Genomic DNA, 57671 nt, shown 5'->3' on the forward strand with positions numbered 1-57671 from the left:
GTCCTCGTTTTATCGGGTGCTCAAAGAAAAAGGACAGCTACACCACAGAGGCAAGGCACATGCGCCGCAACGTAAAACGGCACTGAGCACACATATTGCCAGAGCGCCGTGCCAGGTGTGGGTTTGGGATATAACCTATCTCGCCTCCCAGGTCCGTGGTCAGTTTTTCTACTTGTACATGTTCATGGACGTGTACAGCCGGAAAATCGTTGGCTACGAGGTGTATGAGGTGGAATGCGGTGAGCATGCGGCAGCACTATTGCAGCGCTCACTTTTAAGTGAGCAGTGCTTTAACACGCCGCTGGTTCTGCACTCCGACAATGGTTCGCCAATGAAGTCTCAGACACTGAAAATAAAACTGGAAGAGCTAGGCGTGATGCCATCGTACAGCCGGCCGCGAGTGAGCAACGACAATGCTTATGCAGAGTCGGTGTTCCGAACATTGAAATACCGACCACAGTGGCCGTCAAACGGGTTTGTGGATCTGACAGCAGCCAGGCAATGGGTTGAACGGTTTATCTACTGGTACAACCATGAACACAAGCACAGCAAGATCCGGTTTGTGACACCGCAGCAGCGGCACAGTGGTCAGGATCAGACGATACTGAACAATCGTAAAGAGATCCTGGAGCGAGCAAAACTGAATACGCCGTCACGTTGGGGTAGTCGACCAACCAGGAACTGTACGCCGGTCGGAGCAGTGTGTTTGAATCCGGAAAGAGACGATCAGATTATCAGTGCGGAGAAACAGGCCGCGTGAAGAAAAAGGTGTCAACTATCTTGAAAAACACCGCCGCCAGGGCGACCCCGTGAGGGGTGAGGCCCAGGGCAAATTTTTGCTCCTGCAAAATTTGCATTTCCGCCATCCCTGGCGGTCAGATGGGCCGAATCATCCCGCGAATTGAGTTTAAAATATCGATTAAGTTATGGGCTGTGAAAGGCATGGGGTTTTTTGTTTGTCTAATGATCTAGTGGCTGCGAGACAAGACGTCGGCACTTTCAGGCGGCCTTTAGTGACTGATTTTACAGTATGAGGCCACTAAATAGAGTGTCATGGAAATTGCTGGTATATTGCTCAATCATGCTTAGTGCCAGATTTCACCAGGAAAATTGGCTCTGATTTCTAGATTGGCTGGATAGAGCGCCATGGACAAAAAGCAGTTTTCAGAAACGGATATCATCAGCAAGTTTATTCTGCCCGCCGTGGAAGACGCCGGGTGGGACAAAATGACGCAAATCCGCCAAGAGGTGAAGCTGCGCGATGGCAAGGTGATTGTGCGCGGCCAGATGGGCATGCGCAAGACTGTTAAGGCCGCTGATATTGCCCTGTACCACAAGCCCAATTTTCCCCTGGCAGTGATTGAGGCAAAGGCCAATAAGCACGAGGTGGGGAAGGGCATGCAACAGGGACTGGATTATGCCCGTCTGCTGGACGTTCCCTTTGTGTTTGCCAGCAATGGCGATGGTTTTATCTTTCACGACAAAACCAACCCCGACGCACTTGAGATTGAAATCAGCTTGCAAGATTTCCCAAGCCCAGAGACCCTATGGCACAAGTTCTGCGCCTATAAGGGTTATACCGACGCTCAGCTGCCGATTATCCAGCAGCCCTACTATGACGACGGCAGTGGCAAATCGCCGCGGTACTATCAATTACAGGCCATTAACAAAACCATTGAGGCCGTCAGCAGCGGACAAGATCGTGTGCTGCTGGTGATGGCCACCGGCACCGGTAAAACCTACACCGCCTTTCAAATTATCTGGCGGTTGTGGAAGGCGCGACAGAAAAAGCGCATCCTGTTCCTGGCCGATCGCAATGTACTGGTGGATCAAACCCGCATTAACGACTTTCAGCCGTTCGGCGAAGCCATGACCAAAATCACCAAGCGCACGGTTGATCCGGCCTACGAGGTGCATCTGGCCCTCTATCAAGCTTTAACCGGCCCTGAAGAACATCAAAAAGCCTACAAGCAGGTCGATCCGGATTTTTTCGATTTGATTGTCATTGACGAGTGCCACCGCGGCTCCGCCGCCGAAGACAGTGCCTGGCGAGAAATACTGGAATACTTCAGCGCTGCTACTCAAATCGGTTTAACGGCCACACCCAAAGAAACCGAAGCTGTCTCCAACACCGACTACTTTGGCGATCCGGTATACACATACTCGCTCAAAGAGGGCATTGAAGACGGCTTTCTCGCCCCCTACAAAGTCGTGCGCGTGGATATAGACATCGACGTAGAAGGCTGGCGCCCCACCAAAGGCCAAACCGACAAACAGGGCGAGGTGATTAAAGACCGCATTTACAACCAAAAAGACTTTGATCGCACCATGGTCATCGACGAGCGCACCGAACTGGTAGCCGAAACCATCACCAACTACCTCAAGCGCACCGACCCCATGGCCAAAACCATTGTCTTTTGTAACGACATTGACCATGCAGAACGCATGCGCCGGGCCCTGGTAAACCTAAGTCCGGAGCAAGTTGCCAAAGACGACAAATACGTGATGAAAATCACCGGTGACGATGCCACCGGCAAGGCCCAGTTGGATAATTTTATCAACCCCAAGAAAGCCTACCCGGTCATCGCCACTACCTCCGAGCTGATGACCACCGGGGTGGACGCCAAAACCTGCAAACTGGTGGTGCTGGATCAGAACATCCAGTCCATGACGAAATTCAAACAAATTATCGGTCGCGGCACCCGCATTGACGACCGATACAACAAGCTCTGGTTTACCATCCTCGACTTTAAAAAAGCCACCGAGCTATTTGCCGACGAACGCTTTGACGGTGTGCCCGAGAAAATACTGGTCACGAATCCCGACGAAATTAACGACCCGGATAACACCGACATTGAAGATGCCTTAAACGACCCAACCAACCTCAATGAGGACGATTACCCGGCAGACGAGACCGGTAATACAGGCGAAATCAGTGAAGGCGAGTGGCCAGACTACGGCGCAGACCAGACTGTTGTAGGTGGCCCCATTGAGGACGGGGAAGGCAGCGAATATATTAAATACCACGTCTCCGGCGTCACCGTTAAAAAGCTGGATGAACGTGTGCAGTATTACGATGCCGACGGCAAGCTGGTTACCGAATCGTTCAAAGATTACACCCGTAAAGCCGTGCAGCAGCAGTTTGCCTCGCTGGATGAATTCATCAATAAATGGAACACTGCCGACCGCAAGCAGGCGGTCATGGATGAATTGGCCGAACAGGGTGTTATTTGGGAGGCGCTGCGCGAGGACGTAGGCCGCGACCTGGATGCCTTTGACCTGATCTGTCACGTCGCATTCGACCAGCCACCATTAACCCGACAAGAGCGGGCCAATAACGTTAAAAAACGTAACTACTTTGGCCAATACTCTGGCACCGCTCGCGCCGTGCTAGAGGCCCTGCTGGAAAAATACGCCGATGCCGGTATCCCCGAAATCGAGAGCATGAATGTGCTGAAAGTCCAGCCTATCAACCAATACGGCTCGCCGCTGGAAATCGTGAAGCAAGGCTTTGGCGGCAAACCCAAATACCAAGAGGCTGTCGCCGACCTGGAGCGCCAGCTCTATCAAGACGACAACAAAAGCGCCTAATAAACTATTTGAAATAACTATGAGAGTGACCGTTGCCACAAACGTTGGCATCGACCCCATACTAAGAGAATGTTATGTCCATCAGTACCGTTATCAAATCCATCCAAGACATTATGCGTAAAGACGCCGGCGTCGATGGCGACGCCCAGCGCCTGGGCCAGCTTAGCTGGTTGCTGTTTTTAAAAATCTTCGACGCGCAAGAAGAACAGTTAGAGCTAGAGCAAGATGACTACCGCGAACCCATTCCTACCAAGTACCTCTGGCGCGATTGGGCGGCCGACGAGCAGGGCATTACCGGCGACCGGCTACTGGAGTTCGTCAACGACGACTTATTCCCAGCGCTGAAAAATTATTCGGCCAATATTCAAACCAACCCCCGTGGCTTTATCGTGCGCGAAGCCTTTAGCGATGCCTACAACTACATGAAAAATGGCACGCTCTTGCGCCAGGTGATCAACAAGCTCAACGAAGTGGATTTTACCAACTCCAACGAGCGCCACCTGTTTGGTGATATTTACGAGCAAATCCTTAAAGACCTACAAAGCGCGGGCAACGCCGGTGAGTTCTACACCCCGCGCGCCGTTACGCGCTTTATTGTCGAAATGGTCGACCCGCAGCTGGGCGAGGCGGTATTTGACCCGGCCTGTGGCACCGGCGGCTTTTTGGCTTGCGCCACCGACCATATTCGCACTCACTACCAAAAAACCACGCAAGACTACCAAACCCTGCAAGGCCAAATTGCCGGGGTGGAGAAAAAGCAGCTGCCGCACCTGCTGTGTACCACCAATATGCTCTTGCACGGCATCGAGGTGCCGTCCAATATTCGCCACGCCAACACCCTCAATCAGCCGCTGTCCAACTGGGATGCCGACAAGGATGTGGTCATCACCAACCCGCCCTTTGGCGGTATGGAAGAAGACGGCATCGAGAAAAACTTCCCCGCCGAAATGCAAACCCGCGAAACCGCCGATTTGTTCCTGCAACTGATTATCGAGGTATTAAAGGATGGTGGCCGCGCCGCCGTGGTACTGCCCGACGGCACCCTGTTTGGCGAGGGCGTAAAAACCAAAATCAAAGAGCAACTGCTTAAAGAGTGCAATCTGCACACCGTCGTGCGCCTGCCCAACTCGGTATTCGCCCCCTACACCAGCATTAAAACCAACATATTGTTTTTTGATAAAGGTCAGCCTACCGAGCACGTCTGGTACTACGAAGTCCCCCTGCCCGAGGGCGTAAAAGCCTTTAACAAAACCAAACCCATGCAGCTGGAGCATTTTAGCGCGTGTCGGCAGTGGTGGGGCAAACGAGCAGACGGCTTTAAGGCCCGCGAAGAAAACCGCTGGGCCTGGAAAGTCAGCATCGACGAGATCAAACAGCGCAATTACAACCTCGATATTAAAAACCCCCATGTCGAGGAACAAATCGTGCACGACCCAGATCAGGTGCTGGCCCAATACGCCGAGCAGCAGCAAGAGATACAAGCCCTGCGCGATCAACTAAAAACCATTCTGGCCGACGCCCTTACCGGTGCGGGCAGCACGGGGGCCAACAACGTATGAGCAGCAACAATACCGTTCAAGAGGCAAGCGCTGCTTATTTAGCCCAGCAAAGCGATGAAGTAACAAACACTCATGCGAACAGCGCCCAAACCCTAATCACCCAGCACTTAGACTTATGGAGCAGCGCCATAACTGCCAAACAAACTACTGGGCGTGGCAGCAGTAAAAAAATTGGGTTATACGGCGTTAAAAAACTGCGAGAGCTGATTTTGGAGTTGGCGGTGCGCGGGAAGTTGGTGCCGCAAGATCCGAATGATGAGCCGGCGAGTGATTTGTTAAAGCGTATTGCCGCCGAGAAGACGCGGCTAGTTGCTGACAAGAAAATCAAGAAGCCTAAGAAGCTCGCGGAGATTACTAATGCGGAAGAGCCGTTTGAATTGCCTTTGGGGTGGGAGTGGGTAAGGCTTCAAGAAATCACTGCTTACATTCAGCGTGGTAAAGGTCCCAAATATTCTGATTTTGGCACTGTAAGAGTGGTGTCTCAAAAATGTGTTCAATGGTCGGGTTTCGACCTTGATCCGGCTCGCTATGTAGATGATGACAGTCTTGAGCAGTATCAAGAAGAGCGCTTTCTACAAGAGAATGATTTGCTCTGGAACTCTACCGGGACGGGAACTGTTGGGCGCATCACAGACATCAGAGGCTTCAGAAGAGGCGAGTTAGTTGCAGATTCACATGTAACAGTTATCAGACCACTGTCAATTGCAGGGCAATTTCTAAAGGCATATATATCTGCGCCAGGAATTCAAAGTCGTATAGAGCCAAGTCATGAAAATGCATTGGTTTCTGGTTCAACAAAGCAGGTCGAATTAAATACAAGCTCAGTAATTCAGTTAGAAATACCAGTGCCACCAATTGAGGAACAACACCGCATAGTCGCCAAAGTCGATGAGCTAATGACCCTCTGCGACCAGCTGGAAAACCAAACCGAACAAAGCCTGGACGCACACGCCACCTTGGCCGACACATTGCTGGACGCACTCACCCAGGCCCAAAGCCACACCGAGCTAATGGAAAACTGGCAGTGTCTAGAGCAAAACTGGGACATCCTCTTCCCCAGCACCATCGCAGGCCTCTGCGCCATCGACAAACTCAAACAAACCATCCTGCAACTGGCCGTTATGGGTAAGCTCGTTCCACAAGACCCGAATGACGAGCCCGCCAGCGAACTACTAAAACGTATCGCCGCCGAAAAAGCGCAGTTGGTGAAAGATAAAAAAATCAAAAAACAAAAGCCTCTGCCGCCCATCACTGACGAAGAAAAGCCTTTTGAACTGCCGGAGGGGTGGTGTACTGTGAGATTTGCGGACTTATGCCAGGAAGTCGCGACAGGTCCTTTTGGTTCGATGATCAGTAAAAGTGAGTACGTAGGTGGTGGTGTACCGCTTATCAACCCCTCGCATATGATTGAGGGCAAGGTTGTCGAAGACCTTCAGGTTTCGGTGAGTCATATTAAAGCTAAGGAGTTGGCCTCATACAAAGTGTATGAGAATGATGTTGTGATGGCGAGGCGTGGCGAGATGGGACGCTGTGCGGTGATATCAGATCGAGAAAACGAATGGCTTTGTGGCACAGGGAGCTTTGTTCTGAGATTCAAGGTCGAGGTTTCTAGGCCATATATACTATTGTTGTTTAAAACTCGATATGCAGTTGAGTATCTTGGCGGTCAATCCATAGGGACTACGATGACCAATCTAAATCATGGAATTCTTAACCGTATGCCAGTACCTCTCCCGCCCCTCGAAACACAAAAACGCATAGTCACCAAAGTCGAAGAACTCTCCACCCTCTGCGACCAACTCAAACAACGCCTACAAACCGCCCAGCAAACCCAGCAACACTTTACCGATGCGGTGGTGGCGGGGGCTTTGGCAAGCAATACGGACGCGAGCGAGGCCTGATTTATGTGCGCGATGCCAATACCTGTGCGTTTGTTTCATATCACATCCATTGATAATTTGGCAGCGATTTTTCAGCAGGGTGAATTGGTGTCGAAAACGCGTGGTGAGGCTTTACACCTTGGCTACCACAATATCGCCCATGCCGGGGCGCAGAGTAAACGCGCGGCCCGCGCAGTTATTGATCCGCCGGGCGGCACCATTCACGACTATGTGCCGTTTTACTTTGCCCCGCGCTCGCCCATGTTAAGTGCTATACACCACGGGCAGGTGGCAGGTTGCAATTACGGCCAGTCAGATATTGTGCACTTTGAGCTGCTTGTACGGCGGGTGATCGATGAAAATGCCGAGATCGTATTTTATGATCGCAATGCGACCAAGGCTTATAGTGTCCCTTATACCGACCCGTATCAGCTAAAAAACGCCATAGCTTGGGACTTACTAACAGAGCCGCCAACCCTTGACGGCTTTTGCCGGTATTTTCATGACCGCCACGAGCCGGCGAAGTACATGGATCGTTGTGAAAAGCGGCAGGCGGAGTTTTTGGTCAAGAAAGCCGTGCCTATCGACTGGTTTACACGCATTGGGGTAATGAATGACCATGCTGCCCAGCTAGTGCTGGGCTTAGCTGAAGCGGCTGGGGTGAACGTGAGCGTCCAGATAATGCCCGAGTGGTACTTTCAAGAACGATAAACGGTACTCAAAATCACGGCGTTTTCAAGGTACAATGCCTCCCAGGTACCCGCAGGGGGCTCAATCAAACGTAAAGGTGAATCATGGCAATAGTGACAACCAGTGGAGATCTGCTTAAACAGCACGATGTCGATGCCATTGTTAACACCGTTAACTGCGTGGGAGTGATGGGTAAAGGCATTGCTCTGCAGTTTAAAAAGAAATGGCCGCAAAATTTCAAGGCCTATGCCGCCGCCTGCAAGGCCGGGCAAGTGAAACCTGGCAGCATGTTTGTCTATGACTTGGGCGGCTTGGCAACACCGCGGTTTATTATCAACTTTCCCACCAAAGCCCATTGGCGAAATCCGTCAAAACTGGCCGATATTGAGTCAGGTCTGGCCGATTTGCTCGAGGTGATGCGCGAGCGGGAGATACGTTCCATTGTTATGCCGCCCCTGGGGTGCGGTAATGGCGGGCTGGACTGGCGCGACGTTCGCCCACTGATTGAGCGTTACTTTGCCAAGGGCGATATTGAGGTACGACTATTTGAGCCCCAGGAGGGGGCCGCACCGGTAGAACTTGAGGTGAATACCCCAGCCCCCAAAATGACCCCGGGGCGAGCGGCTATTCTGTCTTTGCTCAAAACCTACCAAGCCCTTGACTATGGGTTATCAAAAATTGAGGTGCAGAAGTTAGCCTATTTTCTGCAGGAAGCAGGTGAGAACCTGAAATTGAACTTCGTAAAAGACAAGTTCGGCCCCTACGCCGACAACCTGCGCCATGCCCTCGATCGCATGGATGGGCATTATATCCACGGTGTGGGGGATGGCGTTGTTGAATCCCAAATAACTCCTGACGATAGCGCCTTAGCCGAGGCCGAGCGTTACCTACAGACATCAGACTCTGATGTTTTAAGGTATGTCGATCAGGTGGCTGAGTTGATTGATGGTTACGAGTCCCCCTTTGGTATGGAGCTGCTGGCCAGTGTTCATTGGGTGTCAACACGCGAGGGGGCCGCTAATGCCGATGAGGCGCTTGACAAGGTGCAAGCCTGGAATCCGCGTAAAAAGAAGATAATGCTGCAGCCCCATGTCAACGCCGCATGGCAGCAGCTAGAAACATTGGGCTGGATTACCGGTCAGCGAACCTAAAAGCCCCTTCCAACTGGTCCAGAAAGCGAAAAAACTGATGATTCTTCCTGGCTGTAATCATCATCCATCAAATCCTGGAAAGTGTCTAATGCCCAAAACACCAACACCCCAAACCATCCCAGGCCTCCAGCACCTCCTGGACACTCTGCCCCAAACCGGCCAAATCGACTGGATCGGCCTCCGTCCCGCCCGTGAAGCCCCTATGCAGGTCGTCAATAACGTTCTCGCGCAACCCGGTACTGGTCTGGTCGGCGACCGTTACGCAGGCAGAAGCCGTGGCAAGCGACAGGTGACATTGATTCAAGCGGAGCATATTCCTGTGATTGCTTCCTGCGCGCATCTTTCTGAGCTAACACCAGAGATGTTGCGGAGAAATATCGTCGTGTCAGGTATCAACTTACTGGCACTGAAAAACAGGCAGTTCTATGCCGGTCATGCCTTGCTGGAATACACCGGACCTTGTGACCCATGCAGCAAGATGGAGCGAGACCTTGGGCCGGGAGCTTACAATGCCATGCGAGGCCATGGTGGGATTACTGCAAGGGTGTTGGCAGAGGGAGAGATTGCGGTAGGTGGGGAAGTAAAGCTGGCGATCAGTTGAGTTAACTTTGATCGCCAGCATTGCATCTTTTGGCGATCAGGCCGGGTAGTCGCGTTTGACAGAGCCCGTATAGAGCTGGCGAGGACGGCCGATTTTGTAAGGGTTGCTTAGCATTTCGTTCCAGTGGGCAATCCAGCCTGGTGTTCGACCCAGTGCAAAAATCACGGTGAACATGCTGGTTGGAATGCCAATGGCCTTGAGGATAATGCCGGAGTAAAAATCAACGTTTGGATAAAGTTTGCGATCAATGAAGTACTGGTCTTCCAGGGCAATCTTTTCCAGACGGCGGGCAATCTTGAACAGTGGATCGTTCTCAACGCCCAGATCTGCCAGCACTTCGTCACAAATCTTGCGCATCACGCGCGAGCGTGGGTCGAAATTCTTGTAAACGCGGTGACCAAAGCCCATCAGACGGAACGGATCGTTCTTGTCCTTGGCTTTTGCGATGAACTCTTCGATGCGGGATTCGTCACCGATCTCGTTCAGCATGGTCAGTACGGCTTCGTTGGCACCACCGTGAGCTGGGCCCCAGAGGGCAGAAATGCCAGAAGCGATACAGGCGTATGGGTTGGCACCCGTCGAACCTGCCAGACGTACTGTTGAGGTGGAAGCATTCTGCTCGTGGTCAGCGTGCAGCAGGAAGATCACGTCCATGGCCTTGGCCAGTACCGGGTTGACCTTGGGTGCTTCGCCGGCTGTGCCGTACATCATGTGCAGGAAGTTCTCGGCGTAGCTCAGGCCAGGCTCTGGCTTCACGTACGCTTCGCCAACACTGTGCTTGTAAGTCATGGCAGACAGAGTCGGGATCTTGGCGATGACGCGGATAGCCGCTTTGTAACGGTCAGCTTCGTCTTCAATGTTAGTGCTTTCGTGGAATTCGGCAGCCAGCGTGCCCAACAGTGAAACCATCACGGCCATGGGATGAGAATCAGCAGGGAAGCCATCCAGCACGGCGGCTGAGCTGTCTGAAACAGCTATTTCAGCTTTAATGTCTTCAACGAACGCGGCTTTCTGCTCGTCAGTTGGCAGTTCACCATTCAGCAGCAGGTAGCAGGTTTCCAGGTGGTCAGAATGCTCTGCCAACTGGTCGATAGGGTAGCCACGATGCAGCAGCATGCCGGCGCCGCCATCAATATAAGTGATAGCAGATTCGGTAGATGCTGTGGACATGAATCCGGGGTCAAAGGTGAATACACCTTTCGCAACCAGTTTTCTGACATCGACGACATCCGGACCGATCGTGCCTTCCAACACAGGAAGTTCAATCGCTTCCTGGTTGTCGGCCAGGTTTAAGCGGGCTTTCTTTTCACTCATGTTGTACTCCTGACTGATAATCTTCCAACTGCCGGCACAAACCCTCCAGAACCCCGGACAAGGCCAGACGAGGGCCTGGTCCAGTGAGTTTGGACCCGGTCTCGGATAAAAATTGGAGCAGGGGGCCAGCGGTAAAAGGCTTACTGTACCATAAACGCAACTTTTTTGACCCCCTTTGCAATCGATAAATAATGAAAATATTGATGTTGACAGAATGTTGTCAATTGTAACGGCAAAACGAAGGCTATTCGGGTGCGATTTATTGTATTCCTGTCATGATGAGTCTATACTCATTGACCAAATTTCCTTTGCCGATGGTAAGTTGGAAGGGAAATGGCAAGAGATAAGAAGTACCAGATAAAGATAGATAAAAACAATAAAAGGCATCATCTAACGCCTTTAAAAGAGATAAACGAAGCGCCTGAACAAGCTCATCACGTGTGTGTCTTGTCCAGACTCTCCGGAGGTTGATCAGAGCAGCATCGTATATGCAGGCACTGATCTTAAAGCAACCACGCCCTTTGATAGCTTCAGATATAGAGCACAAGTAGCGTCTATATAATAGGAATAGCTTGGCAAAAGGGCCTAACGTGAATTGGCTACCAGTGAAAGACGACAACAGACCTGTAAATCTCGACCTGACCAAGTTCCATTTTCCGCTACCAGCGATCACTTCCATATTGCACCGTATTTCGGGCGTGCTGATTTTTGTCGGCACGGCAGTATTGATGTGGCTGCTGGCTGAATCCCTGTCTTCTGAAGAAGGCTTTCAGCGTGTTGGTGAGTGGCTTCAATCACCCATCGTCAAGTTTATCGTATGGGGCATTTTATCCGGGTTGCTGTACCACCTGATTGCCGGCTTGCGCCACCTGTTGATGGATGCGGGTATTGGCGAAACGCTGGAAGGCGGGCGTCGCGGCGCCGTGCTGATTATTGTGTTCTCCGTTATAAGCATTCTGATCGCAGGAGTTTGGGTATGGTAAGCCGAGTAAGTGGAGCAACTAACCTGGGCCGTAATGGTCTGCATGACTGGGTGCTGCAACGTTTCAGTGCCATTGTTCTGGCCATTTATACATTAGGCCTGCTGGGCTGGTTTGCAGTGAATCCGGATTTCAGCTATGGCGCGTGGCGTGGATTGTTTGATGCCACCTGGATGAAAATTGCAACCCTGGCAGCCATCATTGCCCTGTGCGCGCACGCATGGATTGGCATGTGGACAATTGCGACAGACTATCTGACATCACTGGCACTGGGTAAGGCGGCAACTTTTGTGCGCCTGTTATTCCAGGCTGGCTGTGTGATCCTGATATTCACCTACCTCGTCTGGGGTGTACAGATTTTGTGGGGACTATAAATGAGCGGAATGCGAACGATTGAATTTGATGCTGTTATCGTCGGTGGTGGCGGTGCAGGTATGCGAGCTGCCTTGCAGCTGTCTCAGTCTGGATACAAGACGGCGGTAATCTCCAAGGTTTTCCCCACGCGCTCTCACACAGTTTCCGCCCAGGGTGGTATTACCTGCGCAATTGCCAGTTCTGACCCGAATGATGACTGGCGCTGGCACATGTATGACACGGTCAAGGGTTCTGATTATATCGGTGACCAGGACGCGATTGAGTACATGTGTAGTGAAGGTCCGCAGACAGTTTTCGAACTGGAGCACATGGGTTTGCCGTTCTCACGTACAGAAAATGGCCGTATCTACCAGCGACCGTTTGGCGGGCAGTCCAAAGATTACGGCAAAGGTGGCCAGGCGGCCCGTACTTGTGCCGCTGCTGACCGTACTGGTCACGCACTGCTGCACGCACTGTATCAGGGCAACCTGAAAAACAAGACCGAATTCTTTAATGAGTGGTATGCCGTGGACCTGGTCCGAAACCAGGACGGCGTTGTGGTCGGTGTTATTGCCATTTGCATGGAAACCGGTGAGACCGTTTATCTGGCATCCAAGGCAACGGTACTGGCGACTGGCGGTGCAGGGCGTATTTACTCGTCTACCACCAACGCACTGATCAACACTGGCGATGGTGTGGGCATGGCACTGCGCGCGGGTTATCCGGTTCAGGATATCGAAATGTGGCAGTTCCACCCAACCGGTATTCACGGCGCAGGCGTTCTGGTGACAGAAGGCTGTCGTGGTGAAGGTGGTTACCTGATCAATAAAGACGGTGAGCGTTTCATGGAACGCTATGCGCCGAACGCCAAAGACCTGGCGGGTCGTGATGTTGTCGCACGTTCCATGGTACAAGAGATTCTGGCTGGTAAAGGTTGTGGTCCGGATGGCGATCACGTATTACTGAAGCTGGACCACCTGGGCGAGAAGGTGCTGAACGAGAAACTGCCAGGCATTCTGGAATTGTCGCGCACTTTTGCTCACGTGGATCCGGTCAAAGAGCCGATTCCAGTGATCCCAACCTGTCACTATATGATGGGTGGTATTGCCACGAATATTCACGGTCAGGCGATCGAGCAGACTGCAGAAGGTGAAGACAAGCCAATTCCGGGCCTGTTCGCAGTCGGTGAAGTGGCTTGTGTGTCGGTTCACGGCGCCAACCGTCTGGGTGGCAACTCATTGCTGGACCTGGTGGTGTTTGGCCGTGCAGCAGGCAAGCACATTGAATCCATGCTGACGCAGGGTATTGAATACCGTCGTGCGTCCGAGACAGATATTGGTCAGGCCATGGCGCGCCTTGACCGCCTGAACAACAGCGAAGGCGGCGAGAACGTTGCCGCACTGCGCGGTGAATTGCAGGCAGTCATGCAGAATCACTTTGGTGTGTTCCGTACCGGTGACTTCATGCAGGAAGGCATCAAGAAACTGGCAGCACTGCGTTCGCGCATTGCCAACCTGGAACTGACAGATAAGAGTAACGCCTTCAATACTGCCCGCATTGAAGCGCTGGAGCTTGAAAACCTGTTCGAAGTGGCTGAGGCGACAGCGATTGCCGCTGAGGCACGTACCGAAAGCCGGGGTGCACACGCCCGTGAAGACTACCAGGATCGTGATGACGAAAACTGGTTGTGTCACAGCATGTACCACCCGACGGAGAAGAAAATTACCAAACGAGCGGTGAATTTCGCGCCTAAAACGGTCGACAAATTCGAGCCCAAGGTCCGTACTTACTAAGATTAAAGGTGAATTAACGTGTTAGTCAGTGTTTATCGCTATAACCCGGAAGTCGACGACAAGCCGCACATGCAGGACTACAACATTGAGCTGCCGGAAGGTCGTGACCTGATGGTGCTTGATGTGCTGCAGCTGATCAAGGATCAGGATCCGACATTAGGTTATCGTCGCTCCTGCCGCGAAGGTGTGTGTGGCTCAGACGGTATGAACATGAACGGCGTCAACGGCCTGGCCTGTATCACGCCGGTTTCTGCTGCAGCCAAAAACGGCAAGCTGATTCTTCGTCCTCTACCGGGTCTGCCTGTTGTGCGTGACCTGGTCGTTGATATGACCATGTTCTACCAGCAGTTTGAGAAAGTAGAGCCTTACCTGCTCAACAACACGCCAGCACCAGCCATTGAACGGCTGCAGTCGCCGGAAGACCGTGCCAAACTGGATGGTCTGTACGAGTGTATCCTTTGTGCCTGCTGTACAACCAGTTGCCCATCCTTTTGGTGGAACCCCGATAAATTTATCGGGCCGGCTGGTCTACTTCAGGCTTACCGCTTCCTGGCCGATAGCCGTGATACGGCAACCGAGGAACGACTGGCAGGGCTGGAAGATCCCTTTAGCGTTTTCCGCTGCCGGGGAATTATGAATTGTGTGGCCGTCTGCCCGAAAGGTTTGAACCCGACCAAGGCGATAGGACACATTCGTCAGATGTTGTTGCAGCGCGGTAGCTGAGCCAACTGAATTTTGATGAGAGATGCCGACGGCTCTGCTCACAAGGCACTAGCCGGTCGGTATTTCCGGAAACCGGGAATATTAAAATATGCATGACAGCATAATGGAGCTTATGTGGCGTACCGGCCATCTTTCGGGAGGCAATGCAGAGTACGTAGAACAGCTTTACGACCAGTATCTTAATGATGCTGACGAAGTGCCTGAAGAGTGGCGGGAGTATTTTGACAGTCTGCCCAGCATTGCCAAGCAAAATGGCGGCGATGTGTCTCACCTGGAAATCCAGGAATACTTCCGCAAACTGGGTAAGACCAGTCGCTTCATGCCGGTGTTGAGCAACGATGTTGTTGTTAACTCCGAACATGAAAACAAACAGGTTCAGGTACTGCACCTGATAAGCTCCTACCGCGTCCGCGGCCATCAGAAAGCCGCACTCGACCCCTTGTCCCTGATGCATCGAGAAAGTGTTCCAGACCTGGAACTGGGTTTTCACGATCTGTCTCCCGCTGATAACTCCACCGTTTTTCAGACCGGCTCATTACACATTAATCGTGACACTGCCTCGTTGCGTGAAATTGTTGAAGCGCTGGAAAACATCTATTGCGGCTCTATCGGCTATGAATTCATGCACATGGTTGATCTCAAACAGAAGCAATGGATTCAAAAGCGTATTGAGCCGAAGCTGGGTAACCCAGGCTATGACTCGGAAGTACGTCGTCACCTGCTGGAGCGGCTCAGTGCAGCTGAAGGCCTGGAAAAACACCTGGATTCCAAATACCCCGGTACCAAGCGCTTTGGTCTGGAAGGTGGCGAAAGCCTGATCCCGCTGGTCGACGAATTGATTCAGCGTGCTGGCAGCTATGGTGTTAAAGAAGTGGTTATCGGCATGGCTCACCGTGGTCGTCTGAATATGCTGGTCAACATTCTGGGTAAAAACCCGGCTGACCTGTTCAGTGAGTTTGAAGGCCGTGCCAAGTACAAGAGCTCCGGTGATGTGAAGTACCACCAGGGTTTCTCTTCTAATATCATGACTCCAGGCGGTGAGGTTCACCTGGCCATGGCGTTTAACCCTTCACACCTGGAAATTGTTTCTCCAGTGGTTGAGGGCTCAGTTCGTGCCCGCCAGGATCGTCGCCAGGACCCCATGGGCCATGCCGTGCTGCCCATCAGCCTGCATGGTGATGCCGCCTTTGCCGGCCAGGGTGTGGTCATGGAAACCTTCCAGATGTCCAAGACGCGAGCCTATGGCACCGGTGGTACGGTTCACATCATCGTCAATAACCAGGTGGGTTTCACCACCAGCCGTCAGGACGATGCGCGTTCCACTGAGTACTGCACAGACGTTGCCAAGATGGTTCAGGCCCCGATTTTCCACGTGAACGCGGATGATCCGGAAGCTGTTCTGTTTGTCACGCAGCTGGCACTGGATTTCCGGTATGAATTCAAGAAAGACGTGGTGATTGACCTGGTTTGTTATCGTCGTCGAGGCCATAACGAAACTGATGAACCTTCATCCACGCAGCCACTGATGTATCAGAAAATCCGCAAGCACCTGACCACTCGTGGGCTGTATGCCAAAGAACTGATCAGCGATGGTGTGGTAGAAGAGTCAGAAGTCGACGAGATGAACTCTTCTTACCGTAATGCCCTGGATACCGGTGAACATGTTGTAAAAAGCCTGGTGAAAGAGCCCAATGTTGAGATGTTTGTCGACTGGAACCCTTACCTGGGTCATACCTGGTCGCCGAATTACAACACCAGTCTGCGACTGGAAACACTTGAGGCACTGGCCAGGAAAGTCACCACATTGCCGGAAGATCTGAAGCTGCATCGTCAGGTTCAGAAAATTGCCGATGAACGCAAAAAAATGGCCAATGGCGAATCCCTGATCGACTGGGGTTTTGCGGAAACACTGGCTTACGCCAGTATTCTGACCACGGGTAACCGGGTACGGATCACTGGTCAGGACGTAGGGCGCGGCACGTTCTCGCATCGACATGCTGTCTTGCGTGACCAGAACAACGAAAACGAGTATGTGCCACTCAGCAACCTGGTTGCTGATCCTAAAATGTTTGGCATTTTCGATTCTCTGCTATCAGAAGAAGCTGTGCTCGCTTTCGAATATGGCTATGCCACAACTACGCCGAATGCCCTGGTGGTCTGGGAAGCGCAGTTTGGTGATTTTGCCAACTCGGCACAGGTTGTTATTGACCAGTTCATCACCAGTGGTGAGCACAAGTGGCAACGCTTGTGTGGATTGACCATGCTGTTGCCGCACGGTTATGAAGGGCAGGGGCCTGAGCACTCATCAGCCCGTCTGGAGCGTTTCCTGCAGATGTGTGCAGAACAGAATATCCAGGTCTGTCTGCCGACTACCTCCAAGCAGGTTTTCCACATGCTGCGTCGCCAGGTACTTTGCCCACTGCGCAAGCCCCTGATTGTGATGTCTCCGAAGAGTCTGCTGCGTCATAAAGAGACGACTGCGACATTGGAAGAGCTCGCTAACGGTTCATTTGAAGTGGTCATCGGAGAAACAGATGACAATATCAAACCGGATCAGGTTGAACGCGTAATCCTCTGTTCAGGCAAGGTTTATTACGATCTGCGTGCTGAGCGTCGCAAGCGTGAAATTGACAATATTGCGATCATACGCCTGGAACAGCTTTATCCCTTCCCGTTGGAAAACCTGGAAGAAGAGATGAAGCAGTACAGCAATGTCAGCGATGTCGTCTGGTGTCAGGAAGAGCCGATGAACCAGGGTGCCTGGTATTCCAGTCAGCACAACATGCGATTCGTGATGAAGAAACTGGGGCTGGATATGGAGTTGCGCTATGCCGGACGTGAAGCGTCAGCGGCAGCAGCAGCGGGTTATCCGGAACTGCATTTACAGCAACTCAATGCCTTCCTGGAACAGGCCCTGGGCCCGAAAGAAGATTGAGTTTAGTCAACATTCATATTGTTTAGATATTTTTACGATTTAATCACCATTACGTGGTAAGGAACAAAGATGGCTATTGAGATTAAAGCTCCACAACTGCCAGAGTCAGTGCCAGACGGCACCATCGCCAGCTGGCACAAGCAGGAAGGTGACGCAGTTAAACGTGATGAGCTGCTGGTGGATATCGAGACTGACAAGGTCGTGATCGAAGTGGTAGCGCCAGCCGATGGCGTGCTGGAAAAAATCGTCAAAGATGCCGGTGACACCATTGTCAGCAACGAAGTGGTAGCAACTTTGAAAGAAGGTGCTGCTGGCGAGAGCAAGTCAGCTTCATCAGGTTCTTCTGACAAGAAAGATGACAAAGAAGAGAAAAAAGCAGCTTCTTCATCCGCAGACAACGACAAAAAGTCAGAAAAGGCTGGTGGCGACAGCGCCCCGCTGAGCCCGGCTGCCAAAAAACTGGCTGAAGAAAACAACATTGACCCGTCTTCTATTGATGGTAGCGGCAAAGATGGTCGTATCACCAAAGAAGATGTGATGAAAGCCATCGAAGGTGGCAGCAAATCAGAAGCAAAAACTGAGAGCAAAACCGAAAGCAAGCCACAAGGCGTTTCCGGTGATGTATCTTCGGGCCGCGTAGAAGAGCGGGTACCGATGAGCCGCCTGCGTGCCAAGGTAGCCGAGCGTCTGCTTGAAGCCTCCCAGTCTACAGCCATGCTGACAACGTTTAACGAAGTGAATATGCAGCCAGTGATGGAATTGCGTAACCGTTACAAGGACCTGTTTGAAAAGGCGCATGACGGCACACGTCTGGGCTTCATGTCCTTCTTCGTCCGCGCCAGCGTGGAAGCGCTGAAGCGCTTCCCGGCTGTTAACGCATCTATCGATGGTAGCGACATTGTTTATCACGGTTACCAGGATATTGGTGTGGCTGTGTCTTCGCCACGCGGCCTGGTTGTGCCGGTACTGCGTAATTCGGACCACATGAGCCTGGCTCAGGTTGAGTCCAAGATTCGCGAGTATGGCCTGAAAGCCCGCGACGGCAAGCTGTCTATCGATGAAATGACAGGCGGCACGTTCACTATCTCCAATGGCGGCGTGTTTGGCTCACTGCTTTCAACGCCAATTCTGAATCCGCCACAAACCGCTATTCTGGGTATGCACAAAATCCAGGAGCGTCCGATGGCAGTTAACGGAAAGGTAGAGATTCTGCCAATGATGTACCTCGCACTGTCATATGACCATCGTATGATTGACGGCAAAGAAGCTGTGCAGTTCCTGGTAACGATTAAGGAACTGCTGGAAGATCCGGCAAGAATTCTGCTGGAGATTTAAGCATCACTCACATTAAGCCGGTTTGACCGGCAAAATGAGCCACAGACAGATCACCTGCTGTGGCTCATGTGTTTAACGGATCAGTTTCAGACTTATCAAAGCAGGAAACAGTTATGAGTAAAAAATTTGATGTCGTGGTAATTGGTGCCGGCCCAGCCGGTTACGTGGCGGCTATTCGTGCTGCACAGCTCGGCCTGAAAACCGCCTGTGTGGAAAAGTGGCACAACGAGAAGAATGAAGCCGTTTATGGCGGTACTTGCCTGAACGTGGGTTGTATTCCATCCAAAGCACTGCTGGATTCTTCGCACAAATATGCCGAAGCCCAGGAAGACTTCAAGGTTCATGGCATTAGCACGGGCAAAGTGGAAATGGACGTGCCGTCCATGATTGCACGAAAAGCCAAAATTGTTGGCCAACTGACACAGGGCGTAAAAGGCCTGTTCATGGCGAACAAGGTTGAAGGTATTCAAGGTAGCGGTAAATTGCTCAAAGGCAAGAAAGTGGAAGTCACTTCAGCTGACGGCAAAACAGAAACACTGGAAGCTGACAACATCATTCTGGCAGCTGGTTCTGCGCCGATTGACATTCCACCAGCCCCGGTTGACGACGAAACTATCGTTAACTCGACCGGTGCCCTGGAATTCCAGGCAGTGCCAAAACGCCTTGGTGTGATTGGTGCTGGTGTGATTGGTCTGGAGCTGGGTAGCGTTTGGTCGCGCCTGGGGTCAGAAGTCACTGTTTTTGAAGCGATGGATGCATTCCTGCCTGCTGTCGATGAGCAAGTGGCAAAAGATGCCAAGAAAGTCCTTGAGAAACAGGGCCTGGATATCAAACTGGGCGCCAAAGTTTCTGGCACCAAAGTCGCTGGTAAAGGCAAGAGCAAAACAGTCAAAGTCAGCTACACCGATAGCGAAGGTGACAAAGAAGCCACATTTGACAAGCTGATCGTTGCTGTTGGTCGTCGTCCCTACAGTGAAGGTTTGCTGGCGGATGATTGTGGTGTTGAAAAAGACGAACGCGGTTTCGTCAAAGTTGACGAGTACTGTGCAACGTCTGTTGATGGTGTCTATGCAACGGGCGACTTGGTACGAGGCCCAATGCTGGCTCACAAAGGTTCGGAAGAAGGCGTCATGGTAGCCGAGCGTATTGCCGGTAAGGCAACGCAGGTTAACTATGATCTGGTTCCTTTTGTTATCTATACCCACCCGGAAATTGCCTGGGTTGGCAAGAGCGAACAACAACTGAAAGAAGAGGATGTTGATTACAACGTGGGTACTTTCCCGTTCAGCATCAACGGTCGTGCCATGGCAGCCAATGAGTCTGCTGGTATGGTCAAAATGCTGGCAGATGCCAAAACAGACCGCATTCTGGGCTGTCACATCATGGGCCCAAGTGCAGCTGACCTGGTGCAACAGGTTGCCATCGCGATGGAGTTCAGTGCCAGCGCAGAAGATCTGGCGTTAACGATGTTCTCGCACCCGACCTTGTCGGAAGCCGTTCATGAAGCAGCGCTGTCTGTTCACGGGCACGCCATTCATGCAGCGAACCGCAAAAAGCGCAAATAAGCCGCCAGGTTCAGGATTTTTTACAGAGGAAACTAGGTATGAATTTACACGAATATCAAGGAAAGCAGCTGTTTGCTGAGTACGGTTTGCCCGTATCAAAAGGCTTTGCTGTTGATACACCCGAGGAGGCTGCTGAAGCCTGCGACAAAATCGGCGGTGACATGTGGGTGGTTAAGGCCCAGGTACATGCCGGTGGTCGTGGTAAAGCTGGTGGTGTAAAACTGATCAAGAGCCGTGATGACGCAAAAGCCTTTGCTGAACAGTGGCTGGGCAAGCGTCTGGTAACCTACCAGACAGATGCCAATGGTCAGCCTGTCAGCAAGATTCTGGTTGAGTCATGCACAGATATCGACCAGGAATTGTACCTGGGTGCAGTCGTTGACCGCGCTACTCGCCGTATCGTTTTCATGGCCTCTACCGAGGGTGGCGTTGAAATTGAGAAAGTGGCTGAAGAGACGCCTGAGAAAATCATCAAGGCAACCATTGATCCATTGGTTGGTGCGCAGCCTTATCAAGGCCGTGACCTGGCATTCAAACTGGGTTTGAAAGGCGATCAGATCAAACAGTTCACCAAGATTTTCCTGGGTCTGGCTCAGCTGTTTAAAGACTACGACCTGGCATTGCTGGAGATTAACCCGCTGGTGATCAAGGAAGACGGTGATCTTCACTGCCTCGACGCCAAGATCAATCTGGACGGTAACGCACTGTATCGTCACAAGAAGCTGCAGGAAATGCATGATCCTTCACAGGACGATCCACGCGAAGCGCATGCTGCCAGCTTTGAGCTGAACTACGTCGCTCTGGATGGCAACATCGGCTGCATGGTCAATGGAGCCGGTCTGGCCATGGGTACCATGGATATCGTCAACCTGCACGGTGGCAAGCCAGCCAACTTCCTGGATGTGGGCGGCGGCGCGACCAAAGAGCGTGTTTCGGAAGCATTCAAGATCATTCTGTCAGACGACAATGTCAAAGCCGTTCTGGTTAATATTTTCGGCGGTATTGTACGTTGTGACATGATCGCAGAAGGCATCATCGGTGCGGTTAAAGAAGTGGGCGTAAAAGTGCCTGTGGTTGTGCGTCTTGAAGGTAACAATGCAGATGTTGGCGCCAAGGTGCTGGCAGATAGCGGACTGAACATTATCGCGGCGAGCAGCCTGACGGATGCGGCGCAGCAAGTGGTAAAAGCCGCGGAGGGTAAATAATGAGTATTCTGATCAATAAAGACACGAAAGTAATCTGTCAGGGCTTCACTGGTTCTCAGGGTACTTTCCATTCTGAGCAGGCGATCGCCTACGGTACTAAAATGGTTGGCGGTGTGACGCCAGGTAAAGGTGGCACGACTCATCTGGATCTGCCGGTATTTAACACAGTGGCTGAAGCCGTAGCTGAAACTGGCGCTGAAGCCAGCGTCATCTACGTTCCTGCGCCGTTTTGTAAAGATTCGATCCTGGAAGCCGCTAATGCAGGTATCAAGCTGATCGTTTGTATTACTGAGGGTATCCCTACACTGGATATGCTGGATGCCAAGGTAAAATGCGATGAGCTGGGTGTTCGCCTGATTGGCCCTAACTGTCCGGGTGTGATCACGCCTGATCAGTGCAAGATCGGCATTATGCCTGGCCATATTCATAAACCAGGTAAGGTTGGCATCGTATCCCGTTCTGGTACCTTGACTTATGAAGCCGTCAAGCAGACAACAGATTTTGGTTTCGGTCAGTCTTCCTGCGTGGGTATCGGTGGTGACCCGATTCCAGGTTCCAACTTTATCGACATCCTGGAGATGTTCGAAAAAGATCCGGAAACCGAGGCTATCGTCATGATCGGTGAGATTGGTGGTAGTGCAGAGGAAGAAGCCGCTGCCTACATTAAAGCGAATGTCACTAAACCTGTAGTAAGCTACATTGCAGGTGTTACAGCGCCTCCCGGTAAACGTATGGGCCATGCCGGTGCAATCATTTCCGGTGGTAAAGGTACGGCGGACGAAAAGTTTGCTGCCTTGCAGGATGCTGGCGTGAAAACCGTTCGCAGTCTGGCGGACATTGGTCAGGCACTGAAAGAAGTGACTGGCTGGTAATATCGGGTTAAACCCGGCCGGTGCTGCCGCACATTTACAGTGCGAAAACACTGACCGGGTTCAACCTTGGTGCGCAGAGTCGGCGCTAACTGCCGCTTTGCACAAAAAATTCTCATTTGAGAGGTTCAAAAATTCAAACGGGTTGTGTTAGTCTTGACTGCATAATTCGGCAGGGAGCATTGAATTTACGGCAGATAGCAGCAAGATCGGTGTTTTTGTTACTTGACACCTCAACATGTGGTATGTGCGTGTAGAAAAGTAACTTTTATTGGCTCGATCATTGCTGTGTATCTGAACTTGATGGATCGTACTTTGTAATAGGCTGCTAAAAAGTGGCCGGGCCGGGCGCCAGAAATGATGTTCGGTTTAGGTTGTTAAAAGCACGATAGATAAAAGAAGTCACATCCGGTGTAACTATCGGGATGTTTAATACAATAACAGGATGGCACATGAAAAACCGTCGATTATATTCCAAGGTTCTGTTACCGCTGGCCTCGTTGCTGGTGATCGGAACAGCTCAGGCTCAGGACGTTGATACCAGCGTTATTGACCGGGCCCAGAGTGTTATAGGTGAGACCAACGAGGCGGCCGCCGCGTCGCAAGAAGAAATAACCCGTCTGTCGAACTCCTCAAGTTCGCTATTCGAAGAATTCAAAGTCGAGAGTGATAACCTGGAAGCATTGCTGGTTCTGAATGCCAACTGGCGTCGACAGATCGCTGCCCAGGAAAACGATCTGGAAACGATTGCCGAGTCCATCGCTGAAGTTCGAAACGTAACCCAGGAACTGCCCCTGTTGATGAACCGCATGCTGGTAAGTATGGATCAGTTTGTCGACCTGGACATGCCTTTCCACCTGGAAGAGCGCAGAAATCGTATCGAGTTTGCACGTAATGCAATCGATAACCCGAATGTTTCCACTGCCGAACGCTTCCGTCAGATCCTGGTACTTTACCAGACTGAAAATGCGTACGGTCGTACTCGTGAAACTTACCCGGCAACAATTACCATCGACGGTGTCGAAAGAGACGTGGATATGTTGCGTGTAGGTCGGGTTGCTCTGGTATACCAGACAAAAGACCGCTCTCAAACGGGTGCCTGGGATCCAGAAGCTCGCCAGTGGGTTCAGCTGGATGCCGCTGAGTATCGAACCGCAATCAGAGATGCTATTAGTGTAGCCAGTGGTTTGATTGCACCAGAAATCATTGAAGTACCAATCGTTGCGCCGGAGTAAGCACAGTGAAGAAGAATATAATTAAATTAGCAGGAATTTCCGTTACGGGCTTGTTTCTAGCCGTATCTACACAGGCATATGCGCAGCAGCCGGCCAGCAGCCTGAGCGAACTGCTTCGCAATGTCGAAGAAAACCAAGTTGTTGAATCAGATGCCGCGCAAGAACGCGAGCAGCGTTTCCAGCAACAAGTTGACCAGCAAGAGCAGATTCTGGCGGAAGTGCGTGAGCAGATCGCCGCAGAAGAAGCTGAAAACGCCCGTCTTGAAGGTGTTTTTGACGAGAATCGTCAGATGCTGACTGAGCGCCGCGCACAACTGCGTGATGTTCGAGCCAACCTGAACGAGCTTCTTGGTACAATTCAAGGTGTTGCGGGTGACTTCCGTAGCATTTTCGAAGACTCTCTGGTCAGTGCCCAATATCCAGGTCGTGAAGAATTCCTGGATTCTTTCATTGATCGTGTTGCCAGTGATACCGAACAGGTTCGTGTCGATGAGATCGAACAGTTCTGGTTCTACATGCAGCAGGAACTGGTTGAGTCTGGTCGTGTAGTTCAGTACGAAGATGTTGTTGGTCTGCCTTCAGGCGAACAGGAAAACCGTACTATTACACGTATCGGTAACTTCAATGCCATCGGTGGTGGTGATTACCTGTCATACAGCGGCGACGTTGGTCACCTGCAGGTACTGCCTCGCCAGCCTGGTTCAGCCATTATCTCTCAGGCTGAAACACTGGAAAGCGCCGACAGCGGCATGCACAAAGTGGGCATCGACCCAACGGGTGCACTGGGTGGTAGCCTGATGGCTAACCTGATCAACTTCCCAACACCAACTGAGCAGGTTCGTCAGAACGCCGGTGTTATCGGTTTCACCATTCTGGGTATTGGTGCTATCGGTGTCCTGGTTGCACTGATTCGTTCCTTCATGCTGACACTGGTTGCAGCCAAGGTTAACTCTCAGGTTAAGAATGCTGACAAACCAAGCAAGAACAACCCACTGGGTCGTATCCTGCTGGTTGCAGACTCCAACCCGAATGTTGACACAGAAACGCTGGAGCTGAAGCTGGGTGAAGCTATCCTGCAGGAAACTCCCGCACTTGAGCGCTTCCTGACGATGATCAAAATCATCTCAGCCGTTGCACCTCTGATGGGTCTGTTGGGTACGGTAACCGGTATGATTAACGTGTTCCAGCAAATCACTGTTTACGGTGCTGGTGACCCGACTATCATGGCTGGCGGTATCTCCATGGCTCTGATGACCACGGTACTGGGTATTGTTGTAGCTATCCCGACAATCCTGATGCATACCTGGGTTAAGTCGAAGAGTGATCGCATCATCCACATCCTGGAAGAGCAGGCGACTGGTATTATTGCCCGTAAAGCCGAGTCTACTTCCGGTGGTGCTCAGGCCTAATCCTAAGGGGGCACTATGTATTTTGCGTTGCTCGATCTTATAGATGCGATCAACGACTTCATGTCTCGAGGCGGCGGTGTTCTTTGGATCATCGCTGGCCTCCTGCTCCTGAAGTGGTCGCTGATTTTCGAGCGGGTATGGTTCCTGCACTCCACACATGCCAAACGTGTTAAACAAACACTGTCGGCCTGGAATGCACGTTCCGATACTCGTTCCTGGCGAGCTCAGCAGATCAGAAACATGATGATCTCTGAAATTTCGCTGGATCTTAAATCTACAATGCCGATGATCGAAACCCTGGTTGTGGTTTGTCCGCTGCTTGGGCTGTTAGGTACCGTGACAGGTATGATCGAGGTGTTCTATGTCATGGCATTGACCGGTGGTGGTGACGCCAAGTCAATGGCAGGCGGTGTATCCAAAGCGACGATTCCTACCATGGCTGGTATGGTTGGTGCGCTTTCCGGAATCTTTGCCAGTAACTGGCTGAAGATTCGCATCGACCGGGACCTGGAACTTCTCGAAGATCACATGGCCTAATTCATAAGAACAGTATTATAAAGGCATAATAATGAAATCAGGTTTGATGAAGAAACGGGGTGGTGACGAGAACACCGGGGAAATTGATTTAACCCCGATGCTCGACGTCGTATTCATCCTTCTGATCTTCTTTATCGTGACATCGGTGTTTGTGACCGAGGCTGGTATTGAAGTTCTGAAACCCGAAGCATCGACCGCGGAGCCTCGCTCGAAGGACCTGATCCTGATCGCCGTCAGCGGTGACGGCGAAATATGGATTGATGGTGAGCAAATAGATTCGCGTTTTATCCGGTCTCGTTTTGAGAGAAGGTTAGCGGAAACTCCGAATGCCTCTGTGGTGATTCAGGGTGACCGTGAAGCTCAGAATGAGCATGTCATGACCATTATGGCCGCGGCACGGGAAGCCAATATCTCGTCTGTGTCCATTTCGACGGAGAACTAAACATGATAGCTATTAGATGGTTGATTTCTCTGTGTTTGGCACTGGTGGTTACACTGGGGTTGTTCTATTTCATGCAGGCGCTGATCTCCAGCGGCAGTGAACTGCAAACTCAGAACAATGTGGTTCGTATCGTAGATGCGACCATGCCAGAGATTGTCATGGAAGTGATTCAGGAAGTGGAGCGTCCAGAGCAAATTGAACAAGTGCAGGACACACCTCCGCCACCAGATAGTCGTGATGTTGATATGGATCCCACAGCAGGTATCTCTTACAGCCGTGATGGTGCTTCAGCAGATATCGAGATCAATATTGACAGCGCTGGCCTGGGTATCTCTGACGGTGAAATGTTGCCACTGGTAAACATTCAGCCTCAGTATCCGACTCGTGCAGCCCAACGTGGCATCGAAGGCTGGTGCCAGGTTTCCTTTACGGTAACAGCCGAAGGCGGCGTCCGTGATGTAGTGGTAGTCGATGCAGAGCCTCAGGGCATGTTTGACCGCTCCTCCATTCGTGCTGCTGAACGTTTCCGCTTCCAGCCTCGAGTTGTGAACGGTGAAGCCGTTGAAGTACCAAACGTCCAGTACGTTTTCCGTTATCAGTTGGAGGAATAAGCAATGATGTTAGCAAAAAATGTGCTTAGATCCGCCATTGTTGCAGCCATGCTGGCGACAACACTGACTGCGGGAGAGGTCATTCTTTCTACGCCTGCCTACGCGCAGGATGAAGATGACGGTCCTCGTGAACCGCCACCCACGCGTCGTTCTGACACGCTGAGTGAGCGCGTTTATCGTGTGATCGCAGAAATCCAGGAAATGCTTAGCCCGTCAGAAGAGGGTGTTGAACCCGATTTGCCCGGTGCAAAAGAAGAACTGGATGAACTTAACGAGCGTTACGACAGCCTGAATGATTTTGAGAAATCAACGCTGTTGAACTTCTATACCAACTACTACCTGGCAGTCGAAGACATTCAGAGTGCACTCGATACTTTCGAGCGGATTCTTCAGATTGAAGATCTGCGCGTTGATTCACGATTACGTGCTCTGCAGTCTTCAGGTCAGTTGTATGCTGCAGAAGAACGGTTTGAAGAGGCTATTGGCCGCTTGAACGCATGGCGGGACTTGTCAGATGAAGAAAGCGCGACGGTCTTTCAGATTCTGGCACTGGCTCACTACAACCTGCAGGAATACGACGTAGCGATTCCTCACCTGCTCAGCTATATGGACTTGTTGCGCACAGAAGGCCGTGAGATTCCCAAGAATATCTACAGCCTGCTGAACGTCATGTACATTGAGCAAGAGAACTATGACGCTGCCCTGGAAGTGACCAAAACCATGGTCGCCCTGTTCGATGAAGCATCAGACTGGCGCAACCTGGCGGCTATCTACGGCTACCTTGATGATGAAGCCAGGCGCATCCAGTCTCTGGAACTGGCTTATCATAAAGGTTACCTGGAAAATGAAGGCGAGTTCCTGAACCTGGCGCAGTCACTGGCTGGTCTGGATGCTCCTTACCGCGGCTTGCAGATCATGCAGGACGGTATGGAACAGGGAATCGTTGAAAACAATGGTGATAACCTGCGCCGTCTGACTCAGATGTACATCATGGCATCCGAGTTTGAAGCAGCAGTCGAGCCGGCAGAGCAGTTAGTGGAAGTGGTTGACGATGCTGAGGCCTGGGATTATCTGGGCTATATCTATCTGATGAACCGTGACTACGAAAGTGCCGCTGATGCAATGCAAACAGCACTGGATCGTGGTGGTCTGGAAAATGCTGGTGAAGTTCAACTATCTCTGGCAAGGGCTCTGGTAGAGCTGGATCGCTTTGACGAGGCGCTGGAAGCTGCTCAGGCGGCCGTGCGTAATGATGTTAACAACGCCAGTCAGTATGTGACATTTGTTGAAACAGCCAAGCGTCGTCATGAAGCACTGCAGAACCAGAAAGAAATGGCCATAGATTATTATCGCCCGGTCTGATTTCTGGCCTTGAAATAGCGGGACAACGTCCCCATAAAAACCCGAAGCCTGCAGAGGTTTCGGGTTTTTTTATGCCCAAGATAACTATCTTGAAAATGTTATAGAGGAAAGGACATGACAGCGGAGACAGATTTACAGCAGGAAACACGTGGCTTTGAAACGGAAGCCAAACAGTTGCTGAAACTGATGATTCATTCACTTTACAGTAACAAGGAAGTCTTTCTGCGTGAGTTGATATCCAACGCATCCGATGCGGCCGATAAACTGCGTTTTGAGGCATTGTCGAATGCTGATCTTCTTGAGGATGGCAGTGAGCCCAAAGTGATTGTCGATTTTGACAAAGACGCGGGAACAGTCATTATCAGTGATAATGGCATCGGTATGTCTCGTGACGATGTCATCAGCAACCTGGGTACCATCGCCCGTTCAGGCACGGCGCAGTTCCTTGAGTCTTTAAGTGGTGATCAGAAAAAAGACTCGCAACTGATCGGCCAGTTTGGTGTGGGTTTCTATTCAGCTTTTATTGTGGCTGACAAAGTAGAAGTGTTAACCCGCAAGGCAGGGAGTAACACTAATGAGGCAACCCTTTGGACTTCTACCGGTGAGTCAGACTACACACTGGCGACATCAGAAAAAGCCGAACGTGGTACTACGATTACACTGCATTTGCGCGAAGACTGTAACGAATTTGCAGATGGCTTCCGACTCAAGCAGATTGTTAAAAAGTATGCTGATCATATTGCCATTCCGGTACTGATGCCAAAAGCACCAGAACTGGACGAAGAGGGCAATGAAAAAGAGGCTGAGAAGGAGTTCGAACCGGTAAACGATGCCAAAGCGCTGTGGACCCGCCCTCGTACTGACGTTTCTGAAGAAGAGTATCAGGAATTCTATAAACATATTGCTCACGATTTTGAGAAGCCGCTGTCATGGAGCCACAACAAGGTAGAAGGCAAACTGGAATATACTTCATTATTATATCTTCCAGCCAAAGCGCCTTATGACCTGTGGAATCGTGACGGTGCCCGTGGCCTGAAGCTCTATGTTCAGCGCGTTTTTATCATGGATCAGGCAGAGCAGTTCCTGCCATTGTATCTGCGCTTCATCAAGGGTGTTGTTGATTCCAATGATATTTCATTGAATGTTTCTCGTGAAATCCTGCAGAAAGATCCAGCAGTCGACTCCATGCGCAGTGCGCTAACCAAGCGTGCCCTGGACATGCTGTCCAAGCTGAAAAGCAAAGATGCCGAGGCTTATGCCGGTTTCTGGAAAGAGTTTGGCCAGGTATTGAAAGAAGGCCCGGGTGAGGATTTCTCCAACCGGGAAGCCATTGCCAAGTTGCTGATGTTTAACAGCACCCACGCTGACAGCACAGGCCAGGACCAGTCACTGGAAGACTATGTGACTCGCATGAAACCTGAGCAGGAAAAGATTTACTATCTGGTAGCTGAGTCTGAGAAAGCGGCGAAAAACAGCCCGCACCTGGAAATTTTCCGCAAGAAAGGTATTGAGGTGCTGCTCCTTTCCGATCGGATTGATGACTGGTTGATGAGCCATCTGCACGAATTTGATGGCAAGAGCCTTCAGGACATTACACGCGGTGAACTGGACTTAGGCAAACTGGATGATACCGAAGAAGACAAGGCTGAGCAGGAAGAGCGCGAGAAAGCACTTCAACCCTTGCTTGAGCGTGTCAGTAAAAGCCTGGGCGATCGCATCAAAGAAACACGCATCAGTCATCGCCTGACCGATTCGCCAGCCTGCCTGGCGCTTTCAGAGGATGATATGGGGGCACAAATGCGCCGTATCATGGAAGCTTCTGGTCAGCCGGTACCGGAGACCAAACCGGTATTTGAGTTAAACGGAGAGCATCCATTAATCGAAAAACTGGATAAAGAAGCCGACGAAGAGCGCTTTGACGACCTGATATCTCTGCTATTTGACCAGGCCAGCCTGGCAGATGGAAATGAGCTGGAAGATCCAGCCCGGTTCAGCCGCCAATTGAACAAGCTGTTGCTTGAACTGGCTCAGTAGACAATCAAAGTCGTCACATAAAAAACGGGGCAGCTTTCATAGAAGGCCGCCCCGTTTTTTATGTGCAGTGTTTACTACGAAAATGCGCTACATTTTGTGCAGAGGCTCAATGCCCAGCAGGTTCAGACCCTGTTTAAGCACTTCTGCGGTCAGTGCCGCTACACCCAGACGACTTGCCTGCTGTGCCGGTTCCGCTTTGAGAATAGGGCAGCTCTCATAGAACTTCATAAACGTACCTGATAACTCATACAGGTACTGGCAAAGCTGATTGGGATAACAGTCTTTGCCCATTTGCTGAAGCACTTCTGAGAACTGGCTGATTTTCAGAACCAGTCGACGTTCAGCGTCAGCAGTCACCGTGATGTCATTACCCGGTTCAACACCTTCTTGTGCCAGTCGACGGATGACACTTTGGATCCTTGCAAACGCATAAAGCAGGTAAGGAGCCGTATTGCCATCAAAGGACAACATCGTACGCCAGTCGAAAATGTAATCACTGGTCCGGTTCTTGGACAGATCAGAATATTTAACGGCGGCAATGCCGACAGTTTTGGCGATCTTGTGTCGCTCTTCTTCTGCCAGGTCGGGATTTTTCTCTGTGACCAGGTCAAAAGCACGCCTGACCGACTCATCCAGCAAATCGCGCAACTTGACGGTATCACCACTACGGGTTTTAAACGGCTTGCCGTCCTCACCCATCATGGTGCCGTAGGCAATATGCGTCAGCTCACAATTGTCACTGACAAAGCCGGCCTTGTGTGCCACGGCAAAGACTTGCTGGAAGTGAAGACTTTGTCGTGCATCCACAACATAAAGAATCCGGTCAGCTTTTAATTCTTTGCCGCGGAAGCGAATGGCTGCCAGGTCTGTGGTTGCATACAGGTAACCACCATCACGCTTCTGTACGATAACGGGCAGGGGTGAGCCATCTTTGCCCTTGAATTCATCCAGGAACACACAGTTGGCGCCATCGTCTTCGGTCAGTAATTTTTCTTTACGCAGGTCTTCAATTATCACAGGTAAGTCGCTGTTATAGAAGCTTTCTGCGCGAATATCGTCTTGCGTCAATGCAACGCCTAACTGGTCATATACCGCCTGACAATGTCCCAGGGACTCATCAATAAACCGCTGCCAGGCCTCCAGGCAAGCCGGATCGCCTTGCTGCAATTTAACCACGTAGCTGCGTGCGGTTTCGGCGAATTCAGGCTCACTGTCAAAACGCTGCTTGGCTTCCCGGTAGAACACTTCCAGGTCAGCCAGTGACCTGCTGGCTTCCTGGTTGCCAAGGCTCTCCAGGTGGGCTATCAGCATACCGAACTGAGTTCCCCAGTCACCAACGTGATTCTGGCGGATGACATTGTTGCCCAGGGCACTTTGGATGCGGACAATGGCATCACCGATAATCGTGCCTCGCAGATGCCCGACATGCATTTCCTTGGCCAGGTTGGGGCTGGAGTAGTCAACTACAATGGTTTGTGGCGAATCCAGGCGAGCAATCAGGTTCGATGGGGCAATACGATATTCTGAGGCTTGCTTGTTAAGCCACTCATCGGCCAGCGTGATATTGATAAAGCCTGGGCCGGCAATTTCCAGTTTGGCGATCAAATCATTGCCCGGTATTGCATCCACCACTTCCTGTGCCAGGTCGCGTGGTTTTTTGCCTAGGCGTTTGGCGATGGCCATCACACCGTTGGCCTGGTAATCACCAAATTCAGGGCGTGTGGCGTAAATGACCTGCGCATTGATTTCCTCTGCGGCCATGCCACTTGCCTGACTCATTGCCTCGCTGACAATCACGTCCAGTCGGCTTTTTATCGTATGCATCTTGTTTTCCTGTCATCCATCCTGCGAAATCAGCGTGAATTCTACACTAAATGCCTGCCAGGCGCTGATTCTGTGCACAGGCACAGCCCTGCAATCTGCTATCATGTGTGGATTTCCTGGTATTGGCAGGATAATGACGGCTAAACAAGGCTAATTTAATGAGTTGCAATGAATCATACTGATAACAAGACAGGCATGGAGAAAGTGCAACCGGGCGCCGACGGCGAAAACCGACCTCGTGTGCGTTTTTTTGACGTGGACGAAAATTCTCACGGTCAGCGGCTGGATAATTTTCTTGCCAGTCGTTTAAAAGGTGTGCCCAAGTCTTTGATTTATCGTTATATCCGTAAAGATGAGATCCGCATCAACAAGAAGCGCTGTAAACAGGATACCCGCCTGACAGCGGGTGATCAGGTGCGCGTTGCACCAATCCGGATATCCACTCAGCAGGCGACGGCGGCTCCTGGCGCGGAGTTGCAGGCAGCTCTGCGCTCGGCCATTGTTTATGAAGATGAGTGCCTGATCGCTATTAACAAGCCGGCTGGTCTGGCCGTTCACGCCGGCACGGGCTCTCCTCGCGGACTGATTGAAAGTCTTCGTCATATGGGGGGAGAGGGGAGCTACCGGGAACTCGTACACCGTTTAGACAAGGAAACCTCTGGTTTGATGCTGATCGCCAAGCAGGCGAAAGCATTAAAAAAACTTCAGGATGACTTTCGTGCCAGACGTGTAACCAAAGTCTACCAGGCCCTGGTCCATGGTCATTGGCCGGCTACGCTGAACAGAATAGATAAGCCCTTAAGTCGCAGGCAGCCAACTGAAGGCGAGCGTATTGTTGTTGTTGATAAAGCAGGCAAGCCTGCCGAGACAGCATTTCGGTTACTGAAACTGGCAGGGCGGAACAGCCTGATTGAAGCGCGCCCTAAGACAGGCAGAACACACCAGATTCGGGTTCACTGTCAGCAGGCTGGGCACGCTATAATCGGTGATAGCAAATATACGCCGGCAGGGCAGTCACAGGCCGAAGGTAAAGAGCTGTTTTTACACGCGGCATCGTTGCAGTTCACCCACCCGCTTTCCAGTGAGCAGATGACCCTCAATGCTGAACTTCGGCCCAGTATGTCACGATTTATCCAGCGCTATTGCCGAACTTGATAGACAGGCAATAGCGCCACGCACAACCCACTAATTATGATAAAATGGTCGAATTAGTTGGCCGAGCCTGCTCTTTTGATGTAGTTCGGCCCTAATGCATTAAAAATCAGCATTTTTTTTTGACAGATGCCTTGCTTGTCCCTATCATTGCGCGCCTATGGCTGACACCCTCGATTTTTCCACTCCTGTCCCCCAGATTCTGGATGCCCGGAAAGTATTCCGGCAAGGACTGGCAATTGAAGGCTGTATTGCCATCAGGGAACTGAAACGGCTTGCAGATTGTCTGATTGACCCTGCAGGTGATGTCAGTGCAGCGCTGTCGTTTGGTTTTGATGAGCAGCGCAGACAGGTGATTAGTGGTGAAGTGACCACCAACGTCAATGTGCAGTGTCAACGCTGCCTGGAGCCAGTTGCTGTTGAACTGGTTGAGTCGGTTAATCTGGCACTGGTCCGGACGGAAGAAATGGCGAAGTCATTGCCAGCTTCACTGGACCCCTGGATATCTGAGGACGAACAGATTCGACCGGCAGATATTATAGAAGAACAGTTGATTCTGGGTTTACCCATTGCCGCCACACATGATGATTGTGAGTCGGCGATGCCTGTAGCCGGGGATCTTGAAGAAACGGGTGAGAGCGGGGCCGAGGCCCAGCCATCCAAACCAAATCCATTTGCGGTTCTGGCGAGCCTGAAGGATAAGAAGCCAGATTCGTAAGTTGGTGAATTTTGCATACTGACAGGAGCAATCCGAATGGCCGTTCAAAAGAGTAAGAAGTCTCGTTCACGTCGTAACATGCGTCGCAGCCATGACGCACTGGGTGGACCTACGCTGACTATCGACAAAACAACTGGTGAAGTACATCGTCGTCACCACGTGACTGCTGATGGCTTTTACAAGGGCAAAAAAGTCCTGAACATCGGCGACGAGTAAGTTTGACTCAAAACCGGCGCATTGCTGTTGATGTAATGGGAGGTGATTTCGGGCCTTCCATTACTGTTCCGGCTGCCCTGGATGTGATGTCTCGTCACCCCCGGCTTGAGCTTGTATTAGCCGGGGATGCCAGCAAAATCGAACCGTTACTGGAGGCCAATAAGGCAGACAGGCAGCGGATCGAGGTTTTGCACTGCAAGCAGACGATCAGTAGTGATGACAAACCAGAAGGTATCCTGCGAAGCGGCAGGGGATCTTCTATGTTTCTTGCCATCGAACAGGTGCAAAAGCAACTGGCCGGTGCTTGTGTCAGCGCAGGTAATACAGGTGCATTGCTGTTGGCTGGACGTCATCTGCTCAAGACGATACCGGGCATCGAAAAGCCCGCCATCATGGCCACAATTCCAGTGACCCGCTCCGGAGGATATAGTTACCTGCTGGATGTGGGAGCCAACTTGCATAATACCCATACGGAATTGTTCGGTTTTGCCCGTATGGGCGCTCTTGTTGCCACTTCCTTGTCTGGACGCAGCCCTTGTCGGGTCGCACTCCTCAATAACGGGGAAGAAAGCTCAAAAGGAACGGCAGTTATTCAGGATGCCGCCAGGCTGCTTTCAGCATGCCAGGACTTCGAATACATCGGTTTTATCGAAGGCAACCAGATATTTAGTGGCCGTGCTGATGTCATTGTCTGTGATGGTTTTACAGGAAATATTACCATCAAGGTCAGCGCCGGCGCCGTAACAGCTATGAAGCGCCAGATACAGAGAAGTATTAGCAAACACTGGTACTACCGGATGTTTTCGTGGATATTATCTCCGCTATTCAGTGACTTGCGAAAAGAAGTTGAACCTACAAGATACAATGGTGCGACGTTGATCGGATTGCAGGGCATTGTGGTAAAAAGTCACGGTCATGCGGACCGGACCGGATTCAGTCGTGCGATAGAGCATGCAATCAAACAAATAAACGATAATGTGCCGGCGTTAATTGCCAGTCGAATGGCTGCAGACCCGGTGTCACATTGATGAAATAGAGTGGCGGACATGCAGAAGATTGCTTTCGTATTCCCAGGTCAGGGCTCCCAGCAAAAAGGCATGCTGGCTGAATTGTATGCTGACAAGCCAATCGTTGCCGATACCTTTGCAGAGGCCTCAGAAGTACTGGGGACAGACCTCTGGCAGATTGTCAGCGAAAACCCCGATGGACTCCTTGACCAGACTGCCTATACACAGCCAGCCTTGCTGACAGCCTCATACGCCATTTGGCGTGCCTGGATGCAGGAAAAAGGCCCGTTGCCTGACATGCTGGCCGGTCACAGCCTCGGTGAGTACTCAGCGCTGGTTTGTGCTGGCGTGCTTACGTTTGCCGACGCTGTCAAACTGGTCAATTTGCGCGGCTCATTCATGCAGGAAGCTGTTCCCGCCGGTGTCGGTGGTATGGCTGCCATTATCGGTATGGATGACAGTCGCATTGATGGTATCTGTCGCGACGTTGCTGACGGTCAAAGTGTCTCTGCAGCCAACTATAATTCGCCTGGCCAGACTGTTATTGCCGGCGACAAGGCTGCTGTTGAGCGCGCCATGGAAGCCTGCAAAGAAGCCGGTGCCAAGCGTGCATTGCCGTTGAATGTATCCGTTCCTTCTCATTGCGCACTGATGAAACCAGCCGCTGACAGGTTAGCTGAAGCCATGCAGGACGTGTCCTTCAAGGCGCCTTCCTTGCCGGTTGTTCAGAACATTAATGGCCGCGCTTGCCGTGAACCGAGCGAAATACGCGAGAATCTGCTTAAACAACTATATATGCCAGTGCAATGGGTCGATACGATTTACTGCATGCAGGATTTCGGCATAGGTACGATTGTAGAGTGTGGACCTGGTAAGGTACTGGCCGGCCTGATCAAGCGAATTAACAAAGATATACAAAGCTACAGCACGGATAGCAGTGACGTACTGAGCACAACGCTTCAGACGGTTTCACAGTAATCGATTAGCAGCCGCGCTACATAGCCGGAAATACAATAGGGAGTCTGCAAATGAGTCTGACTGATAAAGTCGCACTAGTCACAGGTGCCAGCAGAGGTATCGGTCGTGCCATCGCTCAGGAATTGGGTGCACAGGGCGCTACTGTTGCGGGTACAGCAACGACTGAGTCTGGTGCTGCATCCATTACGGAATTTTTTAAGGAAAATGGCATCAAAGGTTCAGGCTTCTGTGTTGATGTTTCTTCCACCGAAGCAGTGGACGGCCTGATGGCAGAAATCACCGAACAGCTGGGTGCCGCCCCATTGATCCTGGTCAATAATGCCGGGATCACGCGTGATAACCTGCTAATGCGCATGAAGGAAGATGAATGGCACAGTGTCATTAATACCAACCTGAACTCTATGTACCGCGTTTGTAAAGCAGCGCTGAAGTCCATGACCCGAGCTCGTTGGGGCCGCATCATCAACATTTCATCCGTTGTTGCATCCAGCGGCAACCCGGGACAAAGCAATTACGCAGCCAGTAAAGCAGCGGTAGAAGGATTTAGCCGCTCCCTGGCACGAGAGATTGGGTCGCGGGGCATTACCGTCAACGCCGTTGCGCCAGGTTTCATTGATACCGACATGACGCGTGCACTGAATGAAAAACAGATAGAAGCACTGTTATCCCAGATACCACTGGCGCGCTTCGGAAAACCAGAGGAAATCGCCAAAGTGGCTGGTTTCCTGGCTTCCGATGCTGGCGGCTATATCACGGGTGAAACCATTCAGGTTAATGGTGGAATGTACATGGCCTGATTAAGACGACGAGGGTATTTTATCGAATAAAAACAGCATCTCAAAGAAGGTGCAAGCCATTAAAAAACAAGAGAAAAGTCTCTTTTTTGCAAGAAAATTGGAAGATTGAGATTACAAGCACTGTAAAATCCATGTAAACTTGCGTTTCAGATTAATTCAGTTGGTCAGAACATAACCAATTTAATCATCGGAATGCATGACTAAACTTTAGGTACTAGGAGCTAATAAGAGTTATGAGCAGCATCGAAGAACGTGTGAAAAAAATTGTCTGCGAGCAGCTTGGCGTCAAAGAAGACGACGTTAAACCGTCTTCATCATTCGTCGAAGATCTGGGTGCAGATTCTTTGGACACCGTAGAATTGGTTATGGCGCTGGAAGAAGAGTTTGAAACTGAGATTCCGGACGAAGAAGCAGAAAAAATTACGACTGTACAGCTGGCGATTGATTACATCAACGAGCACCTGTAAGCACGTATTCGGTTTCATCAGGAAACCCTGAAAAAGCTACTCCGGGCCAGTCCTTGGGGTAGCTTTTGTCTATCTGCGTATTTATTCTGTATTAGAATACCAACAAGGAGATTTGCGCTTTGAAGGGCAGGCGAATTGTAGTTACTGGACTCGGCATGGTGACGCCGCTTGGCAACGATGTTGATACCACCTGGCAGGGACTGCTTGAAGGAAAAAGCGGCATTAATGCGCTTGAGCATTTTGATGTGTCATCCTTCACCACACGCTTTGGCGGTTCTATCAAAGATTTTGATACCGATCCTTATATGTCGGCCAAAGAAGCCAAGCGGATGGACGTTTTCCTGCGTTACGGCATCGCTGCTGGGGTCCAGGCAATGCAGGATGCCGGGCTGGATGATAAGGAAGGATTCAATCCGTTAAAATTCGGTGCGGCGATCGGCTCTGGTATTGGCGGCATTACTGCGATTGAACAAAATGCAGAGACTATCCGCACCAGTGGCCCGCGTAAGATTTCCCCATTTTTTGTGCCAGGCTCCATCATCAACATGATTGGCGGCACGCTTTCCATTCGCTACAACCTGCAAGGCCCCAATATCGCCGTGACAACGGCCTGTACCACAGGTACGCACAATATTGGCCTGGCGGCGCAGATGATCGCCACCGGCCAGGCTGACCTGATGCTTGCCGGTGGGGCCGAAATGGCGACGTCTCCGGTAGGTCTGGGAGGCTTTTGCGCAGCTCGGGCACTCTCTACTCGCAATGATGATCCACAGGCAGCCAGTCGCCCCTGGGACAGGGATCGTGACGGTTTCGTGCTGAGCGACGGTGCCGGCATTCTGGTGCTTGAAGAGTATGAACATGCCAAGAAACGCGGCGCACAGATTTATGCCGAACTGACCGGATTCGGCATGAGTGCTGACGCCTTTCACATGACGTCACCTTCCGAGAACGGTATCGGTGCTGCCAACTGCATGCGTAATGCACTGGAGGACGCCGGGCTGAATCCTGAAGATATCGGCTATATCAACGCTCATGGCACCTCGACCCAGGCAGGTGATATTGCAGAAACACAGGCTGTACGTAGCGTGTTTGGAGATGCAGCCGACAAGCTCGTGGTTAGCTCCAGCAAATCGATGCTTGGACATCTGCTGGGTGCCGCCGGAGCGGTAGAGGCGATTATCAGTATCCTGTCTCTGTACGAGCAGGTGGTAACGCCGACCATCAACCTGGAAAACCCTGATGAAGGCTGCGACCTGGACTATGTGCCTGGTGTTGCCCGCCCGGTCAGTATTAATGCTGCGCTGAGCAATTCCTTCGGGTTTGGTGGTACCAACGGTTCATTGATCTTCCGTCGCATGAATTAATTTTAGTCGTGACTAGACGAGGCTGGCAGTCCCTGACATTTATTGATGGTGAGCAGTCTGACAGCCTGCCTGTCACTGACCGTGCGACGCAATATGGCGATGGTCTGTTTGAGACGATGCGCTGGAATGGCAGTGAGCTTCTGCTACTCGATGCGCATCTGCAACGCCTTGAACGTGGATGTCAGCGACTCAAGCTACCACTGAGCCTGAGCCACCTGTGCAAGCAGGTGGATCTTTTTACCACTGAGCTAAAGAAACAAGGCTGCCCGGCGGCGGTCGTTAAACTTATCGTTAGCCGAGGTAGCGGTGGCCGAGGGTACTTGCCACCGGAGCCCGCGATCCCCCGCTTGATACTCCAGTCTCACCCGCTACCGGATGCCCTGGAGCGCCTTAGCCTGGATGGTATCGCAGCCCTGCAAAGCACAATCCCAATCACAGAAAATCCCTTGCTGGCTGGTATCAAGCATCTCAACAGACTGGATTCAGTACTGGCCAGCCAGGAACTCTCTGCTCTGCGTCATTCACACCCTCAGTACGCTGACTTAAGTGAAGCACTGCTCTGTGATGCCGGTGGTGCCTTTGTAGAAGGGAGTCGCAGCAATATATTTGCTGTGGTTGATGGCATATTGATGACTCCCGAACTGTCCCGTAGTGGTGTCGCTGGCATTATGCGGGATGCATTACTGGCTAAATGCCAGCAGACTGGTATCGCTTTTAGTATTGGCACGTTGCCACTGGATAAAATCATTGCAGCGAGCGAGCTGTTTATCTGTAATAGTGTCATTGGGATTCAGCCTGTGCATACGCTTTACCTGCAACGGACAGGTGTAGCTGAGGCTTGCGAGGCCCATGATATCGTTGCTGAGGCAGCCCCCGGGTCAGTAACCACTCAACTAACACGTCAGTTAACATTTACCGAGCGGTCAGTAACGGCACGCTGTCAGGCTTTGATCGGAGAGTTCTGTGGCAATTCCAGCTAGTGTATACCGTAAAGGGGTGATCATCGCTGCAGTTTCTATGCTAACACTTTGCATGGCAGCCATTGCCATCATTGTCTGGTTTAACCGTTACCTGGAGACACCTGTGATCGCGTCGTCTGAGCAGGCAGCGGGTGACATCGTTTTTACTATTGAACCGGGTTCTGGCATGAACCAGATCGCAGCAGAGCTCACGGTTGAGTCAGGCTTGAAGTGGCCTGGACTGTATTCATTATGGGTCCGCTACCTTGGTCTGGATCGCCAGATTCAGGCCGGAGAATACCGCATTGAACAGAACATGACTCCCCGGGAAATTGTTGATCTGTTTATATCAGGCAAGCACATCCAGTATCCTGTGCAATTTATCGAAGGCTGGACTGTTGATCAGGCGCTGGCAGCGCTCTGGGCCACAGATACTGTCGAAGCAACACTTCAGGGGCTTTCCCATGACGAAATCAAAGAACGTCTGGGCATCACGTTTCCTGCGCTGGAAGGCAGTTTTTTTCCAGACACCTATTTCCATACGCGCGGTACCACTGACCAGCAAATTCTCCGTCAAGCCAGTAACCGCCTGACTACGTTATTGAATGAGGCCTGGCAGGAGAGGGCAGAGAACCTGCCTCTGAATTCGCCATGGGACGCCATGATTCTGGCATCGGTTATTGAACGCGAAGCTGGCAATCATGCGGAGAAGGCGGATATCGCTGGTGTTTTCGTCCGCCGCCTCCAGCAAGGTATGCGTCTGCAGTCAGACCCCACCGTCATATATGGTATGGGAGAGCGGTATCAAGGTAATATTCGCCGTCAGGATTTGCGTGAGGAAACGCCCTGGAATACATATAGAATCAATGGTTTACCGCCAACACCTATTGCTTTGGCCGGTTATGAGTCCATTGTGGCCGCATTGCATCCAGCGGATGGTGACTCACTGTACTTTGTCTCACGTGGTGATGGCAGCCATCAGTTCTCAGCAACACTGGAAGCGCATAATAAAGCAGTTAACCAGTACATACGGAATCAAAATGACAGTCAGTAATAACACACCCGTCAGTGGCCGCTTTCTTACCCTGGAAGGCGGCGAGGGCGTGGGTAAATCGACCAATATCCAGTTTATTACGCAACTGCTTAAGAAGCAGGGTATTGATTGCCTGGTAACGCGAGAGCCGGGTGGGACTGAGCTGGCAGAGAAAATACGGGAATTACTGCTCAGTGATCACAGCGAGCCAGTGGGTGAATTAACTGAATTATTATTGGTTTTTGCGGCCCGGGCTCAACACTTACAGCAAAAAATCAAACCGGCACTGGCTGCTGGCAAGTGGGTATTGTGTGACCGCTTCACAGATGCCACTTTTGCCTACCAAGGCGCGGGCAGGGGATTAAACCGTGATGTCATCGCTGCACTGGAAGCGCTGGTGCAAGGAGAGTTACGGCCAGATTTGACCGTGCTGCTGGATATTGATCCCGCTATCGGACTTGCCCGGGCTGGCCAGTGCGGCACGCCGGATCGTTTTGAGAAGGAAAAACTGACTTTTTTTGAGCGTGTTCGAAAGGGGTACCAGGAGCGGGCCGACGCTGAACCTGGGCGCTTCTTAGTCATCGATGCCTCTGCACCTCTATCAGAAGTCCAGGAAGAAATAGAGCGCCGCCTGTTGCTGTCATTAAACTTGAGTGATCAACCATGACTTCGACAAGCTATTTCTCCTGGCAGCGCGAATCCTGGTCATCTCTGATCGAGCAGGTGGGCCGTAACCGTCTGGCGCATGCTTATTTGCTGATTGGGCCTCAGGGAACCGGCCGCTTGGAGTTTGCCCGGTATTTCGCGCAATGGCTGTTGTGTGAAAATCAGGATAAAACACAGCACAAAGAAGCCTGCCAGCAATGCCGGTCCTGTCAGCTGTGGCTCAGCAGCAACCATCCGGATTTTTTCGAAGTTACCCCGGAATTACCGAGTAAGATCATAAAAGTAGATGCCATCAGAGCATTGAGCTCACGTATCAACCAGACCAGCAACCAGGCCGGATCAAAGCGGATCATCATTATTCGTCCGGCTGAGGCGATGGCGGCTGCAGCAGCAAACGCACTATTAAAAAGTCTGGAAGAACCGCCTGAGGGAGTTGTTTTTCTGCTCGTTGCCAATGCGGATGCCAGTTTGCTGGCTACGGTTCGCAGCCGCTGCCAGCCAGTAAACCTGCCTCTGCCCGGTGTTGATGAGGCGATGACTTATTTGAAAACAGTTAGCCCCGCCGAAACACCAGAGCAGATGCAAGAAGCTTTGAGGTTGGCTACAAACAGACCAATGCGTGCCGTTGAAATGACGGAAGCTGGAGTACCAGCCTGGTTTTCCGAGATGCAGCAGATGATCAAAAAAATGGAAACAGGTCACCTGCTATCAATGGAAGTGGCAAAACAATGTGAGCAACAGCCCAGTCAATACGCTATACCATTGTTGCAGCAACTTGTATTGGAAAAGGTTCGCAGCAGTGCGCTTGATTCAGACAATGAACAGTACCAGGCCACATCAATGGTCTGGCAAAAGGTGTATCAGGCATTGACTGCTGCCCAGCAGGAGTTGGCTGCCACAGCAAATATCAATCCGTTAATGACCTATGAGTACCTCTTTACGCTATGGCAGAGAGCGGCAATAAAAAGCGACAGTTAAAGCACCCCTTTCATCTTGCTCGTTATCTTGACGGCGCGGCTCTCGCTCAATGCTGGTTGCCCTTCATTGGTGAAGGGGCTGTGTTCGTTCCAGCTCAACCAGTCCGGGCATCTTTGCCGCCACAGGTACCTGTTGGGCAAATCCTGCTGCTTCAGTTACCTGAAGGCAATCAATACTGCCTTCAGGCCAAGACCCTCATGATCCTGCCCGCCGGTACAGGCCCGCAAAACAAGGGCGGATATCTAATGCTATTACTAAAACCACCAAGAGACTTTGTTGACGCGGTGGAACACTGGATTCATACCGACAACAACCGTGCTGATTGGCCTGTGATGAAAAGTATTCCACAATGGCTGCTCAGTTGTGCAGGCAAACAATCAGACAACGCGATACAATAAGTCTGTCTGTTGAATTCAAAATGGAGTCTCTGCCATGATCCGGTTTTTTGCGTTGACCTTTCTCTCCGTATTGTTGTTGTCCTGTTCACAGGAACAAGAGGGTAGCCAAGCCGTTGCAGCCAGCGCTAACGGTACAATTGCCATGGAACTGTACAAAAGCCCGACTTGCGGCTGCTGCGGGTTCTGGCAGCAACATGCAGAGGAGAGGGGATTCGCCTTTACGGTAATGAACCGTGATAATGGAGAGCTGACACAAGAGAAGCTCAGACGTGGTATTAACCTGCGTTATCACTCCTGCCATACGGCAGTGGCTGAAAGCGGCGCTGTATTTGAAGGCCACGTTCCTGCTTACCTGGTCCACCAGTACCTGGCTAACCCTCCTGCAGACACGATTGGCCTGGCAGTACCTGGCATGCCAATCGGTAGCCCGGGAATGGAAGTGGGTGAGCAACTGGCGCCCTACGATGTCATGCTCCTCAATGCCGATGGTAGCGCTGAGGTTTACGCACATATTTCAGATATGCAGTCGCAATATCAGTGAAACAGTCCACTCAGCCTGATCCGCTGCACGGCATCTTCAGCCAGTGACAGACTTGAGGTCAGGCCGGGTGAGTCAATGCCCAGGTATTGCAGCAACCCGACACCTGATGCCAGCTGGTCATCAATCTGAAAGTCAGTATATCCAGCAGGACTTTTCCATTGGCAGCGTATTCCGCTGTAATCCGGTTGCAGCCTTGAAGGGTCCAGAGACGGATAGTACCTGGAGATCTGCTGAATAAAGTGATCTAACCGTGCTGAATCCACCTCATAGATGGTTGCAGCGCTAAGATTGGCGCCTTTAATAGCTTCAGAATCCAGCTGCAGCCGTTCGACATCCGGGCCAAATCGGCACTGACCTGCTAAATCCAGAGTCGCATGGACACCCAGACCACGCCCGTCCCTGGCTGGCACAGGGTAAACCAGGCTGGAAAATGGCGACTGGCCGCTGTATCCAAAATAGTTTCCTTTACTGTACTCAAAGTGACCTCGTAACCAGTCAGGGCGTCGCATCTGTTCGCCACATTTTTGATACAGCTCATTAGCCAGAAGAGGTGCAGTCAATCCTGCAGCGTTGATCAGCAGTTGTGAGGAAACAGTAAATTCACTGAATGTGTTGTGATCCCTGAATACCAGTGAAAATGCCGTGTGGCCTTTATAGGAATATGGGCTGATGGCGATCAGCTCGGTTGCAAGCGCAATGGTTGTAGCCGGGATATCTGCCTGAAGTGCCAGCATTAACTGGTGAGAATCGATGATTGCGGTAGCAGGGGAGAATAGCGCCTGGTCAGCCTTAATATTAGGCTCAAGTTGTTTTAATGCTTTCCGTGTCACATGCTCTAGCGAAGTCACACCACAAGCGCTGGCATTGCGCTCAATGCCCAATAACGTAGCTTCTTCACCTTCATTGGCAACAATATATTTCCCTGAATTGTGACAGGGAACGTGACGCTCCTCACAAAACTTCATCAGTTTCTGATGACCTCTAATACAGTGCTTCGCTTTTAGCGAATGCGGCGGATAATATAATCCGGCATGCAGAACTTCGCTGTTCCGTGCGCTAGTCACCATGCCAGGATTTTGATTTTGCTCGATAAGCATGATGGTGAGGTCAGGGTAGGCCAGATTAACCTGCCTGGTGATTGACGTACCGATAACGCCTGCGCCAATGATACAAATATCGATATCAGGTGAACTCAAATGAATGTCCAGATTGCGTTGGAAATGATAATTGTTATTTAAATCATTCTATCGTATTCAGGCTGAGTTGCAGCAGGGCTGTTTTGTTCATAAATAACACGCAATAATGTCCACGCTAAATTCTCAACCTGGAATTGTCTGATGATAGATACTAAGAAACCTGAATATGATTTTTTTGTGATTGGTGCCGGATCTGGCGGCGTTCGAGCGGCAAGGACAGCTGCTTCGCTGGGTGCCAAAACGGCTATCGCTGAATCCAGGTTCCTGGGTGGCACCTGTGTCAATGTAGGCTGCATACCCAAAAAGCTTTACAGTTATGCTGCTCATGCATCACTGCAGACCCAGGTAAGTGAATCTTACGGTTGGTCAGGCTCGAGCCGCTCTTTCGACTGGTCTGTATTAAAAAAGAACAAAGACACAGAAATTCAAAGACTTAATGGTATTTATCAAAATCTGCTGGTAAATGCCGGTGTCGAAATTCATCACGGCAAAGCAACAATCACAGAACCGGGCCTTATTGAGGTAGCGGGGCAGTCAATCCGTGCACGGCATATCCTTATTGCTACCGGAGGAGAACCTTTTATTCCAGCAATCCCGGGCTCTGAACTCGCGCTCGATTCTGATGGATTTTTCGCCCTGGAAAAGCAGCCAGAAGATGTCATCGTGGTCGGTGGTGGCTTTATTGCCTGTGAACTTGCAGGTGTTTTCCACGGTTTGGGAACACAAGTCACCTTAGTGCATCGTAGAGACAAGCTTTTAACTGAATTCGATCAAGATATCAGTGATTTTTATAGCAATCGAGCGATCGATCAGTATAATACGCGCCTGAAAACTGAAGTAGTCCGGATTGAAGCAGTCCCGTCATCAGAGAAAAAACACGTTTATTACTCTGATGGGACCGAGCAACAGGTTGACCAGGTCATTTTTGCCACTGGAAGACGCCCCAATACTGCGGGCCTTAACCTGGCAGAAATTGGTGTTGAACTGACTGCCAAGGGTGCTGTGAAAGTCGATGATTCATTCCAGACGAAACTCTCCGGCGTATACGCCGTTGGTGATGTGATTGATCGTGTAGCCTTGACACCTGTGGCTTTAGCTGAGGGGCAGGCGCTGGCACATCACTTGTTCGGACAACAAAAAAACAAATCAACAGTTTCCTATGAGTTAATCCCCTCTGCGGTGTTTTCACACCCGCAGATTGCAACAGTGGGCCTGACAGAACAGGAAGCCAAAGCCAAAGGAATTGAGTTTGATCGGTATTTAAGCCGTTTTCGCCCGTTACTTTACACCATGGGTAAAGAGGATGAATTCAGCTTGATGAAGTTACTGGTTGAGAAGGGAAGCGACAAGGTCATCGGCATACACATGGCCGGTGATGACGCAGCAGAGATCATGCAAGGCATGGCTGTTGCGTTGCAAGCAGGCGCGACCAAAGCAGACTTTGACAGAACAATCGGTATCCATCCGACAGCTGCTGAAGAGTTTGTGACAATGAGAACACCTGCTTGAGAATTAATGTCACGATAAAGCGAAGTTGTATAAGGCTTTATTACAATTTGCTCATTCTCTACAAGTAGACTTTATAGATGACTCAACCAGAAATTTCCCAGCAAGTCGCTGAACAGTTGCGTGCAGCGACCCAACATACCAGCAGAATTTCACGTTTCTATGCGAAATTTGCAAGAATTGTCAGTATAGCTTCTGTTTCTGTCGCTATCCCTTTTTCCATCTATCACATGGTTTTCGGCAATATCCAGGTGGCTCTATTTTTAGCTCCTGTCATCATGTTGCAAACCTACCTGGCTTACCATTTTATCTGCAAAGGCTATAACCGGAATCTTGCCATCATTTTGGTTGTCATGCAGATGGTCTGCACCGTCGCATTGGTGGCAATGTTCGGCCCATCAGCGATAGTGTGGTTGTTTGTCACCGGGGTGACGAGTTTCTTCCTGCTCTCTGTCAGAATTGCCGTTTTCTGTAATATCGCAGCGGCTGTTGCAGTAAGTTCGCTGGCCGTACTGGAGCCTGCCTTTTTGGTGAGATTTCTGGCTGCATTTGCGCTTTTTAACGTTTGCTTATATGCCTTTAGCCAACAATTAGTCGCCAGAACCAATGAGTTGGAATTGATGTTAACCATAGACCCATTGACCAGAGCAGGAAATCGAACTTCACTGGAGCTCGCACTTGCCCGTATTAAGAGCCAGGCGGAACGGCACGGTCATGCAGCGACCCTGATGGTGATCGATATCGATAACTTCAAACGCTACAACACGGATTTAGGCCCGCGTGAAGCAGATGAATTACTAAGGAAAATCGCCGATGTGATTAAACACCGGCTGCGACCGACAGATAGTTTTTACCGTTACCATGGCGAAGAATTCGTTCTGATAGCTGAGAATACGCCGATGAGCCAGGCTACCTATCTGGCGGAAGATTTGCGCAAACGTGTTGAGAAGCGCATTCAGTGCGCTACGGTCTCAATTGGCGTCACTGATGTACGTCCTGGTATCGATGTATATGAAGCGTTAAAACGGGCACAGAAAGCCTTGGTTAATGCCAAAACCATTGGTCCTAACTGGGTCTGTTTTGATACTAATGAATCAGAACCTGACATCAAGCAGAACGATTTCTGGCAAGATCTCGTGGACTCTGAAACTTCAGAATATGCTGAATCCACTGTACCTGTAGCGCCAGTTAAGAGGGTCGTTGGCGCCTGAGAGCGCCTATGATTGCTGTCTGCTAGTTGTCTGTCAGCAAAGCCTTTCTTTGTATTCAGGCGGCAGCGAAGCCTAATTCCCCAGTATTCCGCTATTTCCGGTAATAAAGATTACCGGAAATAACGTAAGTCATCCGTTCGTTATGGATCTCTCTTTCTCCATCATAACCTCTTCCCACAATCCGAAATAAATTGGCATAAGATTGTCATGGCACCTGGCTAAATACTCCATAACATTCACTTCGCTGGAAGTTTTTTGTGATCTACAGAATCCACCCTGCGCATCAAGCGTGACGTGATCGTAGTCTATTTTTTCAAATTCAAGGTATGTACATTTATTCCGCACACGAAGTATATTTTTATGCTTGGTTTTATTCGTGTAGCCCCGCAATAGCTGAAAATCTTCATTTACACACAAGTCTTTGAGCGCAAGATTAAATGGGTAATCACGATATTTCCCAATAAACTCTTTGCTCCAGCCTAGCTTCGGAGTGTCTAGGTCTTCAAAAACGCGAAAGTACAAGTTCAGTGCGTAAGGAAAAGAATCTATCAGGGCATGCAAGTTCTGTAGAAATGCGAAGATATTTGCTTCATAAGCGAAACGGATCTCAACAGTATCTCCTGGCCTTCGATATGTAGTAGAAAACCAATCCAAAACGAGATCAAATTTTGAAGCAATCTCTTCAAGCTGGGAATAGTGATACTCAGAAATCTGCGTTCGGTGATAAATTGACTGAGTGCTGGATATTAGACGCTCAAGGACATGTTCTTCTTTGCCAGCTAATTCCTGCCGCTTTAATGAGACGATTTTTTCTATATCTAAGCTTTTAGGCATCTATCGTGATCCTTATTCACTGAATGATACGTGATTCTCCTATTTCGTTCCATAGAGAGACCTTCCCTATCGGGGTCACTATCTGAGGTGTTTGTAGTGGTCTAATGAAACCGGACACCATTTAAGGTGGTAATATTACCACATTGAAAGAGGTGTTCGATGGCAAGGCAACGACGATCATTTACAACAGAATTCAAATTGGAAGCGGCCCGGCTGGTTACCCAGCAGGGATACTCAATTGTTGAGGCCAGCCGCTCCCTGGGTATCGGTGAGAACGCACTTCGGCGCTGGGTCGTCCAGTTGACGCAGGAAGGTGCGGGCATTACGCCCCGAAGCAAAGCATTGACTGTCGAGCAACAACGGATCAAGGAGCTGGAAGCCCGGATTGACAGGCTGGAACGAGAGAAAACGATTTTAAAAAAGGCTACAGCTCTCTTAATGGCCGAACAGATGCAACATACGCGCTGATCGACAAGTTGAGAGAGCAGGCCCCGGTTGAACTGATTTGCACAGCTTTCGATGTGCCGACCAGCAGTTACTACGATTACAGAAAACGCAGCCAGGCAATTGAAGTAGAGCGACTGGAGCTGCGCAGCATAACCAAGCAGCTGTTCCGTTCGACGCGCAACGCAGCCGGCAGCAGAACCTTGGTTGGAATGATGCGCGAGTTGGGTTATGCCGTTGGACGGTTTAAAGTTCGGCGTCTGATGAAAGAAGCGGCGCTGGTCTCCAAGCAGCCTGGCTCGCACGCATACAAAGTATCTGATGTAGAACGGCCAGATATTCCTAACCACCTGGATCGGGAATTTGAAGTGGATGCCCCCAACACCGTTTGGTGCGGTGATGTGACGTATATCTGGGCAGACAGTCGATGGCATTATTTGGCAGTCGTCATTGATTTATACAGTCGCCGTGTTGTGGGCTGGTCGTTGTCGACCAGCCCTGACGCGCAGCTGGCTGTCAAGGCACTGGAGAACGCCTTTGAGCAACGTGGCAAACCTCAGGGTGTCTTGTTCCACTCAGACCAGGGATGTCAGTATACAAGCCGTCTGTTCCGTCAGAGGCTCTGGCGTTATCGGATGAAACAGAGCATGAGTCGTCGCGGAAACTGCTGGGATAATGCACCGATGGAGCGAGTGTTCCGCAGCCTTAAGTCAGAATGGATTCCGGCACTGGGCTACATGACAAAAAACGAAGCAGCAAAGGATATTGGTTATTACTTGATGGATCACTACAACTGGCGCCGTCCACATCAGTACAACAATGGTGTGCCACCGGCGAAAGCTGAAAATCTGTCTAAAACATTGTCTTGGATTCGTTGACCGCTACAAAGGGAGTAGTACATGATTGAAGTTTTTATTTTAGCAGTCGCGCTTAGCATGGATGCTTTTGCGGTATCAATTGGCCTAGGTTCGAAACATGTGGAAAAAACAAAATCACTTGCAGTCATGGCTGCAATATACTTCGGTATCTTTCAGGGTTTGATGCCTTTGATTGGATTCCTGGGTGGCAAAGGTGTGCTGGGTTGGGTTGAAGAGTATGCTCATTGGGTTGCTTTTTTTCTGCTCGTATTGATCGGTGGAAAAATGGTTTATGAATCTTTTTCTGCTGGAATAGAAGAAGATATCGCAAAAGTTACGCAAAAAATATTGCTTATTCTAGCGTTGGCTACAAGCATTGATGCAATGGCCGCTGGCTTCACGTTAACACTTATTGAAGTGAACCCGTTCCTGGCTTGTGCAATAATTGGAGTCACCACATTTGCCTTCAGCTGGTTTGGTGTATTTATCGGGGCAAAAAGTGGTACGTGGCTGGAAAGTAAAGCTGAACTTTTAGGTGGGGTAATACTGATTCTAATAGGTTTCAAAATTTTGTTATTTTGAGTCTTTGTTATGAATAAGGCAATCATAACGGGGCGCTGTTATCCCTCCGTTTTTTTGCCATGAATCATAAAAGTAACTGCATCAGCAAGTTCTCTGATAGCCAAACGAAAAATCTAATAATTGGATGCATGAGTTGGATCAACATCATCGGACGCGATATCATGCACGCTATCAGAATTGGGCACACCGTTGCACAGGAGAAATGTAATGAACCAGGTGAGAAGGTATACCGGAATTTCAACAATCAATCACTGGGTGAGCGCATTGCTGGTCATCGCCATGCTGGTGCTTGGTCTGGCGGCCGGGGGAGCTCCCACCGAGGAGGTCGAAGACTACATCATGGGCCTGCATATCGGTCTCGGCTTTTTCGCCCTACTATTTGTGTTATGGAGAACTGGGTACCGGCTGTATGAAGGTTTTCCTCCAACTCTTGGCGAGTCGGAATGGCAGCGTCAGCTAGCCTGGTGGATGCACCGCATCTTGCTGGGCGTGCTTTTTCTGCAGGTTTTGACTGGCCCGCTGTACCTGTTCACGGAAGGTGAGGGTATGGATGTGTTTGGCTGGTTCACATTTTACCTACCCCTCTCGGCGCTTTCTATCCTGCATGAGCCAGTGGAATGGTTACACAAGTTCGGTGGCAACTACCTGATTCCGGCACTGATACTGGTCCACTTTGCAGGAGCTGTCAGACATTTTATGAACGGTGACCGGGCATCACCGGCTGATATGTGATGTTGTCAGTACCGATGACAGCCCGTTGCCTGACTAAATTCGCAGATGATGTGGAGCCGCCGGATATACCTAACCACCTAGATCGGGAATTTGAAGTGGATGCGCCCAACACCGTTTGGTGCGGTGATGTGACGTATATCTGGGCAGACAGTCGCTGGTATTATTTAGCAGTCGTCATTGATTTATACAGTCGCCGTGTTGTGGGCTGGTCGTTGTCGACAATTCCCGATGCTGCGCTGGTTGTTAAAGCGGAGGACATGGCCTATGAGCAGCGAGGTAAACCTCAGGATGTGATGTTCCATTCAGATCAGGGTTGTAAGGGTGCATTCAACTGGTCGGCGCGGAAATTGTTGGGACAATGCACCGATGGAACGCCTTTTTAGAAGTCTGAAATAAGAGTGGGTTCCGGCACTGGACTCCCCAACTAAAAACGAAGCAGCAAAAGATATTGGTTTTTACTTGATGGATTATTACAACTGGCGTCGATCATATCAATACAAGAACGGTGTGCCACCGACAAAAGCTGAAGATCTATCGAAAACATTGTCCGGAATTAGTTGACCACTACAGTTTGTATTCTGGGTTTTAACAGCTCCTCAAACTCAGCCACATCCTGGGAACATGGATTTAGCCACTGTCTTCTGACATCTCCAGAGCCAGGCAGCATTAGTGGAAAGGATTTAGGATGGATTTTTTCCCACTGAGGTAGTGACGGCAACGTGATAATGCTGGCAGATCTAATAATCTCGCCAGTTTCTTTTGATACCCATTCTTTATACAAACCACCAAAAGCAACAGCTTCCTTCTCAAATTCGATTTTGTGATAGGTTTTTCGGTCCCCTAACCCCTCAATGAAAGCTGACGCTGGAATTATGCAGCGAGAGGTACGAAAAGACTTATAACCAATGGATCTCGGTTGATGTAGCTTGTCGCTCCGGGTATTGAAAGTGGCATATTTCCTATGCGGTTTTAATGTATCAGTGTCCAGTAACAGCGACCAAATGGCATCTGAAATAAGGAAATCTGACTTAACCTGGTAGATGATGCTGATGATCGCTCCAGGAGCGATATCGCCTGAATAACGCAGTGCATCGCTATCAATACCAAAACTTAGGCAAAGGTTGTCCACTGCAGGACTCTCAGCCAGGTTGAAACGCCCACACATTTTACACTCCCACGTTGTTCACTGATCCTGATAATACTCCTACCCTTTTAGGGGTCGTTTGCGGGAGAGGGCGAAATGACACCCGAAGGGTAGCGTCTATTGCAGAAATTCAATTAAAAAGGATGCCCTCAGTAGTTATCTTTTTTAGACATCCAAATGGAATCGGCCATAGGACATAAATGTAAGCCAAATTGATATTCAGCCCCCTCTCTCAATGGTCAACACAGCTCACAAGTATTGTCTGTGAGAAAGGACTCGCCCTCTTAGGTGACTAACAGGTTCCGCATATCAGTGAACGCGGACAATAAAGTCCAACCATTTAGACTCATGCCCCAACCAAAACAGTCTAAAGTCCCGACGGCAACGAAACACCGACGCCGAATTCATAGACGAGTTGACCACCAAAATAAGCAGTTGTGACGATCAGTCCTGCAATCGCCAGCTCGAATACCACTGCACCCCAGCAGAGGCGCCTCGATAGAACGGTGCCTCGCCACCAAATAACTGCGCGTAGCAGCCCCCAAGCAACTAAGACACCTGCTGCAATGTGTCCGAACTCCTCATGCGTTTCTAATATCGCAAGGGACGTACCGTTGGCCAGCGCGACATCGAGCGCAAGGTCACCAAAAACAAAAGCTACTGCGGCGGCCAGCCCCGCGCCTAGCCCGAGTCCAGCCGAGATATTAGCAATAGCGCCACGACCATCGAGGGACAACCCTCGAAAAACAACGACCAAATCGAACATTGCGAGCAATAGTGCAAAGACGATTGGGAAATGCACGACCAATGGGTGGATTTGTTCAATCGGTAACATTGGGTACAACTCCCATCAAATAATTAGAATGTTCGGTATGCACGAGTTAGAACCACACTCTAAAGCCGGCAACCAATGCCAGATTATCAACGTCTCCGCCTTCAGCGCGTGTCAGATCAGCCGTGTCGCCATATTGGCGCTTCCAGCTGACGCCAATATATGGAGCGAATTCTCGACGAACTTCGTAACGCAATCGCAGACCTAGTTGCACATCATTCAACCCGCTACCGACGCCAAATCTAGGTACTGAACTGGCTGCAATATTGGTTTCAAATCGAGGTTGCAGTATGAGGCGTTGCGAGAACAACAGGTCGTAAGTGCCTACTAATCTAGCCGAGACGTCGCCATCCTCGCTGATAAAGAGGGCGGGCTCGACTTCGAATCGATAAGGCGCTAAACCTTGGACGCCCAGCACCGCAAAACTGCGATCCTGATCGGGGCCAGAGCCATACTGTCGGTCATAGCGCAGGCCGACCTGCAAATCCCAAAACGGCGCGATCATTCGGCTATAGAGCGCTTGAAGTTCCAACTCGCCGCCGTTTGCTGATGTTTGGTCGTCACCTTCAAATTTCATCCACAGTTTGTTGGTGTCGGTGCCATACCAGCCCTGCATATCCCAGCGAAGCGTATCGGCGCCGTCGTTGTCGCGATACTCGAACTGGTCTACGATGATCATACCGAACGATAAGTTGTCTTCAACGGGTTCCGGCCAACCGGATTCCTCAGCGAAAGCAAAGCTATTGATAATTATCAAAAAGCTGCCTAGCACAATTCGAATCGAGGGGGATGTGGTGAGCAATTGATTATCCATTGCGGTTCTCCGATGACACTGCATCATTGGTCACCGACACCACTCGAAACATACCCATGTCCATGTGATACAACAGGTGGCAGTGGAAGGCCCAGTTGCCGGGGGCATCTGCACTGATCAGCGCGGTCAGCCGCTCACCAGGCTTCACGTTGAGGGTGTGTTTGCGCGGCCGGTATTCACCGGCGCCATTCTCGAGTTCCATCCACATACCGTGCAGGTGAATCGGATGTTCCATCATGGTGTCGTTGACCAGCACCAAGCGCAGGCGTTCGCCATACTTAAAGTGGACAGGACCATCCACTTCAGAAAACTTTTTACCATCGAACGACCACATGTACCGATCCATCACGCCGGTCAGGTGCAATTCTACTTCGCGTTCCGGAGGCCGTTGATCGGGATACGGCGACAGGCTGCGTAAATCGGTGTACACCAACACGCGACGGCCATTGTTCTCCAGTCCGTTGCCCGGTTCGCTCAGGCGATTACTCGGAAATTCCGCGACCATCGTATTGCCTTTACCGTGACGGTCCGGGCCATGCTTTACTGGCGATGATGCTGTTGACATGCCAGTGCCATTGCGTGACATGTCCATACTGCCCATCGTCTGTTTCTTAGCAGACATTTCACCTGGCATCGCCATCGCACCCATGCCCATATCCTTCATTGTGCGCACAGGACGATTGCCTAGCGGCGGTATTGCTGCCTCGAGCCCTGCTTTGGATGCCAGGGTTCCGCGCGCAAAACCGCTGCGGTCCATGGAGGCTGCGAAAATCGTGTATGCCGCCTCGTCGACAGGCTCGACAATGACGTCATAGGTTTCCGCCACGCCAATTCGAAATTCATCAACAGCGACCGGCTGAACATTCTGCCCGTCTGCTTGTACCACGGTCATTTTCAGTCCCGGGATGCGGACATCAAAGTAACTCATCGATGCGCCGTTGATAAACCGCAGGCGTATGCGCTCTCCCGGCCGAAACAAGCCTGTCCAATTGGAATCTGGCGCCATTCCGTTCATTAAATAGGTATAGGTAGCACCGCTAATGTCGGCGATGTCTGTCGGCGCCATCCGCGATCGCGCCCAGACCATGCGTTCTCGAACCGTTTTACCCCAACCGTTCTCTTCAGCATCGTTAAACAACTCAGGTACCGTGCGCCGTTGATAGTTGTAGTAATCGCTTTGCTTCTTCAGTTTCTTCAGAACGCTCATTGGGTTCTCAAACGTCCAGTCAGAAAGCATGACCACGTATTCCCTGTCATAAGCAAACGGCTCCGGGTCAATCGGATCAATAATTAGCGGCCCATAGTGACCTTGCTGTTCCTGCAACCCAGAATGGCTGTGATACCAGTACGTGCCGCTTTGTTTGACAGGGAATGCATAGCGAAACGTCTCGCCCGGTTTGATGCCTGCATAGCTAACACCGGGGACACCATCCATTTCATAGGGGACCAGTAAGCCATGCCAGTGAATGGAGGTGTCTTCATCCAGTTGATTCGTGACCCGCATAACCGCGTCCTGCCCTTCTTTTAGGCGGACAAGCGGACCTGGAATGGAGCCACTGATCGTCACCGTATCGCCCAACCGCCCGCCAATATCAAGGGGCTGACGGGTAATATTGAGATCAATCGGGCGGGTTGCTTGTTCGGGACTTAAGCCTAAGGTTTCTACGGCAAAAGCCGGGACCAAAGAATTGAGCCCAAGGATTGCACCTGTAGCACCCGCTTGCGTTATAAAGCGGCGTCTTGATTTCGAATACATCGTTTGGTTGTTCATTGTTCGCTCCAACAAATAATCTTGGTTGCTTGCGCGCTATCCCGGCGTAAAAAGCACGCCCTGGCGGAATAACTTAGTTTTGGAAATTGGCACTATCCAGTCAATGACGACGATAGGCCACTGACATCAAAAAGTTGGCAGGCAAATTCAGCAGGCGATCATAACGATGAACTGGCGAATCGACTGTTCTCTGAGGCGGAACATGCTCGCGTGCCGAGTTCGAAGTGACCTGCGCTTGAGGCCATATGGATTCACTGAATTTGAATACAGCGACAAGATTGTCGTCGAGGTCATCGATGCGCGTCGTCGGTTGGAGGGCATCCTGTTGGAGATGCTCTGTGGCATTAACCGCACAATGGGTAAAGCAATGGTCATAAGAACACTCACCATCGCACGGTCCACCATCGACTGAATGATGCGCATGTTCGTCTATCCCTGTGCTTGCATTTGCATAGCACACCCCGACACCCGCGCCTAAGACCAAGGGGAGGACCAGAAACGAAGATATAAAAAGGCGGAGGATCGACATGCTTGCCACTATATACTCCCCGGTAGTATTTAACAAGACCAAGCGATTAGGGTTAAAATCATTCAATCTTGGCTGCGCATCAACGGTCACGTGAGAACTCGAGACTGATATCAAGCTGATGGTCGTTGTATACTCCTAAGGAGTATGTCGACCGAGTGATAACACCATGTCCAACCTTGAAAAATCAGATTTGCCCGCCTCTCGAAAAGCGATTTCGAGGCGCCTTAAGCGAATCGAAGGTCAAGTCCGCGGCGTAGATCGAATGCTGGAACAAGGTCGCTACCGCTGTTTGTCAGCATAGTTGTCGTGTTTTTTACGCAGCGGCCTCTAAGCTGCGACTCTCCTTCTCAGGATTCAACCAGACCTCTTCTGGCAAATCCCAATTCCGAGTTCTCCCCGACCAGCGCTTCGGATTGGCTGCTTTCGCGGCCTCGTAAACGGCCTTTCGCTGTTGTATGACTTCTGTCGTCTGGCCACTATGCCGTTGCGCCGGAGTGATGAACTTCAACCCGCTGTGCTTGTGTTCCTGGTTATACCAGGTCGCAAATTGGAGTACCCAGGCCCGGGCATCGCCCAGTGTTGCAAAGCCTTTGTAAGGGTAATCAGGGCGGTACTTGCACGTTCGGAAGATCGACTCAGCATAGGCATTATCGTTACTGACCCGAGGGCGGCTATAGGACGACATGATACCCAGTCGGTACAGGGTTTCCATCAGTGACGCGCCTTTCATCGGGCTGCCGTTGTCCGAGTGCAGAACCAGGTGTACACCGGCAATACCCTCACGTAAATACGCCTTGGTTACCAGTTCTGACGCCAGTTCACTGGACTCTCCCTCATGGATTTCCCAGCCCACAATCTTGCGGCTGTACAGGTCGAGGATGAGGTACAGGTAGAAGAAGATTCCTTTGGCAGGACCGGGCAACCAGGTCACGTCCCAACACCACACCTGATTCGGGCCGGTGGCACAGTGCGTGTTGAGTGGCTTGGCGGTCGGTGCCTTACTGCGGCCCCGGTGCTGCTGTTGGCTCTGTTCACGAAGCACACGATAGAACGTGGACTCAGAGGCGATAAAGCACCCTTCATCCGCCAGGGCCGGTACAATCTGGCTGGGTGGCAGGCTTCTGTGTACTGGGCTATTCACGGCGACCAGCACGGCCTCGCGCTCTTGCTGTGTCAGTTTGTGAACCGGTGGCGGACGGGTCGCACCAGGGCGACCATCTGCCTTAACATCCCCCTCCCGGGTCCAGCGCTGATAGGTGCGCATGGCTATGCCCATTTCTGCGCACGCCCTGAAGGTCCGGGCACCAGCATCGGTTGTTTCCTTGATCAGCCTGACGGCTCGCTCGCGATCTGGGGTGCTAATCATTCGTCCTCTCCCTCGCCCCAGATCGCATGCATCTTTTTTCGAAGCACCAGTAACGCAGCGGTTTCCGCCAGCGCCTTCTCTTTATGACGCAGATCGCGCTTCAGCTCCTTGATCTCTTTCTTCGCCGATCGAGCCTGATCCCGCGCTGACCTGGCCTGTTCTACTGCCGTGGCATTGGCGTGCATGCAAACCTCTTTCCACGCCAGTATCTGCTCCGCATACAGCCCCTTCTTGCGGCAGTACTCGGCCACCTCCGCCTCGTTCAGAGCGGCGGTCTCCAGCACGACTGCAAACTTGTCTTCGGGCGACCAACCTTCCGGATTCCTTCCATCCCCTGGCACTACCATCCCTCCTGATCGGGCTTGTTTGCGCCAATGATACAGGGTCACGTCGGAGATTCCCGTCTCTTCTGATAGCACGCGTACCGGGGTGTTTTCTGGCGGCATCATTCTTCTAAGCACCGCCTGCTTGCGTTCTTCTGGGTATTGTTTCATTGCTCATTCCTGAGCGCCCCCCGAGTATTAATTGAAAATTGGACACGACAACTATCCTGACAGAGGGGGCTACTGTGTCGACATCT

General features: G+C 51.0%; 54 protein-coding genes and 1 pseudogene (1 of these 55 running past the window's edge). 46 read left to right on the forward strand and 9 right to left on the reverse strand.

Annotated features, from left to right (window positions below; all coding sequences use genetic code 11):
* From PSCS_RS03990 to PSCS_RS04020, 7 genes are all read left to right on the forward strand, one after another.
* A partial coding sequence (locus PSCS_RS03990; RefSeq protein ID WP_068810216.1) for an IS3 family transposase occupies positions 1-760 on the forward strand: 760 nt, incomplete at its 5' end.
* Positions 761-1146: 386 nt separating this feature from the next.
* A complete protein-coding gene (hsdR, locus tag PSCS_RS03995; RefSeq protein WP_068810520.1) occupies positions 1147-3591 on the forward strand; it encodes an EcoAI/FtnUII family type I restriction enzme subunit R in 2445 nt (814 codons plus the stop codon).
* A 74-nt stretch (positions 3592-3665) separates the two neighbouring features.
* Entirely contained in the window at positions 3666-5150 is a 1485-nt protein-coding gene (locus PSCS_RS04000; RefSeq protein ID WP_068810521.1) for an HsdM family class I SAM-dependent methyltransferase, read from the forward strand.
* Entirely contained in the window at positions 5147-7051 is a 1905-nt protein-coding gene (locus PSCS_RS04005) for a restriction endonuclease subunit S (RefSeq protein ID WP_082866542.1), read from the forward strand. Before PSCS_RS04000 ends, PSCS_RS04005 begins: the two co-directional genes overlap by 4 nt.
* Positions 7052-7063: 12 nt before the next feature.
* Positions 7064-7741, forward strand: coding sequence for a type II toxin-antitoxin system toxin DNA ADP-ribosyl transferase DarT (darT, locus tag PSCS_RS04010; protein ID WP_068810604.1), 678 nt, complete (start codon positions 7064-7066; stop codon positions 7739-7741).
* A gap of 83 nt (positions 7742-7824) precedes the next feature.
* Positions 7825-8871, forward strand: a complete 1047-nt coding sequence (gene darG / locus PSCS_RS04015; RefSeq protein WP_068810522.1) for a type II toxin-antitoxin system antitoxin DNA ADP-ribosyl glycohydrolase DarG — start codon at positions 7825-7827, stop codon at positions 8869-8871.
* Positions 8872-8959: 88 nt separating this feature from the next.
* On the forward strand, positions 8960-9472 hold the full coding sequence (locus PSCS_RS04020; protein WP_068810523.1) for an MOSC domain-containing protein: 513 nt from the start codon (positions 8960-8962) through the stop codon (positions 9470-9472).
* 36 nt (positions 9473-9508) lie between these two features.
* Here the strand turns inward: PSCS_RS04020 and PSCS_RS04025 are convergent, their stop codons facing one another.
* Positions 9509-10786, reverse strand: coding sequence for a citrate synthase (locus PSCS_RS04025; RefSeq protein WP_068810524.1), 1278 nt, complete (start codon positions 10784-10786; stop codon positions 9509-9511).
* 590 nt (positions 10787-11376) lie between these two features.
* Here PSCS_RS04025 and sdhC point away from each other — a divergent pair.
* The 16 genes from sdhC to htpG all read left to right on the forward strand — a co-directional run bounded on the left by sdhC (position 11377) and on the right by htpG (position 30175).
* Positions 11377-11769 carry a succinate dehydrogenase, cytochrome b556 subunit gene (gene sdhC / locus PSCS_RS04030; RefSeq protein ID WP_229694694.1) on the forward strand — a complete coding sequence of 131 codons (393 nt, stop codon included), beginning with the start codon at positions 11377-11379 and terminating at the stop codon, positions 11767-11769.
* Entirely contained in the window at positions 11763-12140 is a 378-nt protein-coding gene (sdhD, locus tag PSCS_RS04035) for a succinate dehydrogenase, hydrophobic membrane anchor protein (RefSeq protein ID WP_068810526.1), read from the forward strand. The genes sdhC and sdhD overlap by 7 nt, the downstream gene beginning before the upstream one ends.
* Positions 12141-13913, forward strand: a complete 1773-nt coding sequence (gene sdhA, locus PSCS_RS04040) for a succinate dehydrogenase flavoprotein subunit (RefSeq protein WP_068810527.1) — start codon at positions 12141-12143, stop codon at positions 13911-13913. It abuts the gene before it with no gap.
* An 18-nt stretch (positions 13914-13931) separates the two neighbouring features.
* Positions 13932-14636, forward strand: coding sequence for a succinate dehydrogenase iron-sulfur subunit (locus tag PSCS_RS04045; protein WP_068810528.1), 705 nt, complete (start codon positions 13932-13934; stop codon positions 14634-14636).
* A gap of 88 nt (positions 14637-14724) precedes the next feature.
* Positions 14725-17571 carry a 2-oxoglutarate dehydrogenase E1 component gene (locus PSCS_RS04050; protein WP_068810529.1) on the forward strand — a complete coding sequence of 949 codons (2847 nt, stop codon included), beginning with the start codon at positions 14725-14727 and terminating at the stop codon, positions 17569-17571.
* A 69-nt stretch (positions 17572-17640) separates the two neighbouring features.
* The gene (gene odhB, locus PSCS_RS04055) at positions 17641-18906 is read left to right on the forward strand and encodes a 2-oxoglutarate dehydrogenase complex dihydrolipoyllysine-residue succinyltransferase (protein ID WP_068810530.1); all 1266 of its coding nucleotides are present in this window, start codon (positions 17641-17643) and stop codon (positions 18904-18906) included.
* A 113-nt stretch (positions 18907-19019) separates the two neighbouring features.
* On the forward strand, positions 19020-20471 hold the full coding sequence (gene lpdA / locus PSCS_RS04060; protein WP_068810531.1) for a dihydrolipoyl dehydrogenase: 1452 nt from the start codon (positions 19020-19022) through the stop codon (positions 20469-20471).
* A gap of 38 nt (positions 20472-20509) precedes the next feature.
* The gene (sucC, locus tag PSCS_RS04065) at positions 20510-21676 is read left to right on the forward strand and encodes an ADP-forming succinate--CoA ligase subunit beta (protein ID WP_068810532.1); all 1167 of its coding nucleotides are present in this window, start codon (positions 20510-20512) and stop codon (positions 21674-21676) included.
* On the forward strand, positions 21676-22548 hold the full coding sequence (gene sucD, locus PSCS_RS04070; protein WP_068810533.1) for a succinate--CoA ligase subunit alpha: 873 nt from the start codon (positions 21676-21678) through the stop codon (positions 22546-22548). The genes sucC and sucD overlap by 1 nt, the downstream gene beginning before the upstream one ends.
* 449 nt (positions 22549-22997) lie before the next feature.
* Positions 22998-23780, forward strand: coding sequence for a DUF3450 domain-containing protein (locus tag PSCS_RS04075; RefSeq protein ID WP_068810534.1), 783 nt, complete (start codon positions 22998-23000; stop codon positions 23778-23780).
* Between the two features lie 5 nt (positions 23781-23785).
* Positions 23786-25189, forward strand: a complete 1404-nt coding sequence (locus tag PSCS_RS04080; protein ID WP_068810535.1) for a MotA/TolQ/ExbB proton channel family protein — start codon at positions 23786-23788, stop codon at positions 25187-25189.
* A gap of 15 nt (positions 25190-25204) precedes the next feature.
* On the forward strand, positions 25205-25726 hold the full coding sequence (locus PSCS_RS04085; protein ID WP_068810536.1) for a MotA/TolQ/ExbB proton channel family protein: 522 nt from the start codon (positions 25205-25207) through the stop codon (positions 25724-25726).
* Between the two features lie 31 nt (positions 25727-25757).
* Positions 25758-26168 carry an ExbD/TolR family protein gene (locus PSCS_RS04090; protein ID WP_229694695.1) on the forward strand — a complete coding sequence of 137 codons (411 nt, stop codon included), beginning with the start codon at positions 25758-25760 and terminating at the stop codon, positions 26166-26168.
* A 2-nt stretch (positions 26169-26170) separates the two neighbouring features.
* On the forward strand, positions 26171-26779 hold the full coding sequence (locus PSCS_RS04095; protein WP_068810537.1) for an energy transducer TonB: 609 nt from the start codon (positions 26171-26173) through the stop codon (positions 26777-26779).
* Between the two features lie 3 nt (positions 26780-26782).
* Positions 26783-28141, forward strand: coding sequence for a tetratricopeptide repeat protein (locus tag PSCS_RS04100; protein WP_068810538.1), 1359 nt, complete (start codon positions 26783-26785; stop codon positions 28139-28141).
* Positions 28142-28255: 114 nt separating this feature from the next.
* On the forward strand, positions 28256-30175 hold the full coding sequence (gene htpG, locus PSCS_RS04105) for a molecular chaperone HtpG (protein WP_068810539.1): 1920 nt from the start codon (positions 28256-28258) through the stop codon (positions 30173-30175).
* An 87-nt stretch (positions 30176-30262) separates the two neighbouring features.
* Here htpG and argS read toward each other — a convergent pair whose 3' ends face one another.
* Positions 30263-31990, reverse strand: coding sequence for an arginine--tRNA ligase (argS, locus tag PSCS_RS04110; RefSeq protein ID WP_188619158.1), 1728 nt, complete (start codon positions 31988-31990; stop codon positions 30263-30265).
* A 177-nt stretch (positions 31991-32167) separates the two neighbouring features.
* On the opposite strand from argS, the gene PSCS_RS04115 reads away from it, so the two are divergent.
* From PSCS_RS04115 to PSCS_RS04180, 14 genes are all read left to right on the forward strand, one after another.
* Positions 32168-33154 (forward strand): RluA family pseudouridine synthase, encoded by a 987-nt coding sequence (locus tag PSCS_RS04115; protein WP_188619156.1) that lies wholly within the window; start codon positions 32168-32170, stop codon positions 33152-33154.
* Between the two features lie 157 nt (positions 33155-33311).
* A complete protein-coding gene (locus PSCS_RS04120; protein ID WP_068810540.1) occupies positions 33312-33869 on the forward strand; it encodes a YceD family protein in 558 nt (185 codons plus the stop codon).
* Between the two features lie 36 nt (positions 33870-33905).
* A complete protein-coding gene (rpmF, locus tag PSCS_RS04125) occupies positions 33906-34085 on the forward strand; it encodes a 50S ribosomal protein L32 (protein WP_068810541.1) in 180 nt (59 codons plus the stop codon).
* A gap of 2 nt (positions 34086-34087) precedes the next feature.
* Positions 34088-35113 carry a phosphate acyltransferase PlsX gene (plsX, locus tag PSCS_RS04130; RefSeq protein WP_082866546.1) on the forward strand — a complete coding sequence of 342 codons (1026 nt, stop codon included), beginning with the start codon at positions 34088-34090 and terminating at the stop codon, positions 35111-35113.
* 18 nt (positions 35114-35131) lie between these two features.
* Positions 35132-36070, forward strand: coding sequence for an ACP S-malonyltransferase (gene fabD, locus PSCS_RS04135; protein ID WP_068810542.1), 939 nt, complete (start codon positions 35132-35134; stop codon positions 36068-36070).
* 50 nt (positions 36071-36120) lie between these two features.
* Positions 36121-36867, forward strand: a complete 747-nt coding sequence (fabG, locus tag PSCS_RS04140) for a 3-oxoacyl-ACP reductase FabG (protein ID WP_068810543.1) — start codon at positions 36121-36123, stop codon at positions 36865-36867.
* Between the two features lie 233 nt (positions 36868-37100).
* Entirely contained in the window at positions 37101-37334 is a 234-nt protein-coding gene (gene acpP, locus PSCS_RS04145) for an acyl carrier protein (protein ID WP_068810544.1), read from the forward strand.
* A 119-nt stretch (positions 37335-37453) separates the two neighbouring features.
* Positions 37454-38698 carry a beta-ketoacyl-ACP synthase II gene (fabF, locus tag PSCS_RS04150; RefSeq protein ID WP_106387074.1) on the forward strand — a complete coding sequence of 415 codons (1245 nt, stop codon included), beginning with the start codon at positions 37454-37456 and terminating at the stop codon, positions 38696-38698.
* Between the two features lie 8 nt (positions 38699-38706).
* Positions 38707-39678 (forward strand): aminodeoxychorismate lyase, encoded by a 972-nt coding sequence (gene pabC / locus PSCS_RS04155; RefSeq protein WP_068810546.1) that lies wholly within the window; start codon positions 38707-38709, stop codon positions 39676-39678.
* Positions 39662-40711, forward strand: coding sequence for an endolytic transglycosylase MltG (mltG, locus tag PSCS_RS04160; protein ID WP_157885617.1), 1050 nt, complete (start codon positions 39662-39664; stop codon positions 40709-40711). The genes pabC and mltG overlap by 17 nt, the downstream gene beginning before the upstream one ends.
* Positions 40698-41357, forward strand: a complete 660-nt coding sequence (gene tmk, locus PSCS_RS04165) for a dTMP kinase (protein ID WP_068810548.1) — start codon at positions 40698-40700, stop codon at positions 41355-41357. The genes mltG and tmk overlap by 14 nt, the downstream gene beginning before the upstream one ends.
* A complete protein-coding gene (holB, locus tag PSCS_RS04170; RefSeq protein WP_068810549.1) occupies positions 41354-42334 on the forward strand; it encodes a DNA polymerase III subunit delta' in 981 nt (326 codons plus the stop codon). The genes tmk and holB overlap by 4 nt, the downstream gene beginning before the upstream one ends.
* Positions 42301-42732, forward strand: a complete 432-nt coding sequence (locus tag PSCS_RS04175; protein WP_068810550.1) for a hypothetical protein — start codon at positions 42301-42303, stop codon at positions 42730-42732. Before holB ends, PSCS_RS04175 begins: the two co-directional genes overlap by 34 nt.
* A 34-nt stretch (positions 42733-42766) precedes the next feature.
* The gene (locus tag PSCS_RS04180) at positions 42767-43273 is read left to right on the forward strand and encodes a DUF411 domain-containing protein (RefSeq protein WP_068810551.1); all 507 of its coding nucleotides are present in this window, start codon (positions 42767-42769) and stop codon (positions 43271-43273) included.
* Here the strand turns inward: PSCS_RS04180 and PSCS_RS04185 are convergent.
* Positions 43267-44469: an NAD(P)/FAD-dependent oxidoreductase gene (locus tag PSCS_RS04185; protein ID WP_068810552.1), complete on the reverse strand. Its 1203-nt coding sequence runs from the start codon at positions 44467-44469 to the stop codon at positions 43267-43269. The two genes, PSCS_RS04180 and PSCS_RS04185, sit on opposite strands and share 7 nt — an antisense overlap.
* 141 nt (positions 44470-44610) lie before the next feature.
* On the opposite strand from PSCS_RS04185, the gene gorA reads away from it, so the two are divergent.
* Both gorA and PSCS_RS04195 read left to right on the forward strand, forming a co-directional pair.
* Positions 44611-45978, forward strand: coding sequence for a glutathione-disulfide reductase (gorA, locus tag PSCS_RS04190; RefSeq protein ID WP_068810553.1), 1368 nt, complete (start codon positions 44611-44613; stop codon positions 45976-45978).
* Between the two features lie 77 nt (positions 45979-46055).
* Positions 46056-47186, forward strand: a complete 1131-nt coding sequence (locus PSCS_RS04195) for a GGDEF domain-containing protein (protein ID WP_068810554.1) — start codon at positions 46056-46058, stop codon at positions 47184-47186.
* Positions 47187-47315: 129 nt separating this feature from the next.
* Here PSCS_RS04195 and PSCS_RS04200 read toward each other — a convergent pair whose 3' ends face one another.
* Complete coding sequence (locus tag PSCS_RS04200; protein WP_068810555.1) at positions 47316-48020, reverse strand: hypothetical protein; 705 nt, start codon at positions 48018-48020, stop codon at positions 47316-47318.
* A gap of 159 nt (positions 48021-48179) precedes the next feature.
* Here PSCS_RS04200 and PSCS_RS04210 point away from each other — a divergent pair.
* From PSCS_RS04210 to PSCS_RS16070, 4 genes and pseudogenes are all read left to right on the forward strand, one after another.
* Positions 48180-49342, forward strand: a protein-coding gene (locus tag PSCS_RS04210) for an IS3 family transposase (protein WP_106387075.1) whose coding sequence is annotated in 2 segments (ribosomal slippage) — positions 48180-48435 and positions 48435-49342 — 1164 coding nt in all. Because the reading frame shifts where the segments join, the coding sequence is not laid out codon by codon here.
* A gap of 21 nt (positions 49343-49363) precedes the next feature.
* Positions 49364-49903, forward strand: coding sequence for a manganese efflux pump MntP (locus PSCS_RS04215; RefSeq protein WP_068810558.1), 540 nt, complete (start codon positions 49364-49366; stop codon positions 49901-49903).
* 207 nt (positions 49904-50110) lie between these two features.
* Positions 50111-50635, forward strand: a complete 525-nt coding sequence (locus PSCS_RS04220) for a cytochrome b (RefSeq protein ID WP_068810559.1) — start codon at positions 50111-50113, stop codon at positions 50633-50635.
* A 53-nt stretch (positions 50636-50688) separates the two neighbouring features.
* A pseudogene (locus PSCS_RS16070) lies at positions 50689-51196 on the forward strand (DDE-type integrase/transposase/recombinase); the annotation flags it as partial.
* On the opposite strand, the gene PSCS_RS04230 reads toward PSCS_RS16070, so the two are convergent.
* From PSCS_RS04230 to PSCS_RS04245, 4 genes are all read right to left on the reverse strand, one after another.
* Positions 51189-51800 (reverse strand): SOS response-associated peptidase family protein, encoded by a 612-nt coding sequence (locus tag PSCS_RS04230; RefSeq protein ID WP_068810561.1) that lies wholly within the window; start codon positions 51798-51800, stop codon positions 51189-51191. The pseudogene PSCS_RS16070 and the gene PSCS_RS04230 overlap by 8 nt on opposite strands.
* 346 nt (positions 51801-52146) lie before the next feature.
* Positions 52147-52614 carry a DUF2231 domain-containing protein gene (locus tag PSCS_RS04235; protein ID WP_020932527.1) on the reverse strand — a complete coding sequence of 156 codons (468 nt, stop codon included), beginning with the start codon at positions 52612-52614 and terminating at the stop codon, positions 52147-52149.
* A 46-nt stretch (positions 52615-52660) separates the two neighbouring features.
* Positions 52661-53425 (reverse strand): copper resistance protein B, encoded by a 765-nt coding sequence (locus PSCS_RS04240; RefSeq protein WP_082866549.1) that lies wholly within the window; start codon positions 53423-53425, stop codon positions 52661-52663.
* Positions 53418-55181, reverse strand: coding sequence for a copper resistance system multicopper oxidase (locus PSCS_RS04245; protein WP_232790078.1), 1764 nt, complete (start codon positions 55179-55181; stop codon positions 53418-53420). Before PSCS_RS04245 ends, PSCS_RS04240 begins: the two co-directional genes overlap by 8 nt.
* A gap of 217 nt (positions 55182-55398) precedes the next feature.
* On the opposite strand from PSCS_RS04245, the gene PSCS_RS04250 reads away from it, so the two are divergent.
* Positions 55399-55608 carry a hypothetical protein gene (locus PSCS_RS04250; protein ID WP_136629442.1) on the forward strand — a complete coding sequence of 70 codons (210 nt, stop codon included), beginning with the start codon at positions 55399-55401 and terminating at the stop codon, positions 55606-55608.
* Positions 55609-55891: 283 nt separating this feature from the next.
* The gene (locus PSCS_RS16410) at positions 55892-56026 is read left to right on the forward strand and encodes a metal-sensing transcriptional repressor (RefSeq protein WP_082117369.1); all 135 of its coding nucleotides are present in this window, start codon (positions 55892-55894) and stop codon (positions 56024-56026) included.
* A 12-nt stretch (positions 56027-56038) separates the two neighbouring features.
* On the opposite strand, the gene PSCS_RS04255 is transcribed toward PSCS_RS16410, so the two are convergent.
* Positions 56039-57585, reverse strand: a protein-coding gene (locus tag PSCS_RS04255; RefSeq protein WP_369795754.1) for an IS3 family transposase whose coding sequence is annotated in 2 segments (ribosomal slippage) — positions 56039-57123 and positions 57123-57585 — 1548 coding nt in all. Because the reading frame shifts where the segments join, the coding sequence is not laid out codon by codon here.
* A 31-nt stretch (positions 57586-57616) separates the two neighbouring features.
* Between PSCS_RS04255 and PSCS_RS16415 the strand changes: the two genes are divergently transcribed.
* Positions 57617-57671, forward strand: the start of a protein-coding gene (locus tag PSCS_RS16415) for a metal-sensitive transcriptional regulator (RefSeq protein ID WP_047011335.1). Its footprint extends 164 nt past the window's final position; only the first 55 of its 219 coding nucleotides appear in the window; the start codon lies at positions 57617-57619; its stop codon lies off the right edge, out of view.

Origin of the sequence: Pseudohongiella nitratireducens, assembly GCF_001642735.1 — a bacterium.
Taxonomy (GTDB): Bacteria; Pseudomonadota; Gammaproteobacteria; order Pseudomonadales; family Pseudohongiellaceae; genus Pseudohongiella; species Pseudohongiella nitratireducens.

Excerpts from the sequence above, each read along its gene's own strand:
- acpP (WP_068810544.1), top strand. The coding sequence starts at position 37,101 with ATGAGCAGCATCGAAGAACGTGTGAAAAAAATTGTCTGCGAGCAGCTT.
- PSCS_RS04175 (WP_068810550.1), top strand. The coding sequence starts at position 42,301 with ATGGCAGAGAGCGGCAATAAAAAGCGACAGTTAAAGCACCCCTTTCAT.
- PSCS_RS04090 (WP_229694695.1), top strand. The coding sequence starts at position 25,758 with ATGAAATCAGGTTTGATGAAGAAACGGGGTGGTGACGAGAACACCGGG.
- PSCS_RS04115 (WP_188619156.1), top strand. The coding sequence starts at position 32,168 with ATGAATCATACTGATAACAAGACAGGCATGGAGAAAGTGCAACCGGGC.
- fabG (WP_068810543.1), top strand. The coding sequence starts at position 36,121 with ATGAGTCTGACTGATAAAGTCGCACTAGTCACAGGTGCCAGCAGAGGT.
- PSCS_RS04000 (WP_068810521.1), top strand. The coding sequence starts at position 3,666 with ATGTCCATCAGTACCGTTATCAAATCCATCCAAGACATTATGCGTAAA.
- PSCS_RS04050 (WP_068810529.1), top strand. The coding sequence starts at position 14,725 with ATGCATGACAGCATAATGGAGCTTATGTGGCGTACCGGCCATCTTTCG.
- PSCS_RS04100 (WP_068810538.1), top strand. The coding sequence starts at position 26,783 with ATGATGTTAGCAAAAAATGTGCTTAGATCCGCCATTGTTGCAGCCATG.
- PSCS_RS04215 (WP_068810558.1), top strand. The coding sequence starts at position 49,364 with ATGATTGAAGTTTTTATTTTAGCAGTCGCGCTTAGCATGGATGCTTTT.
- PSCS_RS04025 (WP_068810524.1), bottom strand. The coding sequence starts at position 10,786 with ATGAGTGAAAAGAAAGCCCGCTTAAACCTGGCCGACAACCAGGAAGCG.
- hsdR (WP_068810520.1), top strand. The coding sequence starts at position 1,147 with ATGGACAAAAAGCAGTTTTCAGAAACGGATATCATCAGCAAGTTTATT.
- PSCS_RS04230 (WP_068810561.1), bottom strand. The coding sequence starts at position 51,800 with ATGTGTGGGCGTTTCAACCTGGCTGAGAGTCCTGCAGTGGACAACCTT.
- PSCS_RS04020 (WP_068810523.1), top strand. The coding sequence starts at position 8,960 with ATGCCCAAAACACCAACACCCCAAACCATCCCAGGCCTCCAGCACCTC.
- sdhD (WP_068810526.1), top strand. The coding sequence starts at position 11,763 with ATGGTAAGCCGAGTAAGTGGAGCAACTAACCTGGGCCGTAATGGTCTG.
- tmk (WP_068810548.1), top strand. The coding sequence starts at position 40,698 with ATGACAGTCAGTAATAACACACCCGTCAGTGGCCGCTTTCTTACCCTG.
- PSCS_RS04245 (WP_232790078.1), bottom strand. The coding sequence starts at position 55,181 with ATGTATTCGAAATCAAGACGCCGCTTTATAACGCAAGCGGGTGCTACA.
- darT (WP_068810604.1), top strand. The coding sequence starts at position 7,064 with ATGCCAATACCTGTGCGTTTGTTTCATATCACATCCATTGATAATTTG.
- PSCS_RS04235 (WP_020932527.1), bottom strand. The coding sequence starts at position 52,614 with ATGTTACCGATTGAACAAATCCACCCATTGGTCGTGCATTTCCCAATC.
- PSCS_RS04180 (WP_068810551.1), top strand. The coding sequence starts at position 42,767 with ATGATCCGGTTTTTTGCGTTGACCTTTCTCTCCGTATTGTTGTTGTCC.
- fabD (WP_068810542.1), top strand. The coding sequence starts at position 35,132 with ATGCAGAAGATTGCTTTCGTATTCCCAGGTCAGGGCTCCCAGCAAAAA.
- PSCS_RS16410 (WP_082117369.1), top strand. The coding sequence starts at position 55,892 with ATGTCCAACCTTGAAAAATCAGATTTGCCCGCCTCTCGAAAAGCGATT.
- lpdA (WP_068810531.1), top strand. The coding sequence starts at position 19,020 with ATGAGTAAAAAATTTGATGTCGTGGTAATTGGTGCCGGCCCAGCCGGT.
- gorA (WP_068810553.1), top strand. The coding sequence starts at position 44,611 with ATGATAGATACTAAGAAACCTGAATATGATTTTTTTGTGATTGGTGCC.
- PSCS_RS04005 (WP_082866542.1), top strand. The coding sequence starts at position 5,147 with ATGAGCAGCAACAATACCGTTCAAGAGGCAAGCGCTGCTTATTTAGCC.
- PSCS_RS04250 (WP_136629442.1), top strand. The coding sequence starts at position 55,399 with ATGCTCGCGTGCCGAGTTCGAAGTGACCTGCGCTTGAGGCCATATGGA.
- PSCS_RS04095 (WP_068810537.1), top strand. The coding sequence starts at position 26,171 with ATGATAGCTATTAGATGGTTGATTTCTCTGTGTTTGGCACTGGTGGTT.
- odhB (WP_068810530.1), top strand. The coding sequence starts at position 17,641 with ATGGCTATTGAGATTAAAGCTCCACAACTGCCAGAGTCAGTGCCAGAC.
- PSCS_RS04200 (WP_068810555.1), bottom strand. The coding sequence starts at position 48,020 with ATGCCTAAAAGCTTAGATATAGAAAAAATCGTCTCATTAAAGCGGCAG.
- PSCS_RS04120 (WP_068810540.1), top strand. The coding sequence starts at position 33,312 with ATGGCTGACACCCTCGATTTTTCCACTCCTGTCCCCCAGATTCTGGAT.
- rpmF (WP_068810541.1), top strand. The coding sequence starts at position 33,906 with ATGGCCGTTCAAAAGAGTAAGAAGTCTCGTTCACGTCGTAACATGCGT.
- PSCS_RS04075 (WP_068810534.1), top strand. The coding sequence starts at position 22,998 with ATGAAAAACCGTCGATTATATTCCAAGGTTCTGTTACCGCTGGCCTCG.
- holB (WP_068810549.1), top strand. The coding sequence starts at position 41,354 with ATGACTTCGACAAGCTATTTCTCCTGGCAGCGCGAATCCTGGTCATCT.
- sucD (WP_068810533.1), top strand. The coding sequence starts at position 21,676 with ATGAGTATTCTGATCAATAAAGACACGAAAGTAATCTGTCAGGGCTTC.
- PSCS_RS04240 (WP_082866549.1), bottom strand. The coding sequence starts at position 53,425 with ATGGATAATCAATTGCTCACCACATCCCCCTCGATTCGAATTGTGCTA.
- PSCS_RS04220 (WP_068810559.1), top strand. The coding sequence starts at position 50,111 with ATGAACCAGGTGAGAAGGTATACCGGAATTTCAACAATCAATCACTGG.
- darG (WP_068810522.1), top strand. The coding sequence starts at position 7,825 with ATGGCAATAGTGACAACCAGTGGAGATCTGCTTAAACAGCACGATGTC.
- PSCS_RS04085 (WP_068810536.1), top strand. The coding sequence starts at position 25,205 with ATGTATTTTGCGTTGCTCGATCTTATAGATGCGATCAACGACTTCATG.
- htpG (WP_068810539.1), top strand. The coding sequence starts at position 28,256 with ATGACAGCGGAGACAGATTTACAGCAGGAAACACGTGGCTTTGAAACG.
- sucC (WP_068810532.1), top strand. The coding sequence starts at position 20,510 with ATGAATTTACACGAATATCAAGGAAAGCAGCTGTTTGCTGAGTACGGT.
- PSCS_RS04195 (WP_068810554.1), top strand. The coding sequence starts at position 46,056 with ATGACTCAACCAGAAATTTCCCAGCAAGTCGCTGAACAGTTGCGTGCA.
- sdhA (WP_068810527.1), top strand. The coding sequence starts at position 12,141 with ATGAGCGGAATGCGAACGATTGAATTTGATGCTGTTATCGTCGGTGGT.